Source organism: Streptomyces sp. CA-249302, assembly GCF_050936785.1.
Lineage (GTDB): Bacteria > Actinomycetota > Actinomycetes > Streptomycetales > Streptomycetaceae > Streptomyces.
Genome location: NZ_JBNJMG010000001.1, coordinates 9,857,135 through 9,913,343, shown reverse-complemented (window position 1 = coordinate 9,913,343; position 56,209 = coordinate 9,857,135). Strand labels below are relative to the sequence as shown.

Here is a 56,209-nt window from a genome sequence, read left to right as displayed (position 1 = left end):
GGAGGCTCGTCGCCGCGCTGAGCGCCATGTTCGGTGTGGGCGGCGCGGTCGGTATGGTCGCCGCCGGACCGGTCGTCGGCGTCGCCTCGCCGGCCTGGCTCTTCTGGGGCTGTCTGGCCGTCGCGCTGCTCGCACTGGCCGGTACGACGCGGCTGCCCGCGCCCGGCACGCCGGGCGACCGCGCCCGTGTCGACGTGCCCGGCGCACTGCTCCTGACCGTCACCGTGGTCTGCCTGCTCCTGACGATCAGTCAGGGTCGGCTCTGGGGCTGGTCGTCGCCGGCGATCCTCCTGCTCGCCGCCCTGCCCCTGGTGTCCGCGGCCGCGTTCGCGATGACGGAGTCGCGGGTGCGCGAGCCGCTGGTGGACCTACGTCTCCTCGCGGGGCGTCGGCTGGCCTCGGCCAACATCGCCACGCTGGTCGTCAGCGTCGGCATGTTCGCCGCCGTGACGCTGCTGCCGGCCCTGGCCCAGACACCCCGCACCGCCGGCTACGGCTTCGGCTACTCCCCCGCCCGGACCGCCCTGTTGATCGCGCCGATCGCCGCCTTCATGGTCCTCGCGGCACCGCTCGCCGCCAGACTCACGGCCGGAGCCGGAGCAAGGCTGGTGTTCCAGTCGGGCGCCGCCCTGGGCACGTTCGCCCTGCTGTCCCTGGCACTCGCCCACCGCCACCCGTGGCAGGTCGCGCTCGACGGGGCCGTACTCGGCATCGCGTACGGACTCGCCTTCGCCTCCGTCGGGAACCTGGTCGTGGGCGCCGTAAACGCCCGGAACACCGGAGTCGCCACCGGAATGAACACGATCCTGCGCACGATCGGCGGCGCACTGGGCGCCCAGATCGCCGCCGCGATCGTCGCCGGAGCCACCCCCGCGCACTCCGCCATACCGTCCGAATCCGGCTACCGCACCGCGTTCCTCGTCACCGCGGCCATCGTCTTCCTCGCCCTGCCGGCCATCGTGGAACTGCCCGTCGGAGAGGCCCGCCGTGCCGAGTCCACGCGGGTCTGACGGACTCGGCGATCGTCGGGCCGAGGAAGTCCGCCGGCTGGCAGCGGGACGACAAGGCCGGCGGCACCTCGCCGGCGGAAGTGGTCCGCCGGGTCCGGCCCACCGTGCTGGTCGGGACCTCCGGCCAGGGCGGCGCCTCCACCGAGACCGTCGTGCGGGAGATGGCCGCGCACACCGAGCGCCCGATCATCCTGCCGATGTCCGATCCGACCCGGCTGGCCGAGGCGGTGCCGTCCGAGCTGCTGGACTGGACCGAGGGGCGTGCGCTGGTCGCGACCGGCAGCCCGTTCGAGGCGGTCGCCGGCGGCGGGATCACGTACGAGATCGGTCGGGCCAACAACGCGCTGGTCTTCCCGGGCCTGGGCCTCGGTGCCGTCGTCGCCCGCGCCACCCGCGTCACGGACGCCATGCTCTCCGCCGCGGCCCACGCCGTCGCCGCCCAGGTCGCCCCCACCGCCCCGGGAGCGCCCCTGCTCCCGCTCACCACGGAACTGCGCCGCACCTCCATCGCGGTGGCCGTCGCCGTGGCCCGGGCCGAGGACGGGGTCGCCCGGGAGACCGTCGGCGACGACATCGAGAAGCGGGTGCGGCGGGCGATGTGGAAGCCGGCGTACCGGCCCGTCGCCGGCCTTGTCGCGGGCCGCGCAGCGGTCGTCGTACGGCCGGCGGGTCCGCGGTGGGCGTTGACTGCGGTGGCCGCGCCGGCCGTCGTCGCGGGCGGGGGGCTGCGCGGGCGGACTCGTGAAGGACGGAACTGACGCTGGTGAGAAGGGATTTCGCGCCTGGCGTGGTGGGCGTCCCGGCGGCCGGGAACGCCGGATCCGGGCCGGGCATGGTGGACGGGCGGCAAAACAGGGCACTCGCAAGGTGCGCGCGGGAAGGGCTGCGCGCGACGGGTACGGGCGGCAGCCCGGTCGGCGAGGAGGCGAGGCGAGGACATGGTCGGGCCGGAGAATCCGGAGGCCGCACGGAAGCGGCCCGCCTCGGCGGTCTCCGCCGACCTCGGCCGCGCACTGGAAGCCATCGGCACCGGGGCGTACGTCGTCGACGAGGAGGGCCGCATCGTCGCCGTCAACACCCGCGCCGAGCGGCTGCTGGCCCGCTCCACCGCACAGCTCCTCGGCCACGACGCGCACGACCTGCTGCACCGCGGACCGCACGGCCGACCCATCCCGAGAACCCGGTGCGGCATGCGGCAGGCCTTCCGCGCCGGGCACCCGGCACAGGGCGACGGGGAGCACTTCGCGCGCCCGGACGGCTCGCTGCTGCGCGTCTCCTGGCTGATCACGCCGTACGACCTCGGCGACGACGACAGCGGGACCCTGGTCGTCTTCCACCCCGCCCGGCACCCACAGGCCACCGTGCCCCCGCCCGAGCCGGCCGCCGCGGCCCTCACGGAGCTCGAACGGCTGACCCTGCTGGCCGAGACCACGGGCCGGCTGACCTCCACCCTCGACGCCGACGAGACCCTGCACCGGCTGGTCGACCTGGTGGTGCCCCGGCTGGCGGACTGGGCGATCGTCGACCTGATCACTGAGCGGGACGAGGTGTGGCGCACGGTCGTGGTGCACGCCGACGGCGACAAGCTGGTGCGCCACGAGGATCTCCAGGGGCCGATGCCGCCGGTCCCCGAGGCGTCCCAGATGCCGCTGTCCCGGGCGCTGCGCGGGGTCGCCTCCACGCTGGCCGACCCGCAGACCTACCGACGCGCCCCGGACACCGGCATCGCCCTCGAACAACGCCACCTGTTCGACGCCACCGGCATGCACTCCGCGGCCATCGCCCCCATCCGCAGCACCCGTGCCGTCCTGGGCGCGCTCACCCTCGGCCGCGCCGAGGATCCCGTCCCCTTCACCCCCGCCGAACTCCCGCTGATCGAGGACATCGCGCGCCGGGCCGGCCTCGCCCTGGACAACGCGCGCCTCTACCAGCGCCAGCGCAAGGTCGCCGAGACCATGCAGAACCATCTGCTGCCGCAGATGCCCGGCGTACCGGATCTGCAGATGACCGTCCGCTACCTGCCCGCGCCGGACGCCTCGCAGGTCGGCGGGGACTGGTACGACGCCTTCCGGCTGTCCGACGGCTCCACCGCCCTGGCCGTCGGCGACGTCGTCGGCCACGATCTGGAGGCCGCGGCCGGCATGGCCCAGGTGCGCAACATGCTGCGGGCCTACGCCTGGTCCCGGCAGGAGCCGCCCAGCCGGATCGTCGAGCGGCTCGACCAGGCGGTCCAGCACATCACCGACGTCACCATGGCCACCATGATCTTCGCGCGGATCGAAGCAGCCGCCGCCGGGGACTGGCGGCTGTCCTGGACCAACGCGGGCCATCCCCCGCCGCTGCTGATCACCCACGAGGGCCTGGCCGAGTACCTCACCGACGGCCACGGCATCCTGCTGGGCACCGGAGCCGTCGCCCCGCGCCCCGACGCCACGGCCGTCCTCCCGCCCGGCTCCACGCTGGTGCTCTACACCGACGGCCTCATCGAAGCTCCCGGTCACACGCTCGACACGGGGCTGAACCGGCTGCGCCGCCATGCCGCCGCCCTCGCCCACCGCCCGCTGACGGCCTTCACCGACCAACTCCTGCACCGCGTCCGCCCCACCACGAACGACGACGACGTCGCCCTGCTGGCCCTGCGCACCCCCGTCCGGGGGCGATGAGTTCGGCCACGGCCGCCGGTCTGTATCTCCGACAGCGATCAACCGCCCGCGAGGAGACCACCATGACCGCCACCTACACGTTCGACGTGTTCTCCAGCCTCGACGGCTTCGGCGCCGCCGGCGGCGACTGGACCGGCTACTGGGGCAAGCAGGGCCCCGAACTCCTCGACCACCGCCTCGCCGAGTACGGCGAGGAGCAGCGGATGGTCTTCGGGGCCAACACCTTCCGGGCGTTCACGGCGATGCTGGCCTCGGCCGACGAGGGTGCCGAAGTGCGTGACCCGTGGGTCACACGGATGCGGAGCCTGCCGGCGACGGTGGTGTCGACCACGTTGAAGGAACCCCTCGACTGGCCGGACGCCCACGTCCTGAGCGGCGACGCCGTCGACGTGGTCGCCCGGCTCAAGGAGGAGTCCGAGGTGCCGCTGCGCTCGCACGGCAGCCTCGCCATGAACCGGGCGCTGATGGCCGCCGGACTGGTCGACCGCGTCCAGGTGACGCTCTTCCCCGTGATCACCGGCCGGACCGGACTGGACCCGATCTTCCGGGGTGCGGCCGACTACGACCTCGAACTCATCGGGTCCCGGACGCTGGACGGCCGCATCCAAGAGCTCGTCTACCGGCCCACTCTGCACATCTGAGAGAACACTGGGCTCCACTCCAGAACCGCGAGCCGACGCGAGGGCCGGTGGCGCCACCAGGCGACGGCGAGGAAGACGATCAGGCCGCCGACCGGGAGGGCGCAGATGCTCCAGCTGACGGCGTACGGCGGGCCGGGCTGATCGAGGACGGTGATGTTGCTCAGGGTGCCCGTGCCCTGCCCCTGGCTGCCGTTGATGGTGAAGGTGAAGCTCCACTTCCCGGCCGTGGAGAGGGACTGGACGTCCAGGCCCCAGACCGACAACTTGCGGGGGTGGCGTGCCGGTTGGCCGCCGATGCCGCCGTCGGGGGCGAAGGTGAAGTCGAGGGACTGGTTGGCCCCAGCGGCCCCTTGGAGAAGCCGACCGTCAGGTTGTAGGGGCCGGCCTTGACCTTCTCGGTGTGGACGATGTCGACCGGCGCGGTGGCGTGACGACCGGCGCGGGTTGCGTGCTTGCGGGCACATCGGTCAGCTGCCTTCCTGGCCAAGGGAGTTGGCGGGGTTGTTGAGGTGGAGCAGCACCGCGAAGCGGGAGCCGAGGCAGCCGGCCAGGGTGCCGAACACCAGCCCGAGAAGGGGGTCGGTGACGAGCGTGCTCGCGGACATGCCGGACCGGGGCCAGCGGTTTCCTGCTCAAGAGCCTGCCGCCGGAGGAGCTCATCGCCGCGGTCCGGGTGGCCGCCCTGGACCAGCTCACCGCACGGCGACGCGAGGTGCTGCTCCTCATCGCCGAGGCGCACACCAACGCCGAGATCGCCGCCCGCCTCGGCATCGGCGACGAGACGGTCAAGACCCACGTCTCCCGCATCCTGACCAGGCTCGACCTGCGCGACCGCGTCCACGCGGTCGCCTACGCCCATGTGCGTGGAATCGTCAAACGAAAGCCCCGATAAAACCGAATTTCAGGCGCGAATCGGGCCAATCGAACTCAGGTAAAGAACCTGAAAATCATGGACGCCCGCCACAGGATCGCACAGCTGAATCCGAGTGCCGCTCGATTCCATCCACAGGGGCGACTGGTGGAATTTATCTCACCCAAACAACGGTGCAGGGTTCGCGAAAGCCCCATGGGATTTATCAGCCGCGAGATTCTGCACAGCCTACCCAGAAGGGACCGTCAAAGGTGACGGAAAACAACACGCATCGCCGGTTAAAGAATCGGTGGAAGCGGGCCGGCGTGGCCTTCGCGGCAGGTACTGCCCTTCTTTTCGGGGCGGTCTATGTCAACGCGAATGCGGCGACCGGTTCGAGCGACTCGACAAGCGGTGACGCCTCGACGACCGCGACCTCGGCGTCCTCCTCGGTGTCGGACGTCGTCGACGCGGCCAACACCTTCCTGGACACGCTGGACGACGACCAGCAGTCCGAGGTGCTCCTCGACTTCACCGAGGCCAACGCCACCGCCTGGTCGAACCTTCCGTGCGGTTCGACCTGCCGGGTCGGCATCGAGTTCAGCACGCTCAGCGACACGCAGCTGACCGCCGCCAAAGCGGTGGTCGAGGCGGCGACCGGTACCGGCAGCGGCACCGGGTACGACCAGGTCTCGCAGATCCTGGCGGCCGACGACTACCTCGGCGAGACCGCCAGCGGCTACGGCAGCGGCAACTACTACCTGGCGTTCCTCGGCACCCCGAGCACCAGCGGTACGTGGCAGCTGCACTTCGGCGGTCACCACCTCGCGGTCAACCTCACCTACAAGGACGGCGAGGTCGAGGGCACCACGCCGTACTTCGTCGGGGTGGAGCCGACCAGCTGGACCGAGGACGGCACCTCGTACGAGCCGTTGGCCGCGCAGAGCGACGCCATGCAGTCCATGCTGAGCAGCCTGAGCACCAGCGAGCTGTCGGAGGCGAAGCTCTCGGAGTCGTTCAGCGACGTGCTGCTCGGCCCGGGTGACGACGGCGACTTCCCGACCACCAAGGAGGGCCTGGCGGTCAGCGAACTCACCTCCGCGCAGCAGAAGTTGGTGCTGGCCGCCATCGCCCCGTGGGTCGAGGTGGCGGACGACACGACCGCGGAGTCCGTGCTGAGCACCTACGAGTCGGAGCTCGACGAGACCTACATCGCGTACTCCGGGGGCACCGACTTCGACACCCAGGGCGACTACGTCCGTATCGACGGACCGGGCGTCTGGATCGAGTTCGTCTGCCAGGACGGCGTGGTCTACACCAGCAAGATCCACTACCACACCGTCTACCGCGACCACAACACCGACTACGGGGGAGAGTTCTCGTTCTGATGAACCGTCTGCCGATCTCACCGTCGCATGCACTGCGCATGCTGGCCGGGATCGCGCTGGCGGTGACGGCGGCGCTGCTTCTGGCAGCGCCGCCCGCTGCCGCGCATCCCATGCCCCACTCGGTGCTGCTGCTCGACGTGCACGAGACGTCGGTGACCGCCGAACTGGACCTGCCGGTCAGTGACTTCTCCCGGGCCAGCGGTATCGCCCTGGACGACTCCACCACGGCCGGGCAGCTGTCGGCGCGGACCCCCGCGATCCGCCGCTACCTGACCGCCCATGTGCATCCCACCACCAAGCAGGGCAAGGCGTGGTCCGTCAGCTTCGGGTCCATGGCACTGGGCCGGACGGAGCAGACCTCCACCGGCCCCTATCGCGAACTGACTGTCAAGGCCACACTCACTCCGCCGGCCGGTGGGGACCCGCGCCGCTTCGTCCTCGACTACGACGCGATCGTCCACCAGGTCGTCACCCACACCATCCTCGTCTCCGTCCGCCAGGACTGGGCCGCCGGCCGGGTCGGCGGCGACGGGCAGGACGGTGCGACCCAGGTCGGTGTCATCCGCATCGACGCCCGGAACATGACCGTGGCCCCCCTGACCGTCAATCTGGAGAGCGGGAGTGTCTGGAACGGGACGTACGCCATGTTCCGGCTGGGTGCCAGTCACATTCTCGAAGGCACCGATCACCTGCTTTTCCTGCTCATTCTCCTGCTGCCCGCACCGCTTGAGGCGGCGGGAAAGCGCTGGCGCGGGCTGACGAGCGCCCGCACCGCCGTCCGCCGAATCGGCCGGACCACGCTCGCATTCACCGTCGGGCATTCCATCGCACTCGCACTGAGTGCTTTCGGTCGTCTCGACATTCCGGCCCAGCCGGTCGAGGCATTTATCGCCTTCAGTATCCTCGTCGGTGCCGTGCATGCAATTCGCCCGATCTTCCCCGGGCGGGAAGCAGTCGTCGCCGGAGTCTTCGGTCTCGGGCACGGCCTGGCCTTTTCGCTCACCCTTGCCGAGATGAATCTCTCCACCAAACAATTGGCCCTCAGCCTTGCGGGATTCAATTTCGGCATCGAATGCATGCAGCTCCTTCTCGTCCTCCTCGCGCTGCCGAGCCTGATCTGTCTCACCCGGCTGCGCAGGCACGCCGCGGTGCGTGCCACGTGCGCGGCGCTGACCGCCGCCGCGGCCCTCGGCTGGCTGGTGGACCGGCTCGGCCTGGCCAACCCCGTCGCCCGCGCGGCGGACAGCGCCGGTACCCACACGTCCCAGCTGCTCGTCGTCCTCGCCACCGGCGCTCTGCTCGCCACGCTCTGGATGATCGCCGTCCACCGACGCGGCCGGGTGGAGCCGAACCTGAAGAGAGGGGTCTCGTCGAGCGCGTCGAGTCGTGCGTAGCCGGCCTCAGCCGCCCGTCCGCACCTCCCGCCGGATGCGGTGCGGTCGCCAGCCCGGCCGCGGGATCGAGGCCAACAGGGTCCGGGTGTACGGGTGTTGGGGGTCCGTGAAGATGCGGGCGACCGGGCCCTGCTCGACGATGCGGCCCCGGTGCATGACCACGGCCTCCTCGCACAACTGCCGTACGACCGCCAGGTCGTGGGTGACGAAGAGCAGGGTCGTGCCGGTGCGTTCGCGCAGGTCGGCCAGGAGGTTGAGGATCTGGGCCTGGACGGAGACGTCCAGGGCGGCGACGGCCTCGTCGAGGAGGAGGACGTCGGGTTCCAGGGCCAGGGCGCGGGCGATGGCGGCGCGTTGGCGCTGGCCGCCGGAGAGACGGGCGGGCCGGGCGTGGGCGAGGCCGGGCAGGCCGACGGTTTCCAGGAGCTCGGCGGCCCTGGCCCGGCGGGCGGAGCGGTCGGTGAGGTCGCCGGGCAGACGGTGGGCGTGCAGGCGCAGCAGCTCGGCCAGCCCGTCGCCGATCGGCTGGCGCGGGTCGAGGCTGGAGTAAGGGTCCTGGTGCACGATCTGTACGGTCGCCGCGCGGGCCAGACGGGCGGCGCGACCACGGAGCCGACGACCGTCGCTGTCGCCGTCACCGTTGCCGCCCAGGACCACGCGCCCGGCAGACGGCTCCTCCAGACCGGCGACGAGCCGGATGACCGTCGATTTCCCGGCCCCGGACTCACCGACCAGGGCGAGGGCCCCACCCCGCGCCACCCGGAAGCTGACGTCCTCGCAGGCGGTGATCTCGCCCTGGCGGGTGGGATAGCGCTTGGTCAGACCGAAGACGTCGAGAAGGGGTACGGGCGTTACGGCAGCGGACGCGCTCATGTCGCGGCCTCCTTTCGGCGGTCGAGGTCGCCCGCGAGTTCGGCGGCGCGGTGGCAGGCGACCGAGCCGGTCGGGTCCGGGTGCAGTGCGGGGCGTTCGGTGCGGCAGCGGTCCTCGGTGAAGGCGCAGCGGGCGGCGAAGGGGCAGCCCTCTCCGGTTTCGTGGGCGGCGGCCGGGTGGCCGGGGATGACGGGCAGCCGTGCGCCCGGCTCGCCCAGGCCCGGGCGGGCGGCGAGCAGGCCCGCGATGTAGGGGTGGCGGCGGCCGGTGTGCAGGTCGGCGGCGGGGCGGAGTTCGACGATCGTGCCGGCGTACATGACGGCGATGCGGTCGCAGACGGCCGCGGCCAGTTCCAGGTCGTGGGTGACGAACAGCAACGCGAGGTTCCGCTCGCGCCGTTGTTCGTCGAGTACGGCCATGACGTCCTGCTGGGTGGTGACGTCGAGGGCGGTGGTGGGTTCGTCCGCGAGCAGCAGCCGGGGTTCGGTGACCAGGGCGGAGGCGATCATCATGCGTTGCAGCAGCCCGCCGGAGAGCTGGTGCGGGTACTGGCGCAGGCGGCGCGGGCCGTCGGCGATGCCGATGTCGGCGAGCAGTGGGAGGAGGCGTTCCTCGGCCTGAGGGCGCGTCAGGCCCAGGTGGCAGGTGAGGGGTTCGGTGAGGAAGTCGCCGAGGGTGCGCACCGGGTTGATGTGGGCCCGGGGGTTCTGGAAGATCATCGCGGCTTCGCGGGAGAGGTAGCGGGTGAGCCGCTCACGGCTCATGGCCTGGACGTCCTGGCCCTCGAAGGCGAGGGTGCCGCGGGTCCGTGCGTCCCGTGGCAGCAGCCGTACGGCGGCGCGTGAGGTCAGCGACTTCCCGGAGCCGGACTCCCCGACCAGGCCCAGGGCCTCGCCGGGGGCGAGGTCGAAGGTGACGTCGCGGACGAGGGTGCGGGGCTGCTGCCGCCGGCGGTGCAGGTCGATGCCGAGGTGCTCCGCGCGGAGCAGGGCGGGGGCGGTGCTCATCGCGGGTCCTCCCGGTCGATGCGGGCGGTCAGCGTGTCGCCGAGGAGGTTGAAGACGACGACGGTGACGACGATCAGGCCGCCGGACATCAGGCTCTGCCCGGGCGCCCCGGCGAGCAGGGAGGACTGCCCCTCGGAGACCGTCAACCCCCAGTCGGCGGTGGGTGGTTGGACGCCCAGGCCCAGGAAGGAGACCCCGGCGAGGTCGATGAGGGCGGAGCCGAAGGCGGCGGTTGCCTGGGCGACGACGAACGGCGTCAGGTTGGGCAGGAGGTGCCGCAGGTTGATCCGCCAGGCGGACATGCCGGCGGCCTCCAGGGCGGCCACGTAGGGCAGCCGCCGCTCGCGGACGGCGACCGAGCGCACGATGCGTGCCATGTACGGGAGATAGGCGACGGCCAGTGCGACCACGGGGGCGGTGAGGCCGGGGCCGAAGACGGCGACGGCCAGGACCGCGAGCAGCAGTCCGGGGAAGGCGAAGAGGACGTCGTTGATCCGGCTGACGACCCGGTCGAGCCAGCCGCCCCGCCAGGCGCAGAGCAGCGCGACGGCGACTCCGCCCACGGTGGCGCCGACGATGACCAGGGCGGGCCCGAGCAGGCTGACCCGGGCGCCGTACAGCAGCCGGGAGTACAGGTCGCGGCCGAGGGCGTCGGTCCCGAGCCAGTGCGCGGCGGACGGGTCCTGACTGGCCGCGGCCATGTCCACGGTGTTGGGCTGGTGCGTGGCCAGGACGGGCGCCAGCACGGCGAGCGCGACGAGGAGTACGGCGAGCGCGGCCGGTACGGCGGTGCCGGGTGTGAGACGTCCGGCGCGGATGCGCAGGGACAGTCCGCGGGTGCCGAGCCGCAGGGCGGGCGCGGCTTCGGTGGCGTCGCTCATCGGGAACTCACCGCCCGGATTCTGGGGTCAAGGGCCGAATTGAGTACGTCCGTCGCGCTGTTGACGGCGATGAAGACGACGACCATCAGCAGGCCGACGGCCTGGACGACCGGCGTGTCCTTCTGGGCGACGGCGGCCACCAGCGCCGAGCCGAGCCCGTTGAGACCGAAGGCCTGCTCCACGACGACGTCCGCGGCGATCAGCCCGCCGACGGTCAGTCCGACGGCCGTACTGATCGGGATCATGGCGTTGCGCAGGATGTGTCGGCGCAGGATGCGCCCGCCGGGCAGGGCACGGCTGCGCGCGGTCTCCACGTGTTCCCGGCCCGCCTCCTCGCGGACGGCGGCCCGGGCGATCTGGGCGAGATAGGCGGCCCAGGCGATCGCGAGCGTCACCGCGGGCAGGGTGAGGTGGTGGAGGCGGTCGCCGAGCGCGGGTCCGCCGCCGCCCAGGGCGGGGAACCAGTGGACCTTCACCGAGAGCAGGGCGACCAGTGCGGAGGCGGCGACGAAGGCCGGCACGGCCAGGCCGACGCCGGTGAACGCGGCGACGACGGTGCCGCCGCGCCGGGCCACCGCGGACCAGATGCCGAGCCCGAGGCCGAGGACGACGATCAGGACGGCGGCGTAACCGACGAGCAGCAGGGTGTCGGTGACCCGGGGGCCGAGGAGCGAGGAGACGGACTGCCGGTAGGTGAGGGAGGTGCCGAGGTCGCCGTGGAAGAGGCCGGTCAGCCAGTCCCAGAACCGCACGGACAGCGGCCGGTCCAGGCCGAGTTGGCGGCGGATGGCGTCGACGGTGCGTGCGGAGGCGCGCGGTCCGGCGAGCCGGCTTGCGGGGTCTCCCGGGGCGAGGTTCAGCGCGGCGAACATCGCGAACGCGGCGACCAGCATGGTGAGGGCCGTGCCGAGCAGGCGCAGCAGCCAGGTGAGCGCGGAGCGGGCGAGGGGCTGCACGGCGGTCACCTGCTTCCGATCCGGGCGAGGGAGGGCGAGAAGAGGGCGGCGAAGGAGGTGGGGGCGCCGGTGATGCCGTTGTTCATGTAGGTCACCTCGTGCAGGGAGAGCAGCGGGACGGCCAAGGTGCGGGCCTCCCAGCGGCGTTGCGCCGCGATGATCAGGGCGGCGCGGGCCCGGGGGTCGCTGGTCTGCTGGGCCTCGGCCAGCGCGGAGTCGACGACCGGGTCGGAGAAGCCGGTCCAGTTGAAGATGGCGTCGGAGAGCGCCAGGTTGGGGACCCAGTCCAGCGGGTCGGGGATGTCAAGGAACGTCTCGGCCAGCGCGAAGTCGAGGCCCTTCCGGTAGGAGGGGTCGTAGAACATGCTGGAGAACTGGAGCGCGGGCAGCTGGCGCACGGTGAGCGTGATGCCGATGGACCTGGCGGCCTGCTGGATGACGGCCGCGGTGCTGAGCAGGTCCTGGGAGCCCGCCTGCACCGCCAGGACCGCGGAGCGCAGCTCGCCCCGGTGCTTGGCGACCAGTGCCCTGGCCTCCTTCAGATCCGCGGCGGTCGGGGTCGCGTGCACGAGCGGCATCGAGGCGGCGGCCGCCTGGTAGTCGGCCTTGGCGGCGGGGTCCCAGCCGGTCTCCGGCAGCACGGTGGTGCTGGGGACGGCGGCTCCGCGGTAGACGGTACGGGCGAGTTGGCGCCGGTCGATGGCCAGGCTCAGCGCTCGCCGGATGTCCGGGTCCGCGGACATCCCGGTGGACTGGACGGGGATCATCTGCAGCGACTTGAGGCTGGGGCCGTAGTAGAGCCGGCCGCCGGGGCTGCCGGTGAGCGTGGGCAGCGCGGAGTTGGGCACTTCGTAGGCGCCCGCGATCGCGCCGCTGGCCAGGGCCTGGGTGAGCGCGGTGGTGTCGGTGACGAACAGCAGCGTGACCTTGTCCGCGTGCGCCCGGTGGGCCGTGTCCCAGTAGTGCGGATTGGCCTTCAGCTCGATGCTCGCGCCGGAGGTCCACTTCGCCAGCCGGAACGGCCCCGAGCACATCAGACCACCGGCGGCGGTGCCGAACTTCCTGCCCGCGCGCCGGGCGTAGCGGGCCTGGACGACCGTGCCGGCGGTCGTGGCCAGTTCCTTGAGGAACAGCTCGTCCGGCTTACTGAAACGCACGGTGACGGTGTGGGCGTCGGTCGCCTCGATCGAACTGACGTTGACGAAGAAGGAGTTGGCCACCGCGCTCGGGTCCAGCTGCCGCTTCAGGCTGTAGACGACGTCCGCCGAGGTGAGCGCCGTACCGTCCCAGAACCGGACGTCGTCGCGGAGCCGCAGCACCAGCGTCCGGGGATCCGGCCGCTTCCAGGACCTGGCGAGCGCCGGGGACGTGCTGTAGTCGGGGTTGAGGCGCAGCAGGCTGTCGCAGAGATTGCTGACCACGAGATACGGCGACGAGTCGCCCGCCTGCTGGTAGTCCAGGGTGGTCGGCTCGCCGGTCGGCAGGTCCCAGACCAGCGAGGACAACCGGCCGCGTGCCGGGTCCGAGGTCGTCCGGAGCAGCCCGCTCCCGAGTGTGGCCGCCGGCAGGCCGGTGCAGCCGGAGAGGCCGAGGGCCAGCGCCGTGACGGAAGCCGCCGCGGCGAGCAGTTGCCGCCAGGTCATGAGACGCGCTCCGGGTCCAGGACGGTCAGGGAGAGCGAGGAGGGCCGTTCGCCGCCGGTGGTGAGGGTCTGGGTGGTGGGTTTGCCGGTCGCCGCGAGCCAGGGGTTCTCCTCCGTGCCCGGATGCGGGAGGTAGGTGGGGAAGTCGCTGGAGGCGATGTGCAGGCGCAGGGCGTGGCCGGGGCGGACCCGGTAGCCCGCGTGGGTGAGGTCGAAGGCTGCCGGTGCGGGTGGTCCGCCGGGTATCAGCCGCTGCCCGCTGACCAGCACATGCGCGCGGCCGTCGGGTGAGACGTCCAGCAGCTTGAGGTGGACATGGGCGCCCGGGCCGTCCGTCCCTACGTTCAGGGTGGCCCGCACCGGGCCCGCCAGGTCGAGCGGCTGGGTGACCGCCTCGGTGGTGAAGGTGAGGACGTCCGAACGGCGGTGCAGGGACGCCTCGTCGACGTGGTGGCGCACGGCGGAGAACGAGTCCTCCAGCAGGCTCGGCACCAAATCCGCAGGATCGTGCACCCAGGTGACGGCCTGTTCCGCGGCCGCCGGATCCGCGCTCAGCCCGCCACCGCGCTCGTCGACGGCCGCCCGCGGCGCGTCCGACAGGCGGAGCCGGAGGTCGCGGGCTCCGGGCGGGGGCCAGGCCGCGGCCGTACGATCGCCGACGTGCCCGTGGTGCCACCGCACCCGCGGCAGGCTCTCCGCCGCGCCCTCCTCCTTCACGAACACGTCGAAGAACGCCACCAGCGGATCGAGGTGGCGGGGCAGCAGCCGGTCCACGGCCGAGTCGACCGTCGCGTGGTCCAGTTCCGGCGGCACCGGGACGTCGTCCAGGTGATAGCCCTCGTGGTCGATCGAGTCGACGTGCAGGTACTGCAACGGCGCCCACCGCGGCCGTGCGGCCAGCTCGGCCCAGTCGTTGATGCTGGGCTTCAGGCAGTTGTCGTACCAGCCGGCCTGGTGCAGCACCGGGATCGGGCGGCCGTCGAAGGGGTGCCCGTGCGGGAACGCCGGCAGGGTCCTGACCTCGGGGAAGTAGGCGTCCCACATGGCGGGCCGGGAGCCGATTCCCTCGGCGATCGTGTCCATCACGGCGGACAGCGGGCGCCGGGTCAGGTCCGGGGCGAACTCGTACGACCAGTTGTCGGTCCAGTAGGCGGCGAAGTAGAGCGCGCCGAAGAGCTGGGTGATCCCGTCGCGGTGCCAGTAGTCGGGGCGGATGCCGTCGGCGCCGGTGACCCGGGGAGCGATCGCCCGCAGGGCCGGGTGTCCGGCGGAGGCGGCGGCCCACTGGGTCGCGCCGTAGTACGAGTCCCCGAACATGCCGACCCGGCCGTCGGACCAGTCCTGCCGGACGATCCAGTCGAGGGTGTCGTAGCCGTCGTCGGCCTCGTGCACGAAGGGCATGGTCTCGCCCTCGGAGCGGAACTTGCCGCGCACGTCCTGCACCACCACGGCGTAACCGCGGGCGGTGAGATACGCGGCGATCCGGTCCATGAAGACGTAACGGCTGTTCTTGTCGTACGGCAGCCGGACCAGCGCCGTCGGCAGTCGGCCGGTGCGGTCGGGCGGCAGGTAGACGTCGGTGGCCAGCCGGGTTCCGTCCCGCATCGCGACCATGACCTGGGTCGCGGTGTCGGGCACGGGGGCGGGCTCGGCGCGCTGCACGGGAAGCGGCATCACTGCTCCAGCGGGGAGACGGGGTGTGGCTTGCCGAGGATTGAACAGTGATGTGAACACTGTTGTCTAGACTGTTCCCGCAGTTTCTCCTTAGGATCATCGGCAGGCGGCGAGCGTCGGGACAGGCCGACGGCCGGACAGGGCCGAGCACAGGGAGGGACAGCGCGTGGGGGATGCAGGGACCGTCCGAGAGCGGCGTCGAGGCGGGGCGCTCACCCGCGAGGAGATCGTCGAGGCCGCGGTGGAGATCAGTACCGCCGAGGGCCCGAGCGGCGTGACCTTCCGGGCGCTGGGCAGTCGGCTCGGCGTGGCGGCGACCGCCCTGTACCGGCACTTCCGGGACAAGGACGAGCTGATGCTCGCCCTGGCCGACCGGATCTTCGTGGAGATCGCCGGCCGCTTCACGCCGGGCGGCGACTGGGCCGAGGACCTGCGCCAACTGGCGGGTCTGGGCCGGGAGGTGGGCCGCCGGCACGCCGTCACCCTCGCCTGGCTCGGCTACCGCAACACCGGGGGCCCCGGGGACCAGGCGGTCTCGCTCGCCACGCTGCGGCTGTTCCTGGATGCGGGGCTGACGCAGGAACAGGCGCTCTTCCACTACCAGTTGTTCACGGACACGCTGATGGGCCTGCTCACCGTGGACGCGATGCGGGAGTCCCTCGACGCCGACACCCGCCGCAAGGACGACACGGCCCTCGCCGCGCTCTACGCGAACGTCGCCCGCGAGGAACCCCGCCTGTCCCACGTGCCGGCGCTCGCCGTCGCCACCGACGACGACGCCCTGTTCGCCGCCGCGGTGGACCTCCACATCCACGCGATCCGCGCGACGGCGTCGGGCAGGCCGGTCCTGCCTCCACCGGCCTGATCGACCATCGAGGTCACTCTTGCCGGGTTCAGCTCCAGGCGGTGACCGGCACGAACGATCCGTCGGTCCGGAACAGATCCGTCCCGTCGGTCGCGTTGACGACCAACTGGTAGTTGTAGTGGCGCAGGTAGTAGCCGGGATAGTTGTACGACTCCCAGCGGATCGAGCCCGAGGACGAGCCGGTGCGCGCGATGAACGTGGCGTCCTTGGCGAAGGTCGACGTGCCGTCGTTCGCGTCGAAGCGGGCGCGGAAGTTGTAGTGGCGCAGGTAGTTGCCGGACGCGTCGCGGAAGGAGAAGCCGTTCGAGTCGGCCAGGCCCGCCACCACCGTGAAGGTGGACGCCGACTTCTCGGCGCTGGTGCTGGAGCTCGTCACCACGGGGAGGTTGAGGAGCGAGGACTGCTCCTGCCAGTAGCGGGTGGTGTAGTTGGCCGACTGGAAGGAACGCGTGACGTTCTTCGAGAGGCTCGGGCCGCCCGTCACCGTCTCCTTGATGACCGTGAAGTGGCGGGCCGTGCCCGAGATCGAGGGCAGGGCCTTCGCGGTGGACCAGGTGGCGAAGGTGTCGTAGCTGTCGCTGTAGTAGTAGTTCCCGTCGCCGTAGCCGTCGAAGAAGATCCGCCAGCCGCCGTTGTCGAGCTGGATGACGGACGGGCCCTCGCGGTAGCTGCCCCAGCCGGCCCAGTCGCCGGTCTTCGAGATCGTGTACGGTCCGGCGAGGCTCGACGCGGTGCCGTACTCGATGTACTTGGCCGTCTCGTTCTTCGTGAACGCGTGGTACGTCGAGCCGACCTTCACGATGTACGTGTCGATGTGGTTGGAGCCGATACCGGACAGGGCGACCGGTGAAGTCCACGCCGTGAGCGCGGAGTTGGTCGCCGTCAGCAGATACGGGGTGAAGATCCACTCGTCGCTGGTGACCGAGCAGGACACGATGACGTTGACGCTGCCGTCGCTGTCGACGAACCACTCCGGCGCCCACGCACGGGACAGGTCGGTGATCGGCACCGTGTAGTCGTACAGGAAGCTCCAGTTGACCCGGTCCGAGCTGCGCGCGAAGCCGATGGTGGTGCTGACGTCCTGCCAGGTGTGCGTGGTGTAGGTGAGGTAGTAGTAGCCGTCGGTGTGCTTGAAGACGCTCGCGTCGCGGATGCGATTGCTCGGCGGGGTGTACGCGGAGGACTGCACGAGGCGGAAGTCGGTGGCGTCGTCCGACTGGTAGACGTTCACCGTGCCGTCGTCGCTGTTGAGGAACGGCACGATCGTGTACCGGGTGGCGGAGCCGCTCGCCGGTGCGGCGGCGAAGGCGCTGCCGGGCAGTTCGCCCAGCAGCACGGCCGAGGCGGGCAGCACGGCCATCGCTCGCAGCAGGGCACGACGGGACAGGCTGGGGGGACGTGTGGTCACGGCGGCTCTCCCTGGTACGAAAACATCGCTCCAATGTCCGACATGCCGAACAAGGTTCGGAAAGTCGATCAGAAGGTAAGGGTGAGGTTTCCAGCACGTCAATGGTTCGCGCATGACTCGGTGAGCTCTGTGTGAGCACTGTGGCGCACACGCCCAACTGCCGGTCCGGGCAAGGCGTTCCGGCGAAGCGCTTTCGGACGTTACCGTTCGGTAGACAGTGTCGTCCCGGAGGTGTGCCGCATGACGCCCGACCGTTCCGCAGGCTTGCTGGAGACCGCGCGTGCGCTGGCCGACGGCGCCGTCACCTCCCGGGCGCTCGTCGAGCGGACCCTCGCACGGATCGAGGCGACGCAGCCCACCCTCAACGCCTTCCGGCTCGTCCGGACCGAGGCCGCGCTCGCCGAAGCCGAGGCCGCTGACAAGGAGTTGGCCGCGGGGGTGCGCAAACCGCTGCTGGGTGTGCCGGTCGCCGTCAAGGACGACATGGACGTCGCCGGCGAGCCGACCGCCTTCGGCTGCGAAGGGGAGTTCCCGTCCGTCGCCGAGGACGGGGAGGCGGTACGGCGGCTGCGCGCGGTCGGGGCCGTGATCGTCGGGAAGACCAACACCTGCGAGTTCGGACAGTGGCCGTTCACCGAGGGGCCGGCGTTCGGCGCGACCCGTAACCCCTGGAATCCCGAGCACACTCCCGGCGGTTCGTCGGGAGGTTCGGCGGCTGCCGTCGCCGCCGGACTCGTGCCCGCCGCACTGGGCTCGGACGGCGCCGGATCCGTGCGCATCCCCGCTTCCTGGACCCACCTCGTCGGCATCAAGCCGCAGCGCGGCCGCATCTCGACCTGGCCGCGCGGCGAGTCCTTCCAGGGCATCACCGTCAACGGCACCCTCGCCCGCACGGTCGCGGACGCCGCCCTCCTGCTCGACGCGGCGAGCGGCAACCACGAGCGGGACCCGCACCGCCCGCCCGCGATCAACGCCTCCGAGGCCGCCGGCCGCGACCCCGGGCGACTGCGCATCGCGCTCTCCCTCAAGCCCCCGTTCACCGCCCTGCCCGCCCGCCTCCGACCGGAGGTGCGCCGCCAGGTCCTCCAACTCGCCGAAAAGATAAGCGGGTTGGGACACACCGTCGTGGAGGCCGACCCGCCCTACGGCCAGATCGGCCTCACCTTCATCCCCCGCGCCACCGTCGGCCTCGCCGAACGTGTCGGCGAGGCCCCCTTCCCCCTGCTCCTCGACCGGCGCACCCGCGACGCCGCCCGCCTTGGCCGGCTGCTCGGCGGGGCACCGCTGCGGGCGGCACGGCGGGCGGAGGCGGTGCTGCACCGTCGTATCGGCGGATTCTTCGAGTCGTACGACGTGATCCTCGCGCCCACAACGGCCGCTCCCCCACCCCGTGTCGGGGCGATGCTGCCGCTGAGCGGCTTCGCCACCGACCGCGCGATGATCGCCGCCTGCCCTTACGCCTGGCCGTGGAACGTGCTGGGCTGGCCCGGTGTCAATGTGCCCGCGGGGTTCGTCGAGGGCGGGCTGCCCGTGGGCGCGCAGCTCCTCGGACCCGCCGGGAGCGAGGAGCTGCTGATCTCGCTCGCCGCCCAGTTGGAGGCGGAGCTGCGCTGGGACGAGGCGTGGCCGCCGGGACGGGCCGTCACGGATGCCCAGGCGGCATAGGCGAGTTGGGCCCTTACCCTGTGACCATGGACGATGCGTCGATGGTCGGGCTCATGGGACGGGTCACCGGGACGGTCGGGCCCGGACTCGTCGGCGAGGTGATCGTCCGGGTGCGCGGCGGCGCCGAGCACTTCCTCGCGTACCGGGCCGGCGGGACGGACCGGATCGAGCGGGGCACGGTGGTGATGGTCGTGGAGTACCAGGCGCCGAGGACGGTCTACGTGACGGAGGCGTACGACAGTTGAGCGGACCGGGTGCCACCGAATTCAACAAGGATCAGAAGGATTAAAGGGGGCGTATGCCGATGATCGTCGGCGTCGTTGCGGGGGTGGCCGTCCTGGCCGTCGCCGTTCTGATCGGTCTGTTCAAGCTGATGTGGCGGGTCGCGGAACCCAACGAGGCACTGGTCATCTCCGGCTCCAAGCACAAGACGGAGGGCCTCGGGGAGGGAATGGGATTCCGCATCGTCACCGGGCGCGGCACGCTGGTGCTGCCCGGCGTGCAGGCGGTGCGCAAGCTGTCGCTCGACCTGAACGAGACCGAACTGCATGTGGACTGCGCGACGCACCAGGGCATTCCGCTCAAGGTGCGGGGCGTGGTCATCTTCAAGGTGGGCGACGACTACGTGTCGATCGCGAACGCGGCCCGCCGCTTCCTGGACCAGCAGAAGCTCATGTCCGAGCGGGTGCACAACGTGTTCGCCGGTCATCTGCGGTCCATCGTGGGCGGGTTGACGGTCGAGGACATGATCCGCGACCGGGAGAAACTCACCGGGCAGACCCGGGCCGCCTGCGGCACGGAGATGGAGAAGCTGGGTCTGATCGTCGACTCGCTGCAGATCCACGAGATCGAGGACCCGACCGGGTACATCCAGAACCTGGCCGCCCCGCACGCGGCGGCCGTCCAGCGGGACGCGCGCATCGCGCAGGCGGAGGCGAACCGGCTGGCCACCGAGGCCGAGCAGCAGTCGTTCGCGCGGATGGCCGAGGCCACCCGGGACAGCGAGATCCTCCAGGCCGGCTACCAGGCCGAGCGGGACAAGGCGGCGGCCAAGGCCCAGCAGGCCGGTCCGCTCGCGGCGGCCGCGTCCCGCCAGGAGGTCGTCGTCCAGGAGACCCGGGTCGCCGAACTCGAGGCGCACCGGCGGGAACAGCAGCTCCAGGCGGACGTCCGCAAGCCGGCCGACGCCCAGGCCTACGAGAAGCGGACGCTCGCCGAGGCCGAGCGGGACGCGCGTATCTCGGCGGCCGAGGCCAAGGCGAAGGAGACGGAGCTCGCGGCGGCGGCCGAGGCGACCCGGGTCAAGACGGCCGCGAGTGCCGAGGCCGAGGCGACCAAGGCCCGAGGTGCGGCGACGGCGGCCTCGACGCGGGCCACCGGTGAGGCCGAGGCGGCGGCAGCGCAGGCCAGGGGGCTCGCGGACGCGGAGGCGACCAAGGCCAAGGGTCTGGCCGAGGCGGAGGCCATCAAGGCGCGGGCGGCGGCCCTGGCCGAGAACCAGGAGGCCGTGGTCGCCCAGCAACTCGCCGAGAACTGGCCGGAGATCGTGAAGGCGGGCGCGTCCGCCTTCGGCAGCGTCGACAACATGGTGGTCCTCAACGGCGCCGACGGCATGGCGGACCTGCTCGCCAAGGCGCTCACCATGGGCGGCACGGGCCTCGGCCTCGCCCGCCAGCTGCTCTCCTCGATGAACCAGAACGGGCAGACGCCGAGCGGGATTTCACCGGCCCTGAACGGGGTCGCTCCACCGCCGCCCTCGCAGAAGGTGCCGGTGGAGAAGGAGGGATAGCCGTACGGCGTGCCGGGGGTCCTCGATGTGCGAGGGCCCCCGGCCTCTTCGTAACCCCGCGTTCGTGCCCCCGCGTTCGTGCCCCCGTGCTTCGAGCGCCCTCTTGTCCCGCCGCTTCCCGCGCGGGGAGCATCGCCGTGTGCACGGTCACGGTCGCAACCGGAGGAGGACACCCCGATGTTCGAGTCCCTGAAGAACCTCAAGGACAAGGCGGAGGACGTCGCCGAGGCCCATGGCGAGGCCATCGGCCAAGGACTGGAGAAGGCGGGCGACCTGATCGACGACAGGACCGAGGGCAAGTACGGCGACCAGATCGACACCGGCGTGGAGAAGGCCAAGGACCTGGTCGAGCGCCTGGGCGAACAGGGCAAGGACCCCGCCAACTGACCCGTCCTCTAAGGTGCGTGCGTGACTGCGTTTACCGATGAGAACGTCCCGGGCCGCTTCGGGCCCACCGCCACCACCGAGGCCGACCCGCGCGAGGTCGGCAAGGTGCACACCGAGTACGCGCCCGCCCACGACGGCGACCCGGACCCCGGCGAGATCGTGTGGACCTGGGTCCCCTTCGAGGAGAACGACGGCCGCGGCAAGGACCGCCCGGTGCTGGTCGTCGCCCGTGAGGCGGCCGGCACGCTGCTCGCCGTACAACTGTCCAGCAAGCGGCACGACGGCGACCGCGAGTGGGTGGCGATCGGCAGCGGGCCGTGGGACAAGTCGGGGCGCGACTCGTGGGTCGACGTGGACCGGGTACTGCGGCTGCACGAGTCCGGGATGCGCCGGGAGGCGTGCGCGCTGGACCGGGGCCGCTTCAATCTGGTCCGGAACCGCCTGCACGAACGCTACGGCTGGAGCTGAATCACGTGCGGGACGGGAACCCGGCCCGCCCCTCCGCCCTCTTCCTGGGTGAGTCCCCCGCAGCCATCCCCCGTCTGCGGGGGACTCGCCTTGCGGCCTAGGGGAACGCCCGTACGAACGCCGCGCGGGTCGTGTTGCCCGTCGTGCGGTCCAGGATGCCGAAGGTCACGTGCTCGAAACTGCGGGCGAAGCGGCCGCCCGGGGCGAGTAGCGCACGGAAGGCGTCCGCCACCTGCGCCGGGTCGTTCTGGAAGACTCCGCAGCCCCAGGCGCCCAGCACCAGGCGCCGGTAGCCGCCGGCCGCGGCGGTCTCCAGGACCCGCTCGGCGCGGGTGGCCAGGGCTCCCGGGATGTCCGCGACGCGGTCGGGTGTCGTACGGCGTATGACACCCGCGTTCGGTGCGGCGGCCGTGAGGAAGCCCGCCGTGTACGGCTCGTCCAGGAGTCGGCCGCGATCGTCGCGGAAGACCGGTACCGCCGGGCAGTGGACGACGCGGTCCGTGTAGAACGCGTCGCGGTGCGAGCGGTGGTGGTCGTAGAACTCCGGGGCCCTGAGCAGGCAGGTGTACAGCGCGGAGGCGCGGCAGAGGGCTTCTTCCTGGGCCTGGGCGCCGTTCAGGAAGCCGCCGCCCGGGTTGCGGGCCGACGCGAAGTTCAGGACGGCGACAGTGCCGCCGAGCCGGCGGGCGGCCTCCAGGCTGCTCTCGCCCGTGACCTCGAAGAACGTGTCGGCGGGCGGTGTCTCCGGGACGGGCACGGGCTCCGGGCCGTACATGTGCGTACCGGCCCGGGCCGCCTCCACCGCCGTGTCGACGGACACCTCGCGGCCGTCGGACGTGCGGTACGAACCTGCCGCGACGATCTGTTCCGTCTCGCGTGCGATGCCGCGCAGGCGCGCGCTCATGGCGCAACCCCCGTATGCGCCACGTGCGCACGCCGTGCGCGCTCCCCCGTCGTGCTCATGCACGCATCGTGGGCGATGCTGGACATGCGGTGCAACAGAGTTTTCCGCGCCCACGAACACCCGGGAAAGCCGCAGGAAACCTCGGGTGCGAGGAGATTACCGGGTCGGAACGTGCCGGTACGCACCCTTGTGCGAAGCGGCACGAGGGTTTTGGGTGGGACGAGTGCCGCCGTCCGGGCGCCTGACGGGCCGGGTCGGCGGCCTGGTGGAACCTCAGAAGGGATCCCGACGTGTCCGATTCAGCCACCGACTGCAGCGACTGTACGGAGCCTCGCACCGCCCTGACCGAAGCCGAGGTGGAGGCCCTGGTCAGGGGTATCTGCTTCAAGACCGGACCGCCTCGCGGCATCGGGGTCGAGGTGGAATGGCTCGTCCACGAGCTGCGCATACCGCAGCTCCCCGTGACACCCGAACGACTCGAAGCGGCCTACGCCGCACTGCGGACCGTGCCCCTGAGGTCGGCGCTCACCATTGAGCCCGGCGGCCAGCTGGAGCTGAGCTCGCCGCCCGCCACCTCCCTGATGGAGTGCATCGGTACCGTCTCCGCCGACCTCGACGCCGTCCGTACGGCGCTCGCCGGGCACGACCTCGGCCTCGTCGGCATCGGCCACGACCCCTGGCACGCACCCCGCCGGTTCCTGCACGAACCGCGCTACGACGCCATGGAGACCTGCCTCGACCGGACCGGCCCGGCCGGTCGCCGCATGATGTGCACCTCGGCCTCCGTCCAGGTGTGCCTGGACGCCGGTTACGAGGAGCCGGGGCCGCTCGGGCACGGGCGGCGATGGTGGCTGGCGCACCAGCTGGGCGCGGTCCTGGTGGCCGCGTTCGCCAACTCCCCGCTGGCCGCCCGGCAGCCCACGGGCTGGCGCTCCACCCGGCAGCTGACCTGGATGGAGATCGGGACCGGCCGGGCGGGCGGCCCCGCGCTCGACGGCGACCCGCGCACGGCCTGGGCCCGGCACGTCCTGGACGCCCCGGTGATGTGCGTACGGCAGGACGGCGGGCCCTGGGACGTACCCGAGGGGCTGACCTTCCGGGAGTGGACCAGGTCGGGGGCGCCGAGACCGCCGACCCGTGAGGACCTCGACTACCACATCTCGACACTGTTCCCGCCGGTCAGACCGCGCGGGTTCCTCGAACTGCGCATGATCGACGCCCAGCCCGGCGACGACGGGTGGATCGTGCCGCTCGCCGTGACGGCGGCGCTGTTCGAGGACGCGGAGGCCGCGGAGACCGCCTACCGGACCGTGAAGCCGCTGGCCGAGCGGGCTGTCGGGCTGCCGGCCCCGCACAATCCGCTGTGGACCGACGCGGCCCGGTACGGGCTCGCCGACCCCGAGCTGCGGGAGGCGGCCGTCGCCTGTTTCGTGGCGGCGCTGGAGGCCCTGCCGCGGCTGGGCGCCACCGCCGCGGTCACGGACGCCGTGACCGCGTACCTGGACCGCTATGTCATTCAGGGCCGTACCCCCGCCGACGACCTGCTGGACCGCCTGCGCGGCACGGACGACCGCGCTCATGGGAAGGACCTCCGCACATGACCGACCCCGCCATCGACGCCGAAGCGCTCCGGGAGCGGGCCCTGACCACCCTCGCCACCGCCCGCGCCCGCACCACGCTGCTGACCAGCTGCGTCGAGGACCCCGACCTCACCGCCCAGCACTCGCCGCTGATGTCCCCGCTGGTCTGGGACCTGGCGCACATCGGCAACCAGGAAGAGTTGTGGCTGCTGCGGGCGGTCGCCGGCCGGGACGCGATGCGCCCCGAGATCGACGGCCTGTACGACGCCTTCGAGCACCCGCGCTCCGAACGGCCCTCGCTGCCGCTGCTGCCGCCCGCCGAGGCCCGCGCCTATGCGGCCGAGGTGCGCGGGCGGGTGACGGACCTGCTGGAGAGCGCCGACTTCCACGGGACGCGGCTGACGGAGGCGGGCTTCGCCTTCGGGATGATCGCGCAGCACGAACAGCAGCACGACGAGACGATGCTGATCACCCATCAGCTCCGCAAGGGCCCGCAGGCCCTGACCGCCCCGGACCCGGAGCCGGTACCGCTGTTCACCGGTCCGGCCGAAGTCCTCGTCCCCGGCGGCCCGTTCACCATGGGCACCTCCACCGAGCCGTGGGCGCTGGACAACGAACGCCCGGCGCACCGGCGCGAGGTGGCGCCCTTCCACATCGACACCACACCGGTCACGAACGGTGCGTACCAGGCGTTCATCGACGACGGCGGCTACGACAACGAGCGCTGGTGGACGGCCGAAGGATGGGCACACATCCGCCAACACTCCATCCACGCACCGCTGTTCTGGCACCGGGACGGCAGGCAGTGGCTGCGGCGCCGCTTCGGCGTCACCGAGGTGGTACCGGCCGACGAGCCCGTGCTGCACGTGTGCTGGTACGAGGCCGACGCCTACGCCCGCTGGGCCGGGCGGCGGCTGCCCACCGAGGTCGAGTGGGAGAAGGCCGCCCGGCACGACCCGACGACCGGCCGCTCGACGCGCTACCCGTGGGGCGACGCCGACCCGGCGCCCGAGCACGCCAACCTCGGCCAGCGGCACCTGCGCCCGGCCCCGGCCGGCAGCTACCCGGCCGGTGAATCACCCCTCGGCGTAAGGCAGTTGATCGGCGACGTGTGGGAGTGGACGTCGAGCGACCTCACGCCCTACCCCGGCTTCCAGGCCTTCCCCTACAAGGAGTACTCGGAGGTGTTCTTCGGGCCGGAGTACAAGGTGCTGCGCGGCGGTTCGTTCGCCGTGGACCCGGTGGCCTGCCGGGGGACGTTCCGCAACTGGGACTACCCGATCCGACGGCAGATCTTCTCCGGGTTCCGCACCGCCCGGTCCTCGGGAGACGTCTGATGTGCCGTCACCTGGCGTACCTGGGCCCCGAGGAGCCGCTCGGCAGCCTCCTCGTGGAGCCCGTGCACAGTCTGTACCGCCAGTCGTGGGAGCCCCGGCGGCAGCGGTACGGGACGGTCAACGCCGATGGTTTCGGGGTGGGTTGGTACGCCGAGGAGGATCCGGTACCGGCCCGGTACCGCAGGGCCGGGCCGATCTGGGCCGACCTCTCCTTCGCCGATCTGGCGCGGGTGGTGCGCACCGGCGCGCTGCTGGCCGCCGTACGCGATGCGACCCTGTCGGGTGCCGACGCGGAGGCCGCGGCGGCGCCGTTCGCGAGCGGGCCCTGGCTGTTCAGCCACAACGGGGCGGTCAAGGGGTGGCCGCGTTCGCTGGCGCCGCTCGTGCCGAGCCTGCCCGCGGTGGACGTGCTGTCGCTGGAGGCCCGGAACGACTCCGCGTTCGTGTGGGCGCTGGTCCTGGCGCGGCTGCGGGCCGGTGACGACGAGGGGCAGGCGCTGGCCGACACGGTGCTGGAGGTCGCCGAGGCGACCCCCGGCTCCCGGCTGAACCTGCTCCTCACCAACGGCGAGAGCATCACGGCGACCACCTGGGGCGACACCCTCTGGTACCTCAACCAACCCGGCCGCAGCACCGTCGTGGCCTCCGAGCCCTACGACGACGACCCGCACTGGCAGGAGGTCCCCGACCGCACTCTCCTCGCGGCGAGCCGCACCGACGTACTGCTCACGCCCCTCAAGGAGCCGGGCGACGACTTGACCACCGCACTGCCGAAGGAGCCCCGTACGTGAGCCCGTTCCTTCTCACCCGCACCCTGCCCGAGGACGCCACGGAGGCGGCGCTGCGCGCCGACGTCCAGAACGGCCTCACGGGCACCCCCAAGACGCTGCCGCCGAAGTGGTTCTACGACGCCCACGGCAGCGAACTGTTCGAGCAGATCACCGAGTTGCCCGAGTACTACCCCACCCGCGCGGAGCGGGAGATCCTCGTCGCCCGCTCCGGCGAGATCGCCGCGGCGACGCACGCCCGCACCCTGGTCGAGCTCGGCTCCGGTTCCTCGGAGAAGACGCGACATCTGCTCGACGCGCTGACCGGGCTGCACACGTACGTCCCGGTCGACGTCAGCGAGAGCGCGCTCACGCAGGCCGGCCAGGCGCTGGTCGCGGAGCGTCCCGGTCTCCAAGTGCACGCCCTGATCGCCGACTTCACGGCGAGCCTGACACTGCCGGACACGCCGGGCCCCCGGCTGCTCGCCTTCCTCGGCGGCACGATCGGCAACCTGCTGCCGGCCGAACGGGCCGCCTTCTTCGCCGCCATCCGCTCGCTTCTCTCCCCCGGCGACGCGCTGCTGCTCGGCACCGACCTGGTGAAGGACGAGAAGGTGCTGGTCGAGGCGTACGACGACGCGGCCGGGGTGACGGCGGCGTTCAACAAGAACGTCCTCACCGTCGTCAACCGCGAGCTGCACGCCGACTTCGATCCCGAGGCCTTCGACCACGTCGCCCTGTGGGACACCGGGAACGAGTGGATCGAGATGCGGCTGCGCTCCCGTGCCACGCAGACGGTGAAGATCCCGGCGCTCGACCTCGCCGTCGACTTCGCCGAGGGCGAGGAGCTGCGCACCGAGATCTCCGCGAAGTTCCGCAAGGAGGGCGTGCGGGCCGAGCTGGCCGCGGCCGGACTGGAGCTCGCGCACTGGTGGACGGACCAGGACGGTCGCTTCGCGCTGTCCCTCAGCGTGGTGCGCTGACCGGTGCGCTGACCTTTCCACACGGCGGGGCGGGTGTCCGTACGGGCACCCGCCCCGCCGCCGTGTCCGCGGGCGCCCGCCTCACCCCACCCGCACTTTGTCGATACGTCCTGACAAGGTTATTGACATCACCCTGGAGCGGCTCCATAGTACGAGCCACTAGAGCGCGCTAATAAAGCGCGCTAGTCGCCAGCCGGATGGATTCCCGACCGGGATCGCCCCGCAGCCGTTTTCCCACATCACCCGGCATCAGCCGCCCTGACCAGCACAGTGAGGTGCAAGGGACATGCACAGAAATCACCGAGCCGCCGCATTGGCCGCCGTCGTCGTCGCCGGAACCCTGCTCGCCGCGGGATGTTCCAGCAGCTCCGGCGGGAAGAAGTCCGAGGAGGGCGGAGCCGCCGCCTCCGCGGGCAAGGCCACGACCCCCCGGATGACGGTTGCCATGGTCACCCACGCCTCCCCCGGCGACACCTTCTGGGACCTGATCCGCAAGGGCGCCCAGGCCGCGGCCGCCAAGGACAACATCAAGCTCGTCTACTCCAGCGACCCGAGCGCCGGCAACCAGGCCAGCCTGGTCCAGAACGCGATCGACCAGAAGGTCGACGGGATCGCCCTGACCGCCGCCAAGCCGGACGCCATGAAGGACGTGGTCGCGAAGGCCAAGGCCGCCGGCATACCGGTCGTCGGCTTCAACTCCGGCCTGGACAACTGGAAGGAGCTCGGCATGCTCGAGTACTTCGGGCAGGACGAGAACATCGCGGGGCAGGCCTTCGGCAAGCGTCTCAACCAGCTCGGCGCCAAGCACGCCCTCTGCGTCATCCAGGAGCAGGGCCAGGTGGCACTGGAGTCCCGGTGCGCCGGTCTCAAAAAGGGCTTCAGCGGCAAGACGGACAACCTCTACGTCAACGGCACCGACATGCCCTCGGTGAAGTCGACGATCACCGCCAAGCTCAAGCAGGACTCATCCATCGACCAGGTCGTCACCCTCGGCGCCCCGATCGCGCTGACCGCCATCCAGTCGGTCTCGGACGCGGGCAGCAAGGCGAAGGTCGCGACGTTCGACCTCAACAAGGACCTGGTCAAGGCCGTGCAGAGCGGCACGATCGAGTTCGCCGTCGACCAGCAGCCGTACCTCCAGGGCTACTTGGCTGTCGACTCCCTGTGGCTCTACAAGAACAACGGCAACTTCAGCGGCGGCGGCACCGCGCCCGTCCTCACGGGACCGGCCTTCATCACCAAGGAGAACGCCGACACGGTGGCCGCGTTCGCCGCGAAGGGCACCCGGTGATGAGTGCGACCCAGCATGCCGAGCCGGCGGTGACCTCACCGCCGGCCCCCGGCCCGAAGGAGACCGACGGGCGGACTGCTGAACGGCCCCTGGCCCTTCGGCTGTTGGCTCGCCCCGAGGTGGGTGTCTTCCTCGGTGCCGCCGCGGTGTACGTGTTCTTCCTGATCGCCGCCCCGCCGGTGCGGGACGGCAGCTCGATGGCCACCGTGCTCTACCAGTCCTCGACCATCGGCATCATGGCCCTCCCGGTCGCGCTGTTGATGATCGGCGGCGAGTTCGACCTCTCCTCCGGCGTCGCGGTGATCACCTCGGCGCTGACCGCGAGCATGCTCGCCTACCAGTTGACCGTGAACGTGTGGGTCGGCGTGTTCGCCGCCCTCCTGGTCTCGCTGGCCGTCGGTTTCTTCAACGGCTGGATGGTCGTCAAGACCGGCCTGCCCAGCTTCCTGGTCACCCTGGGCACCTTCCTGATCCTCCAGGGCGCCAACCTCGCGGTGACCAAGCTGGTCACCACCAACGTCGCCACCGACGACATCAGCAACATGGACGGCTTCGACCAGGCCCGGAAGGTCTTCGCGTCCTCGTTCGACATCGGTGGCGTCCAGGTGAAGATCACGGTCTTCTACTGGCTGGCCTTCGCGGCCATCGCCACCTGGGTGCTGCTGCGCACGAAGTACGGCAACTGGATCTTCGCGGTCGGCGGCAACAAGGAGTCCGCGCGGGCCGTCGGCGTACCCGTCACCTTCACGAAGATCTCGCTGTTCATGCTGGTCGGGGTCGGTGCCTGGTTCGTGGGCATGCATCAGCTGTTCACGTTCAACACCGTTCAGTCCGGCGAGGGCGTCGGCCAGGAGCTGATCTACATCGCGGCGGCGGTGATCGGCGGCTGTCTGCTGACCGGCGGAGCCGGCAGCGCCATCGGCCCGGTCTTCGGTGCGTTCATGTTCGGCATGGTCAATCAGGGCATCGTGTTCGCCGGCTGGAACCCGGACTGGTTCAAGGCCTTCCTGGGCGTCATGCTGCTCGGCGCCGTCCTGATCAATCTGTGGGTCCGCCAGTCGGCGACCAGGAGGTGATACATATGACGACCACTCAAGAAACCGCGGCTGTCGTCGAGTTGAAGACTGCTGGCAAGGCGTACGGGAACATCCGCGCCCTGCACGGCGTGAACCTCCAGGTCCACCCCAGCCAGGTCACCTGCGTGCTGGGCGACAACGGCGCCGGCAAGTCCACGCTCATCAAAATCATCTCCGGGCTGCACCAGCACACCGAAGGCGAGTTCCTCGTCGACGGCCAGCCGGTACGCTTCTCCACCCCGCGCGAGGCCCTCGACAAGGGCATCGCCACCGTCTACCAGGACCTCGCGGTCGTCCCCCTGATGCCGGTGTGGCGCAACTTCTTCCTCGGCTCCGAGATGACCAAGGGCCCCTGGCCCCTGCGCCGCCTCGACATCGAGAAGATGAAGAAGACCGCCGACCACGAACTGCGCGAGATGGGCATCGTCCTCGACGACCTGGAACAGCCCATCGGCACACTGTCCGGCGGCCAGCGCCAGTGCGTGGCCATCGCCCGCGCCGTCTACTTCGGCGCCCGGGTCCTCATCCTGGACGAGCCCACCGCCGCCCTCGGCGTCAAGCAGTCCGGGGTCGTGCTCAAGTACATCGCCGCCGCCCGCGACCGCGGCCTCGGCGTCATCTTCATCACCCACAACCCGCACCACGCCTACATGGTCGGCGACCACTTCAGCGTCCTGCGCCTGGGCACCCTGGAACTGTCCGCCTCCCGCAGCGAGGTCAGCCTCGACGAGCTGACCAACCACATGGCCGGCGGCGCCGAACTCGCCGCCCTCAAACACGAGTTGGCCCAAGTCCGCGGCGTCGACACCGAGGAACTCCCCGAAGAGGAGGAACTCGTGGCGCACGAGTAGCGGTCAGTTTTCGAGAAGCCTTCTCACCATGAAGCGCACGCAGACGCCCGCCAGGAGCACCTCCGCGACCGAGAAGTCGTACGACGGATTCACGGACGAGGAACGCGGCGCGATGAAGGAACGCGCGCAGGAGCTGAAGGCGGCCGCGCGGCGCGGGTCGCGGGCGGGCAAGGCGGATCCCGAGGTCGAGGTGCTCGCGAAGATCGTCGAGATGACGGACGCGGACCGGGTGCTCGCCGAGCGGATCCACGCGATCGTCAAGGAGAGCGCGCCGGAACTGTCGCCGAAGCTCTGGTACGGGATGCCCGCCTACGCCAGGAACGGCAAGGTCGTCTGCTTCTTCCAGGCCGCGCAGAAGTTCAAGGCGCGGTACGCCACGCTGGGGTTCAACGACGAGGCGCGGCTCGACGAGGGTTCCATGTGGCCGACCGCCTTCGCGGTACGGGAGTTGACCGCCGAAGACGAGGCGCTGATCGCGGCGCTCGTGAAGAAGGCGGTGGGCTGAAGCGTCAGCCGGGTGGCCGTGCCGTGCTGCCCCGTACCTCGAGGGACGGGGTTGCCAGGTCGACGCGGGCCGGGCGGCCCGGTTCCGCGATGCGGTCGAGCAGGTACTGGGCGGCGCGGCGGCCCACGTCGTGGCCGGCGTTGTCGACGGTCGTGAGCCAGAGGTGCCGTAGCTGGGCGAGGTACGTGTTGTCGTAGCCGACCAGGGAGAGGTCCCTGGGCACGACGAGGCCGGTCTCCTCGGCGGCCGACAGGGCGCCGACGCAGGTCACGTCGTTCACCGCGAAGACGGCGGACGGGCGCTGCGGGCGGCTCAGGAGCCGGACGGTGGCCCGGTAGCCGCCCTCCTCCGTGAAGTCGCCCTGTTCCACGACGGCCGTGTCGGCCAGCCCGTGTTCGCGCATCGTCGTCTCGAAGCTGCGGCGGCGCAGTTCGCCGATGGCGCCCTGGCCCGCGATGTGGGCGATGTGCCGGTGGCCGAGGCCGATGAGGTGCTCGGTGGCCAGTCGGGCGCCGAGCTCGTCGTCGTTGGCGACGATGTCCACGGCGGGCAGGTCGGGTTCCCGGGTGCCGGCGACGACGGTGGGGACCCGGTCGGCCGCGGTGCGCAGCACGCCAGGGTCCTGGAGGGTGCCGACCGCGACCAGGCCGTCGACGCGCAGCTCGGTGAAGGTGTGGGTGAGGTCCTCGCCGAGGCGTCGGTTGAGGTGACCGTCGGCCAGCAGTACGTGCAGACCGCTGTCGTAGAGCCGGGCGTGGAGTCCGTCGAGGAGGTCCACGAACCAGGGGTTGCGCATGTCGTTGAGGAGCACGCCCACGGTGCGCGTGCGGCGCTCGCTGAGGCTGCGGGCGGCGGCGTTGGGCCGGTAGCCGAGCTCCTCGACCGCGGTGAGCACGGCCTGCCGCTTCTCGGGCCGGACCTGCTCCGAGCCGCGCAGCACCAGCGAGACCAGCGACTTCGAGACGCCGGCGCGTTCGGCGACGTCGCGGATCGTGGGCGGTTTCATCCTTGGACCGTTCCATATGCCTGACGCCTTTGTAAAGACCTTGACACGTCGCGTAACACGCCCTCATCGTGTGCTTGCAGGTTGTGGACCGGTCCAAAGAAGGGCAGTCATCGTGAGTACGCTCGGCGTCGCCGTCGTGGGATTCGGCTGGATGGGACGGGTGCACACCCAGGCGTACGCCCGTGTCCTGCACCATTTCCCGCAGCTGTCCGTCCGCCCGGAGCTGGTCTCCGTGGCCGACGAGGTGCCCGGCCGTCCCGAGGAGGCCGTCGCGCAGTACGGCTTCGCCTCCGGGGTCCGGGACTGGCGGGAGGTGGCCGCCGACCCACGGGTGCGGGCGGTCAGCATCACCGCGCCGAACTTCCTGCACCGGGAGATCGGCGTCGCGATGGCCGAGGCGGGCAAGCACATCTGGATCGAGAAGCCGGTCGGCCTGAGCGCGGAGGACGCGCGCGCGGTCGCCGACGCGGTCGCCAAGTCCGGCGTCCAGGGCACGGTCGGCTTCAACTACCGCAACGCGCCCGCGGTTTCGTACGCCCGCGAACTGATCTCCTCCGGCGAGATCGGCGCCGTCACGCACGTCCGCGTCCGCCTCTTCAGCGACTACGCGGCGCACCCAGAGGGTGCACTGACCTGGCGTTACGAGCGTGAGCGCGGCGGCAGCGGAGTGCTGGGCGACCTGGCCTCGCACGGCGTGGACCTGGCCCGTTTCCTGCTCGGGGACATCACCTCCCTCGCCGCCGACACGGCCGTGTTCATCCCGGAGCGCGCCCGGCCCACCGGCGCCACCGCGGGCCACACCCGGGCCACGGGCGGCGAGTTGGGCCCGGTCGAGAACGAGGACTACGTCAACTGCCTGCTGCGCTTCGCCTCCGGCGCCCGCGGTGTCCTGGAGGCCTGCCGGGTCTCGGTCGGCGAGCAGAACAACTACGGCTTCGAGGTGCACGGCACCAAGGGCGCGGTCTTCTGGGACTACCGCCGGATGGGCGAGATCGCCGTCAGCCGCGGCACCGCCTACCAGGACCAGCCCGTCAGCACGGTCTTCGTCGGCCCCGGCCAGGGCGAGTACGCGGCCTTCCAACCCGGTGCCGCCAACCCCATGGGCTACGACGACCTCAAGGTGGTCGAGGCCCACAACTTCCTGCGCTCCATCGCGGAGAACACCCCGCACGGCGCGACCCTCGCCGACGCCGTGCACAGCGCCGCCGCCCTGGACGCCATGACCCGGTCCGCCGAGCAGGGCAGCTGGGTGAGCCTCGCGTGAGCGCGGTACGCGTCGGAGTCGTCGGCGCCGGCAACATGGGCGCCGACCATGTGAACACGCTGCACCGCTGGGTGTCCGGCGCCGAGGTCACCTACGTCGCCGACATCGACAAGGCGCGGGCCGCCGAGGTGGCCGCCGCCGTGCCGGGCGCCCTGGCCACCGACGACGCCCTCGCGCTGATCGCGGCCCCGGAGGTCGACGCCGTCGTCATCGCCTCCCACGACAGCACGCACGCCGACCTCGCCGTCGCCGCCGTGTCGGCCGGAAAACCGGTCATGTGCGAGAAGCCGCTGGCGCCGACCACGGCCGAGTGCGTGCAGGTGCTGGAGGAGGAGCGGAGGTCGGGTGCCCGGATCATCTCGCTCGGCTTCATGCGTCGATTCGATCCGGGATACGGCGAGTTGAGGGCGGCGCTCGCCTCCGGGGCGGTCGGTGCGCCGCTGTTGACGCACTGCGTCAACCGGGGTGTGTCGTCGGCGCCGGGCTGCACGGACGAGTTCAGCGTCACCGGGTCGTCCATCCATGACTTCGACACCGTGCCGTGGCTGCTCGACTCCCGCATCACCGAGGTGAGTTGGCATGCGGCCCGCCCCACCTCGGCGGTGACCGGGCTGCGGGATCCGCAGGTTCTGCTGCTGCGCACGGCGGACGGGGCACTGACGACGGTGGAGTCGTTCCTCAACGCCGGTTACGGCTACGAGGTGCGCTGCGAGGTCGTCGGCGAGCGCGGCACGCTGGCGCTGGCCGATCCGGCCAGGCTGGTAACCGACGCGGCCCGCGCCCGCTCCACCGGCTACCCGGCCGACTGGCGCCCGCGCTTCGCCGACGCCTACCGGCTGGAACTCCAGGCGTGGGTCGACGCCGTGGCCCAGGGCCGGCCTTCGACGCTGGCCACGGCGTACGACGGGCTGGTGGCGAGTGCGGTGGCGGAGGCCGTCATCGTGTCCATGCGGGACGGTGGCCGCACGGTCGCCGTCCAGGTTCCGGAGGTGTGAGTGATGACGTTCCGGAAGTGTGAGTGACGACGTTCCGGAGGTGTGAGTGACGACGCCTGCTCTCCCTAACCCGTCCCGGAGGCCGCACTGACAACGCCCCGCTTCCCCACCGGCCTGCCCGCTCCGCGCACCCCGGACCCGATGGACGCGCCCGCCCTGCGCTGGGGTGTCCTCGGGACCGGCTGGATCGCCGAGCGCTTCGTGCGCTCCGTCCGGCGCCACACCGGCCAGCGCTTCACGGCCGTCGCGTCGCGCAACGCCAGGCGGGCCAAGGAGTTCGCCGAACGGCACGGCATCCCGGGTGCGTACGGCTCGTACGAGGAACTGGTCAGGACGCCGGAGGTGGACGTCGTCTATGTGGCCACGGAGCACACGGCCCATCTCCCCTGCGCGCGCCTGGCATTGGAGTCGGGCAAGCACACACTCGTCGAGAAGCCACTGGCCCTCGACGCGACCCAGGCCGCCGAGCTCGCCCAACTGGCCACCGAGCGCGGCCTGTTCTGCGCCGAGGCCCTGTGGACCTTCTTCCTCCCCAAGTTCGACGTGGTCCGCCAGATCCTCGACTCCGGAGTGCTCGGCGACATCCACACGGTCCTGGCCGATCACGGCGAGCACTTCGCCGCCGGCCACCGCATCCTGCGCCCCGAACTCGCCGGCGGTCCGCTCCTCGACCTCGGCACCTACCCCATCTCCCTCGCCACCTGGGTCCTGGGCGAGCCGGTCGAGATCCTGGCGGGCGGCCAGCCGCACCCGGCGGGCGTCAACGGCCAGCTGTCGGCCGTCCTCCGCGACGCCGACGCCAACCAGGCGGTCGTCCACACGACCCTCTTCAGCGACACACCCACGGCCGCGACGATCGCCGGCACCCACGCCACCCTGACCCTGCCCGGGCCTTTCTACCAACCCGGGGATCTCTGCCTCACCCCGTCCGGGGGCGGCACACCACTGACGTACACCGAACCTCAAACCGCTCACGACGCCCTGCACTTCGAGGCGGCGGAGGCGGCCCGGTGCATCGCCGAGGACCGCCTCCAGTCCTCGCTGCGAACGCTGGACGAGTCAATCGCCACGCTGCGGGTGATGGACGGTATCCGTGGGCTGTGCGGGATCTCGTTCCCCTCGTAGCGGGTGGCGTGTGATGCTCGCGTCATGACTGATCAAGGAGAGGTCCACGTAGTCCGCTGGCCGGATCGGGACGCCTCCACCGAGGGCGGACCGGCCGGGTTGCTGACGGCCTACCATCTGCGCACGCAGGCCGAGAAAGGTGAGGCCGTCGGCGATGCGGCAGAGCTGCCGGACCGTTATCGGGCCGAGGTCCTGGACCCGCGGACCTCGTTCGTCGACGACGTCGTGCTGATGGCCCTCAGCGGTGACACCGCCGTGGGCTGTTTGGTGGTGACCGCCCCGGTCGGCGGGCGGTGCGAGGTCAAGAGGCTCTGGACGGATCCGGCGTTCAGGGGCCGGGGCGTCGCGTCCACGCTGGTCGACGCCGCGCTGGCGCAGGCGGCGGAGAGCGGTGCGCACACCGTACGACTGTCGGTGTGGAAGTGGCGGGCACCTGCCATCGCCCTTTACGAGCGGCTCGGGTTCGCCGTCGTCGAATCGTGGGACGAGCGGGATCAACTGGTGTGTATGGAGCGGGCCGTGTGAGTGCTCAGGCCTCCGGGACCGGGCCGCTGGTGCCGCGTACCACGAGCTTCGGTTCCAGCACCGCCTCCCGGGGTTCCACGCCCTCGCCCTCGAGGCGTTCCACCGCGAACCTCACCGCGTGCTCGGCCATGAGGGCCGCGTCCTGGCGGACGGTGGTCAGGCCGATCGGCATCAGGTGGGAGAGGTGGCTGTCGTCGTAGCCGACGACCGACATGTGCCGCGGGACGTCGACCCCGGCACGCGTAAGGGACATCAACAGCCCCCAGGCGCAACGGTCGTTGCCGGCCAGCACGGCGGTCGGCAGCGGCAGCCCCCGCTCGCGCTCCGACAGCAGCAACTCCCCCGTCTCGATGCCCGACTGCTCGGTGTGGTCGCCCGGCAGCACCCGCGCCTCGGACTCCAGCCCGTGCCGCCGCATCGCCGCCCGGTACGCCCGCCGCCGCTCCGCCGAACCGGGCCCACGCCCGCCGTCGATGTGCAGGATCCGCCGGTGCCCCAGCTCGACGAGGTGCTCCATGGCCTGCCGTACGCCCTTGCCCTCGGCCGAGTGCACGAAGTCGACGTGCGCCTGGGGCACTCGGCGGCTGACCGACACGGCGACCGTGCGGTGGGCGAGCTCGTCGAGGTAGTCGGCCTCCGCGTCGGAGCCGAGCAGGATCACCGCCTCGCAACGGTGGCTGAGCAGCGCCTCGACCGCCTTGCCCTCCCCGCGGCTCTCCGTGGCGGCGGAGAGCAGCACGTCGTAGCCGAGCCGCTCGGCCTCCGGGTAGATGCCCGCGATCAGGTCGGAGTGGAAGGTCTGGTGCACGGTGAACATGACGCCGAGCGTGCGGCTGCGGCCACGGGCCAGCAGCCGCGCCGCGTTGTCGGGGCGGTAGCCGATCTCGTCGGCGACGCGCAGCACACGCTCGCGGGTCTCCTGGCTCGCCCCCGGCTGATCCCGGAAGACGATCGAGACGAGCGCCCTGGACACACCCGCCTTCGCGGCGACGTCCGCCATCGTGGGCCGCTGCCTGGCCGACGCATCCACCTGTGAACCCACCCTTCGACGCACCCACCTTACGGCCCGTCGTGAAATCTCCCGGCAACAGGCTATTGACATGACATTTAGACAGAGCCCATCGTACTCATCTAGAGCGCGCTAGTAGAGCGCGGCAGATCAGATCTGTCCCCTGCTGACTCCCCGGTGTCTCCGGAGCGAAGGGAAACCACCGTCATGCCGTTCGATGTGTTGGCCATGGGCCGGGTCGGGGTGGCCGTCCAGGTTCCGCCCCTTCCGGTCGACGTCGTCAACGGGCTCGGCGCCGGTGACGCCTTCGGCGGGGCCCTGTGTCACGGGCTGCTGTCCGGCTGGGACACCCGCCGCACGGTGGCCTTCGCCAACGCCGCCGGGGCCATCGTGGCCGGCCGGCCTGCCTGCTCCGAGGCGATGCCCACCCGGGCCGAGGTCGAGGAGCAGCTGCGCTCGGCCGCCCCGGACGACGTCCCGCGAGAGGTGTGAGCCCGTGCCGTCCCAGAACGTGACCCGGATCGTGAACGCCCGCGTGAACGACCCCGGCGCCATCACGGCCGCCGCCGCCCGACGCGTCAGAGCCGCCTCGCTGCTCGGCGAACACGGCAAAGCCATGATCATCGCCGCCGACCATCCCGCCCGCGGCGCGAACCGGGTGGGCGGGGACCCGAACGCCATGGCCGACCGCTTCGAACTCCTCGACCGGCTGTGTGTGGCACTCGAGCGACCGGGTGTGACCGGAGTGCTGGGCACCGCCGACATCCTCGAAGACCTGCTGCTGCTCGGGGTCCTGGACGGCAAGAGTGTGTTCGGGTCGATGAACCGGGCGGGGCTTGCCGGGTCGGTGTTCGAGATCGACGACCGGTTCACCGGCTACGACGCCGACACCATCGCGGCGATGGGCTTCGACGGCGGGAAGATGCTCACCCGCATCGCGCTGTCCGACCCTGCCACACCGTCCGTCCTGGAGAACACCGCCCGGGCCGTGGACGAGCTCAACGACCGCCGACTGATCGCCATGGTCGAGCCGTTCATCTCCCTCTGGCAGGACGGGAGGATCCGCAACAACCTGTCCACGGACGCCGTCGTCAAGTCGGTGTCCATCGCCTCCGGGCTGGGCCGGCGCACCGCCTACACCTGGCTGAAGCTACCGGTCGTCGACGGCATGGAACGCGTCCTGGCCTCCTCCACCCTCCCCGCACTCCTGCTCGGCGGCGAGGTCACCGACCCCCAGGCCGCGTTCACCTCCTGGGGCCGCGCCCTCAAACAGCCCACCGCACAAGGCCTCGTCGTCGGCCGCTCCTTGCTCTACCCCGCCGGCGGCGACGTCGCAGGCGCCGTCGACAAGGCGGTGAGCCTGCTGTGACCTCGCCGAACGAGTACCGGCTGCCTTTCGGAGAGACGCGATGAACACCGTACGACTGACCACCGCCCAGGCTCTGGTGCGGTTCCTGGCCGCGCAGTACAGCGAGCGGGACGGCCAGGAACAGCGCCTGATCCCCGGCGTGTGGGGCATCTTCGGGCACGGCAACGTGGCCGGCATCGGCCAGGCCCTGCTGCAGGCCGCGATCACTCAAGAGGCCGACCTGCCCTACTACTTGGCCCGCAACGAGCAGGGCATGGTGCACGCCTCGGTCGCCTACGCCAAGATGCGCGACCGGCTCGCCACCTTCGCCTGCACCGCCTCCACCGGCCCCGGCTCCACCAACATGATCACGGGTGCGGCACTCGCCACCACCAACCGGATCCCGGTCCTGCTGCTGCCCTCCGACATGTTCGCCACCCGCGCCGCGGATCCTGTGTTGCAGCAGCTGGAGGACACCCGCGGCGGGGACGTCACCGTCAACGACACCTTCCGCGCGGTGTCGAAGTACTTCGACCGCATCCAGCGCCCCGAGCAGCTCATCCCGGCCGCGCTGGCCGCGATGCGGGTGCTGACCGATCCGGTGGAGACGGGCGCGGTGACGCTCGCGCTGCCGCAGGACGTGCAGGCCGAGGCGTACGACTGGCCGCTCGCGTTCTTCCGCCGCCGGGTGTGGCACGTCGGCCGCCCGGTGCCCGAGTCGGCTGCGGTGGACCGGGCGGCTCGGCTGCTGCGCGGTGCGCACAAGCCGCTGATCGTGGCGGGCGGCGGGGCGGTGTATTCCGGTGCCGAGACTCAGCTGCGGGCGTTCGCGGAGGCCACCGGCATCCCGGTCGCCGACACGCACGCCGGCAAGGGCGCCGTCCCCTGGGACCACCCCTACGCCGTCGGCGGCATCGGCTCGACAGGCTCCTATGCGGCCAATGAGCTGGCCAGGGACGCGGACGTGGTGCTCGGCATCGGCACCCGCTACTCGGACTTCACCACCGCCAGCCACACCGTCTTCGCCAACCCCGACGTCACCTTCGTCAACCTCAACGTCGCCCGCCTCGACGCCGTCAAACACTCGGCGGAACCGCTGGTGGCCGACGCCCGCCTGGGCATCCAGGCCCTCGCCGCAGCCCTGGCGGACTGGGAGGTCACCCCGACTACCGCCACCGCACCCGCCAACTCATCGCCCACACAAGGCAGATCGAGGAAGCCTGCTTCACCGTCGGCCACGGCCCGCTCCCGGCCCAGACCGAGATCCTCGGCGACCTCAACAACCTCCTCGACGACCGGGACGTGGTCATCAACGCCGCCGGCTCCATGCCCGGCGACCTCCAACAACTCTGGCGGGCCCGGGACCCCAAGGCCTACCACGTCGAATACGCCTACTCCTGCATGGGCTACGAAGTCGCCGCCGGCATGGGCGCGAAGATGGCCGACCCCTCGCGCGAGGTCGTCGTCCTGGTCGGCGACGGCTCGTATCTGATGATGGCCCAGGAGATCGTCACCATGATCTCCGAGGGCCTGAAGGTCATCATCGTCCTGGTCCAGAACCACGGCTTCGCCTCCATCGGCGCCCTGTCCGAGTCGCTCGGTTCGCAGCGCTTCGGCACCAAGTACCGCTACCGGGACAGCGGTTCGGGCCTCATCGACGGCGAGGTGCTGCCCGTCGACCTCGCCGCCAACGCCTCCTCCCTGGGCGCAGATGTCCTGCACGCCACCTCCGTGGAGGAGTTCCGCAGCGCGATGGACAAGGCGAAAGCGGCCGTTCGGACGACGGTCGTGCACGTCGAGACCGACCTCTACGGCCCCAACCCACCCGGCCACGGCTGGTGGGACGTCCCCGTCAGCCAGGTCTCCGCCCTCGACACCACCCAGGCCGCCTACGACACCTACGCCACCCACAAGCAGACCCAGCGCCACTACCTGTAAGGAACCCGCTCCGGTGAACACCATTCCCCACTGGATCAACGGCACCCCCGTTCCCGGCACCGACACCCAGCCCGTGTTCAACCCCGCCACCGGCCAGGCCCAGGCCCGCGTCGTCCTCGGCGGCACCACCGACGTCGACGCCGCGGTCGCGGCGGCCGGGAATGCCTTCGAGACCTGGTCGGAGTCGTCGCTGACTCAGCGCACGCAGGTGATGTTCGCCTTCCGTCAGCTGCTCGTCGAACACGAGGAAGACCTCGGCCGGATCATCTCCGCCGAACACGGCAAGACCGTCGACGACGCCCGCGGCGAGATCACCCGCGGCCGCGAGGTCGTCGAATACGCTTGCGGCCTCGGCGACGTGCTCAAGGGCTCCTTCTCCGACCAGGTCTCCCGCGGCATCGATGTCCACAACTTCCGCCAGCCCCTCGGCGTCGTCGCCGGCATCACCCCGTTCAACTTCCCCGCCATGGTCCCGCTGTGGATGCACCCGATCGCCATCGCCACCGGCAACACCTTCATCCTCAAGCCCTCCGAACGCGACCCCTCCGCCGCGAACTTCGTCGCCGAGCTGTACAAGAAGGCAGGCCTGCCCGACGGCGTGTTCAACGTCGTGCACGGTGGCAAGGACGCCGTCGACGCGATCCTGACCCACCCCGGCATCGAGGCCGTCTCCTTCGTCGGCTCCACCCCGATCGCCAAGTACGTCCACACCCAGGCCACCGCCCACGGCAAGCGGGTCCAGGCCCTCGGCGGAGCCAAGAACCACGCCGTCGTCCTCCCCGACGCAGACCTCGAATTCGCCGCCAACCACATCACCGCCGGCGCCTACGGCTCCGCAGGCGAACGCTGCATGGCCGTCTCCGTCGCCGTCGCCGTCGCCGTCGGATCAGCGGCAGACGCCCTCGTCGAAATCCTTCAGCGCAAGGCGACCGAGGTGAAGGTCGGTCCTGGTGACGCGCCGGGCGTGGAGATGGGCCCGCTAGTCACCAAGGCCGCCCAGGAACGCGTCGAGAACGCCGTCGGAGTCGCCCAGACGCAGGGCGCGACCGTCGTCGTCGACGGCCGCGGACTGAAGATCGACGGGCATGAGGAGGGCTTCTTCACCGGACCGTCCCTGCTCGACCGCGTGACCACCGAGATGGACGCCTACAAGGAGGAACTGTTCGGCCCGGTCCTCGCCATCGTCCGCGTCGACACCCTCGACGAAGCCATCGCCCTCATCAACGCCAACCCTTACGGCAACGGCACCGCCCTCTTCACCGCCTCCGGCGAAGCCGCCCGCCGATTCCAGCGCAACATCCACGTCGGAATGATCGGCATCAACGTCCCCGTCCCCGTCCCGATGTCCTACTACTCCTTCGGCGGCTGGAAGGACTCCCTCATCGGCGACCACCCCATCCACGGCCCCGAAGGCATCCGCTTCTACACCCGCCCCAAGGTCGTCACCACCCGCTGGCCCGAACCCACCCAACAGCTCACCGCCGGCTTCAACTTCCCCACCTCCAACTGACCTCTCCCCCGAAGGACACACCATGGCAACGGCGCCATCCCCGCTCCGCGCCACCGCGGGCAACCTGTGCCTGGGCTCAGCCCCCGACTCCTGGGGCGTCTGGTTCCCCGAGGACGCGCACCAGGTGTCGTACACCCGCTTCCTCGACGAGCTCGCGCAGGCCGGTTACGAGTGGCTGGAGCTCGGGCCGTACGGCTACCTCCCCACCGATCCGCAGCGGCTGAAGGCGGAGCTCGACGCCCGCGGGCTGAAGGTCTCCGGCGGCACCGCCTTCGGCGCGCTGCACCGCCCCGAAGTCTGGGACGAGATGCTCGCCCACGTCCATCAGGTCGCGACGCTGACGCAGGCCGCGGGTGCGCACCACCTCGTCCTCATCCCGCCGATGTACCGGGACGAGAAGACCGGCGCGTTCACCGAGTCCCCCGAGCTGACCGCCGCACAGTGGGCGGGATTCGGGCGGGCCGCGGACCGACTCGGCAAGCTGCTGCTCGACCAGTACGGCATCCGGCTCGTCATCCACCCGCACGCCGACAGCCACATCCAGACCCAGCCCGAGATCGAGCGGCTGCTCAACGAATCCGACAGCCGCTACACCAACCTCTGCCTGGACACCGGCCATGTCGCCTACGGCGGTGGCGACAACCTCGACCTCATCCGCCGCTTCGGCGAGCGCGTCGGGTACGTGCACATCAAGCAGATGGACCCGGAGATCCTCGCCCGGGTCGCCGCCGAGGATCTCTCCTTCGGCGAGGCCGTCAAGCGTGGTGTGTGCGTGTCGCCGCCCGCGGGCGTGCCCGACCCGGGTGCGGTCGTCGCCGAACTGGCCCGACTGGACGCCGAGTTGTTCGTGATCGTCGAGCAGGACCTGTACCCGTGTGCGCCCGAGGTGCCGTTGCCGATCGCGATCAGTACGCGTGAGCACCTGGCCGGCTGCGGTCTGTCGGGTACTCGGCGGCCGGCGAACGACCACCGGTAGGACGTGGCGCCTGATCACGGTCATCGCCCCGTTGATGCCCCCTATTAAGGAATGACCATGACTGTACGTGTAGGTGTGATCGGTGCCGGCTGGATCGGCAAGGAGCACATTCGGCGGCTCACCGAGACCGTCACGGGCGCTCGCGTCAGCGCGGTGACCGACATCGATCCCGCCCGTGCCGCGGAGGCGGCGGCGCCGGTCGGCGCCCGGGTGCTGCCGGACGGTGCCGCCGTGGTCGCGGCGGACGATGTGGACGCGGTCCTGGTGACGTCGTGGGGTCCGACCCACGCCGAGCACGTGCTGAACGCGATCGCCGCCGGGAAGCCGGTGTTCTGCGAAAAGCCCCTCGCCACCACCGCCGAGGACTGCCTGAAAATCATCGAGGCGGAGACGGCCCACGGCCGCCGCCTGGTCCAGGTCGGTTTCATGCGTCGCTACGACACCGGCTACCGCCAGATGAAGCAGGTCATCGACTCCGGCCGGATCGGCGCCCCGCTGATCGTGCACTGCGCGCACCGCAACCCGACCGTCCCGGAGTCGTACACCTCCTCGATGGCCGCCCTGGACACGGCGGTTCACGAGGTGGACGTGCTGCGCTGGCTGCTCGACGACGAGATCGTCTCCACGCAGGTGGTCACTCCGCGGGCCACCAGCAAGCGGTTCGAGCACCTCAGGGACCCGCAGATCATGCTCTTCGAGACGGCGAAGGGCGTCCGCATCGACCTCGAGGTCTTCGTCAACTGCCGCTACGGCTACGACATCCAGTGCGAGACCGTCGGCGAGGAGGGCCTGGTGCGGCTGCCCGACCCGGCCGCGGTCGGCGTCCGTACGGCCGGCCGGCACAGCAGCGAGGTGCTGACCGACTGGGTCGGCCGGTTCGCGGAGGCCTTCGACACGGAGTTCCGCGAGTGGATCGCGGGCGTCGCCGCCGGCCGGGAGCCCAACGGCCCCTCGGCCTGGGACGGTTACGCCGCCACCGTCATCACCGGCGCGACGGTCGAGGCCCTGGAGTCGGGCCGCGTCGTCGCCACGGACCTCAAGCCCCGCCCCGACTTCTACGGAGGTGCCGCATGAAGATCGCCCTCGACCCGTACATGTTCCGCGCCCTGCCGATCGACGACATGGTGCGCACGGTGGCCGAACTCGGCTACGAGTACATCGAGTTGTCGCCGCGGGACGACTTCATGCCGTTCTTCCTTCACCCGCGCGCGGACGACCGGCGCATCGCGGAGCTGAAGAACTCCCTGCGCACACATGGTGTGAAGCTGTCCTCGGTGCTGCCGCTGTACAAGTGGTCCTCGCCGGACGAGACCGAGCGGCAGGCGGCCGTGCGCTACTGGAAGCGGATGATCGAGATCACCGCTGAGCTCGAATGCCCGCTGATGAACAGCGAGTTCAACGGGCGCCCGGAGCGCGCCGCCGAGAGCGAGGCCGCGTTCTGGCGCTCGCTGGAGGAGCTGCTCCCGCTGTTCGAGCGCGAGGGCATCGGGCTGAACCTGGAGGCCCACCCGGACGACTTCTGCGAGGAGAACACTCCCGCGGTGGACCTGGTCCGCGCGATCGACAAGCCCTGGGTGAACTACCTCTACTGTGCCCCGCACTCCTTCCACCTGTCCGGGGCCGACCCGAAGGCCGACATCGCGGCGATGATGCGCTACGCGGGCGACAAGCTCCGGCATGTGCACATCGCGGACTCCTTCAACCACAAGGGCTCCAGCGGCCTGCGCTACATCCTCAACCCGCCCGGCACCACGGCCCGTGTCCACCAGCACCTGGACATCGGGCAGGGCGAGGTCGACTGGGACGCCTTCTTCGGCACCCTGCGCGAGCTGGACTTCGACGGCGTCGCGACGGCCTGCGTCTTCGCCTGGGAGGAACGGGCCCACGATTCCTCGGCGTTCATGCTGGACCGCATCACCAAGGAACTCGCCCGCTGAACCCCCGTCCCGTGCCCGGCACTTGGGAGTGCCGGGTACTCGGCATCAGCCCAGACGGCCGAGGATCTCCGTGATGCGCCTGGAGGCGCGACGGGCCTCGGTCGTCGGGTCGGCGCCTGTCAGGACCTTGGTCATGTACGTCTTGATCGGGTTGTCCGCCTCGACCGCGCCCCACTGGGGCGTGCTCGGGGTGGCCCTGCCCCGCGCGGCGCCGGCCGCCATGGCCGCGACCCCCTCCTCGCCGGCGACGGACCCGGCGAGGGTCTTCTTGTTCGGGACGTAGTTCATGGTCCGGGCGAGTTCGGTGTCCCACTTGGCGCCGGTGAGGGCGGCCACCACAGCGACGGCGCCGTCCTGTTGGTCCGTGTTGTTCGGTACGACGAGGTCGGAGCCGCCGGTGAAGACGGCACCGGGCCTGGCCGCGCTCTTGCCGGGTACCGGGAAGAAGCCCAACTTCCCTTCCAGGTCCGGGTTCTGCTGCACGATCGTATGCGCGAGTCCGGGCACCGCCACGATCTGCGCGACCCGGCCCTTGGCGAACACGCCCGCCTGGGGCGGGTGTTCCTCGTCGGCGCCGGCCGGGCCCTCGCCGAGGGAGTGCAGGCGCCGGTAGTAGTCCATGCCGCGCAGGGCGGCCGGGGTGTCCAGCGTGCCCCGCCAGCCACCGCCGTTGCCGCCGTCGTCCGCGAGGTCGCCGCCCTCGTCCCAGATGAAGCCGGCGAGGGTGTACCAGTCCTGTCCGGCGAGGTAAATGCCCTGATTGCCGCCGGAGTTGAGCTCCTTGGTCACGGCGAGCCACTCGTCGCGGGTGCGGGGCGGGGTCTTCACGCCGGCCTTGGCGAAGAGGTCCTTGCGGTAGACGACGACGCGGTTGGCCGCGTACCAGGGGATGCCGTACTGGTGCGACAGGGACTGTCCGGGTTCGGCGAGGCCGGGCAGCCAGTCGTCGATCCCCCAGTGCAGCGCCGACTCCAGGGTCAGGTCGAGCAGCCGGTCCCCCTCCACGTACTGCGGGACCTGGGTGTTGCCGACCTCGATGACATCGGGCCCCTTGCCCGGGTCGGCGTCGAGCGCGGCCTGCACCTTCTGGCCGATGCCGGTCCACTGCTGGATGCGGATGTCCAGGCGCAGGTTCCGGTGCTCGTTCTCGAAGGCTTCGGTGAACCGGCGTAGGAAGGCCGGCGAGGCGCTGTCCTTCATCAGCCACACGGTGACGGTGCGGCGGCCGGAGCCGTGCGGCACGAGTCCGCACGCGCCGACGAGACCGAGCGGGGCCAGGGCGAGGAGGCGGCGACGTCTCACGTTGGGTCCTGTTCTGTCTGGCGGACAGGGGGAAGGGGCCCGACATGGGGGCGAGCGTGGGGCTCGAACGGGTGTGCCGGATTTTGGTATGGACCAATGCGGGGGGTCAAGGGGCGGCGGCCCCACGGGGCCGATGTCTCGCGCTCCGTCGCAGCTTGGGGCACGGTGGAGTGACGCGTGACACACGTGACGCTCCGGTCATCACGGACGTACGGAGAGGAGCACCCGCATGTCGAACCACACGTATCGGGTCACCGAGATCGTCGGCACTTCGCCGAACGGTGTCGACGAGGCGATCCGCAACGGGATCACCCGCGCCTCGCAGACCCTGCGCAATCTGGACTGGTTCGAGGTGACCCAGGTCAGGGGCCAGATCGAGGAGGGGCAGATCGCGCACTGGCAGGTCGGTCTGAAGGTGGGCTTCCGCCTGGACGAGTCGGACTGACGGCGCTCATCGACCGGTTCAGGCCCACACAGTCCGGTTCAGGCCCACACAGTCCGCTTCAAGTCCACACCGCCCGGTCAAGTCCACACCGGGCGGCTCAGGTCCGTCCCTCCCCTTCCTGTGCCGACTCCAGCGCGGCGGACGGGGCGGCCCACCGTGCCCGTACGACCCTGAACCCGGCCAGTTCGGCGTCCTCGCAGACCAACTCGTCGTCGTCCACCAGCATCCGGACCTCCCGGGTGCGGGCGAGGCGGCGCAGGATCTCCAGTTTGGTGCGGCGGGCGGGTCTGCGGTCGTCATTGCGCCGCATGTGGACCCGCCCGTCGGGCAGTCCCTGCGCGGTGAGCCAGTCGAGGGTGTCGCGCCGGCAGCGCTCGGGCCGCCCGGTCAGATAGACGATCTCGCACTCCTCGGCGCTCTCCAGCGCCAGCGCGACGCCCTCCGGGATCGGCGGGTCGTCGGGCGCGGCGGCGAAGAACCCGTCCCAGTCGCGCGGCTTGCGCTCCAGGAACCGCTGCCGATGGCCGGTGTCGGCGAGGGTGTTGTCCAGGTCGAAGACTGCGATGGGGCGTGCTCTGCGATCGGTCACCCGCCCACCCTAGACAGCCGCGGCCGACCGCGCGTGCACGTACTCCCCCGCCGGACCGGGCAACCTTCCGCTCCCAGGCTGCCACTGCACTGTCGAGAACTCGGTCGCGTACGGCAACGGCTTCAACCGCTGGAACTTCCCCGACTTCGCAGGTGACGGCACCGGCTTCGACGCCGACGTCGCGGGCGGTACCGCCCCCCTCGCCTCGAACCTCTCGATCGCCGACAACCGCGCCCCCTCCCTCGGCCCGGCCACCGTCTCCCAGGACAACTCCTGGGACCTGGGCGGCACTTGGAACGCCTCCTCGGTGCTGAGCACCGACCCCGCACCGCTCACCGGCCCGCGCGGGGCGGGCGGATCGCTGCCGTCCGCGCCCTCGTTCCTGGTGCCGCGCAACGGAGCGGCCGTCGGGGCGAGGTTCTGATCCACCCGACCCGGTGGCACGGGCCGCGGGGCGCATCGATCATGCTTCTCCCATGTCACCCGCCGTCCCCTCCCCCCGTCGGACCCTGATCGGCGCGGCCGGGCAGCGCCCCTGCACGCTCGTCGTGTGCCGGGGCTGCTGCTGCGGCGACCCGCGCAAGCACCCCGGCACCGACCACGCCTGGCAGCTGGACCGGCTGCGCGCCGCCGCGGCCGAGCACGGCTTCCAGGTCCGTACGACCGACTGCCTCGGTCCCTGCGACCAGGCGAACGTCATCGTCGTACAGCCCTCGGCCGCGGGCCGCCGGGCCGGCGGCCGGGCCACCTGGGTCGGCTTCGCCATGGACGACGACTGCACGGACGAGCTGATCGGCTGGGCGGCGGCGGGCGGACCGGGGCTGGTGGAGCCGCCGGTGACGCTGGAACTCCAGTTCATCCAGCCACCACGGGACGCACGGGTGCGCAGCCGACGCTGAGCGCGGGCGCGACGCGCCCCGAGGGCCGAGGAATCCTGGGAGTTCCACGGCGTTGAACCCTGTATGAGCTCCGTGATCGCCCAGACCCGCTTCTCCGTCCTCGACCGTTCCCGCACCCGCGAGGGCCACACGAACGCCGAGGCGCTGCGGGACACCGTCGGGCTGGCGCGGGAGGTGGAGCGGCTCGGGTACGGGCGGTTCTGGGTCTCCGAGCATCACGGTGTGCCCGGGGTCGCCGGGTCCGCGCCGACCGTACTGGCCGCGGCGGTGGCGGGCGCGACGCGGACGATCCGGGTCGGTACCGGGGGCGTGATGCTGCCCAACCACCGGCCGCTCGTCGTCGCCGAGCAGTTCGGGGTGCTGGAGTCCCTCTTCCCCGGGCGGATCGACATGGGCCTCGGGCGGTCCGTGGGCTTCACCGACGGGGTGCGGCGGGCGCTCGGGCGGGACAAGGGGGACGCCGAGGACTTCGCCGGGCAGCTCGACGAACTGCTCGGCTGGTTCCGGGGCACCTCGCCGACCGGCGTGCACGCCCGGCCCGCCGAGGGCCTGACGGTGCCGCCCTTCGTGCTCGCCATGGGCGAGGGTGCCGCCGTCGCGGCCCGGGCGGGCCTGCCCATGGTCATCGGCGACCTGCGCAACCGGGAGAAGATGCAGCGCGGCATCGACCACTACCGCGAGCATTTCCGGCCCTCCGAGTGGGCCCGGGAGCCGTACGTCGTCATCTCGGGGACCGTCGCCGTCGCCGCCACGCCCGAGCAGGCGCGGCGGCTGCTGATCCCGGAGGCCTGGTCGATGGCGTACTCCCGGACACACGGCACCTTCCCGCCGCTGCCGCCCGCCGAGCGGGTCGAGGGCCTCGCCCTGAGCGGCAAGGAGCGCGGCTTCTACGAGTCCGGACTGGCCGGGCACATCGCCGGCACCGAGGAGCAGGTCGCCGACGAGTTGGAGACGGTGCTGAAGGAGACGGGGGCGCAGGAGGTGCTCGTCACGACCAGCACGTACGACCGGGCGGCGCTGGTGGAGTCGTACCGCAGGCTGGCGGGGATCTTCGCCGGGGGCTAGAGCCTCCGGTCGGTACGGGAGCCACAGCCTCGGTCAGTATTCGAGAAGCGCCGGACCCGGGGGCCCGGCTAGCGTGGCGGTCATGTGCATCACCCTTCACGCGAGCCTTTTCCCGCAGCCGATGGAGACACGATGAGCACGTCCCCGCACGTCGCCGACAGCCACGGCCTGATCCGCGTGCACGGCGCGCGCGAGAACAACCTCAAGGACGTCAGCATCGAGATCCCGAAGCGCCGGCTGACGGTGTTCACCGGTGTCTCCGGCTCGGGCAAGAGCTCGCTGGTGTTCGACACGATCGCGGCGGAGTCGCAGCGGCTGATCAACGAGACGTACCCCGCCTTCGTCCAGGGGTTCATGGCGAACCTGGGGCGGCCCGAGGTCGACGTGCTCGACGGGCTGACCACGGCGATCAGCGTCGACCAGCAGCGGATGGGCGCCGACCCGCGCTCCACGGTCGGCACCGCCACCGACGCCAACGCGATGCTGCGGATCCTGTTCAGCCGACTCGGCAAGCCGCACGTCGGCCCGCCCGGGGCCTTCGCCTTCAACGTGCCCTCGGTCTCGGCGGCCGGTGCGATCTCGGTGGGCGGCGGGGCCAAGCAGAAGGTCACCTTCAACAAGGTCGGCGGCATGTGCCCGCGCTGCGAGGGCCGCGGCTCGGTCTCCGATCTCGACCTGACCCAGCTCTACGACGACACCAAGTCGATCAACGAGGGCGCCTTCACCATCCCCGGCTACACCGGCGGCGGCTGGAACTCCCGGCTGTACGCGGAGTCCGGTTTCTACGACCCGGACAAGCCGATCCGCAAGTTCACCAAGAAGGAGCTGCACGACCTCCTGCACCGCGAGCCGACGCGGATGAAGATCGCGGGCATCAACATGACCTACGAGGGTCTGATCCCGCGCATCCAGAAGTCGATGCTCTCCAAGGACAAGGAGGCGATGCAGCCGCACATCCGGGCCTTCGTGGAGCGCGCGGTCACCTTCACCGTCTGCCCGGAGTGCGAGGGCACCCGGCTCGCCGAGCACGCGCGCTCCTCGAAGATCGGGAAGCTCTCCATCGCGGACGCCTGCACGATGGAGATCAGGGACCTGGCCGACTGGGTGCGCGGGCTCGAGGAGCCGTCGGTGGCGCCGCTGCTCGACGCGCTGCGGGACACCCTCGACTCGTTCGTGGAGATCGGACTCGGCTATCTCTCGCTCGACCGGCCGGCCGGCACGCTCTCGGGCGGCGAGGCCCAGCGCGTCAAGATGATCCGCCACCTCGGCTCCTCGCTCACCGACGTCACGTACGTCTTCGACGAGCCGACCATCGGCCTGCACCCGCATGACATCGAGCGGATGAACGACCTGCTGCGGCGGCTGCGGGACAAGGGCAACACGGTGCTCGTGGTGGAGCACAAGCCGGAGGTCATCGCGATCGCCGACCATGTCGTCGACCTCGGTCCCGGCGCGGGCACGGCGGGCGGCACGGTCTGCTTCGAGGGCACCGTCGACGGGCTGCGGGGCAGCGACACGGTCACCGGGCGCCATCTCGACGACCGGGCCGGTCTCAAGGACACCGTGCGCACGCCCAAGGGCGCGCTGGAGATCCGCGGCGCGAGCGCGCACAACCTGCGGGACGTCGACGTCGACATCCCGCTCGGCGTGCTGTGCGTGGTCACCGGTGTGGCGGGCTCCGGCAAGAGCTCCCTCGTGCACGGGTCGATCCCGGCCGCGGAGGGTGTCGTGTCGGTGGACCAAGGCGGGATCCGCGGCTCGCGCCGGAGCAACCCGGCGACGTACACCGGACTGCTCGATCCGATCCGCAGCGCCTTCGCCAAGGCCAACGGGGTCAAGCCGGCGCTGTTCAGCGCGAATTCCGAGGGTGCCTGTCCCACCTGCAACGGCGCCGGGGTCATCTACACCGACCTGGCGATGATGGCGGGCATCTCCACGACCTGTGAGGACTGCGAGGGGAAGCGGTTCGACGCCTCGGTGCTCGAGTACCGCTTCGGCGGGCGCGACATCAGCGAGGTGCTGGCGATGCCGGTGAGCGAGGCCGAGGAGTTCTTCGGCGCCGGCGAGGCGCGCACGCCGGCCGCGCACCGGATCCTCCAGCGGCTCGCGGACGTCGGCCTCGGCTACCTCACCCTCGGCCAGCCGCTGACCACGCTGTCCGGCGGCGAGCGACAGCGGCTGAAGCTGGCCACGCACATGGCCGACAAGGGCGGGGTCTACGTCCTCGACGAGCCGACCGCCGGTCTCCATCTCGCCGACGTGGAACAGCTGTTGGGCCTGCTCGACCGGCTGGTGGACGCGGGCAAGTCGGTGATCGTCGTCGAGCACCACCAGGCGGTCATGGCGCACGCCGACTGGATCATCGACCTCGGCCCGGGCGCCGGCCACGACGGCGGCAAGGTCGTCTTCGAGGGCACCCCGGCCGAACTGGTCGCCGCCCGCCCGACCCTGACGGGCGAGCACCTCGCGGCATACGTCGGCGCCTGACAACTCCCTGCTCCGATACGGCGGCTCGCTCACGGCGGGCCGCCGTACCGCTGTCCGGGCCCGCCTCGTCACTCCGCCGGCGGGGTTCGCAGTCCGTCCACGATCAGGGCGAGGATCCGTGCCGCCCGCTCCTCGCCGCCGCGGGCCGGGTCGATCCGCCACAGCACGCTGAGCTGCAGGAGTACGTCCTCGGGGTCCAAGCCCGCCTTGAGTGAGCCGTCGGCGGCTCCGGCGTCGAGCAGCAGGCCGATGGCGCCGACGAAGGGCCCGTAGTGCTCGTCGTCGAGGCCGCCGTTCGTCGCGGCGTGGATGACCTCGGCGACGCCGAACTTGAGCCGCCCGTAGTGGGCGACCTCGTCGAACCAGAGCCGGAGCGCTTCGAGGGGCGAGTGCTCGCGCAGCAGTACGGGCGCGCGGTCGATGAGGTGCTGGATGTCGTGCCGGTAGAGCTCCAGGACGAGCGCCTCGCGGGTCGGGAAGTGGCGGTACAGCGTGCCGATGCCGACGCCGGCCCGTTTCGCGATCGCGGTGAGGGACGCGGAGCCGGATTCGGCGAGCGCCTCGCGGGCGACGGTGAGGATCCGCTCCCGGTTGCCGAGCGCGTCTTTCCGGGTGGGCTTCACGGAGGGGGGCGGGTTCACGACGTCGATCGTCCCATCGGTGTGGCAGGCGGCACGGATTGCGAAACGGAGGGGCCTCCGGTACGTTGGAAGTCGTAGCGGAGGGGCCTCCGCTTAATTCTGGCACAGGTCGTGGAGGACAGTCATGCCCGAGCTCGTTCTGGTCACCGGGGGCAGCGGTTACATCGCCGGCTGGTGCGTCGCCGAACTGCTGCGACGCGGTTACGACGTCCGGACGACCGTGCGCTTTGCGGCGCGCGAGAAGTCCGTCACCGAGGCCGTGTCGGGTGTCGTCGACCCCGCCGGACGGCTGGGCTTCGCCGTCGCGGACCTCACCTCGGACGAGGGCTGGGAGGCCGCGCTCAAGGGCGTCGACCACGTCCTGCACGTCGCCTCCCCGCTGGGCGCCGCCTCCGGCGACCTGATCGGGCCGGCCCGGGACGGCACCCTGCGCGTGCTGCGCGCGGCGACCGCGGCCGGTGTACGGCGGGTGGTGATGACCTCGGCGGCGAACGCGGCGAGCCCGTCGTCGTACGCCACCGAGGGCATGACCGACGAGACGCTGTGGACCGATCCCGAGGACCCCACCCTGATCCCCTACCGCCGCTCCAAGACCGTCGCCGAGCGGGCGGCCTGGGACTTCATGGCGGCCCACGACGGTCCGACCGAGCTGGTCACGGTACTGCCCGGCGCGGTCTTCGGGCCGGTGCTCACGACGGAGAACATCGGGTCCGTCGGCATCGTCGGACGCATGGTCTCCGGCGCGATGCCGGGCGTCCCCCGGATCGGCCTGGAGATCGTCGACGTGCGTGACCTGGTCGACGTGCACATCCGGGCGATGACGTCACCGGCGGCCGCGGGTCAACGCTTCCTGGCCACCGGTGAGTTCATGTGGATGGCGGACATGGCACGGGTCCTGCGCGAGGGTCTCGGCGAGCACGGGCGCCGGGTCTCGACCCGGCAGGTCCCGGACTTCGCCGTCCGGCTGGCGGCCCGTTTCCGGGATCCGTCGCTGCGGGAGATCACCCCCGCCCTCGGCCGCCGCAACCGGCACAGCACCGAGAAGGCCCGCACGCTCCTCGGCTGGCAGCCGCGCCCCGCCCGGCAGACGGTGCTGGACTGCGCCGAGAGCCTGATCGCGCACGGCGCCGTCTGACCGCCGACGGGCACCGGGCACCCCGCTCACATAGACTCGCGTGGTTTGTCCCGCCGTAGTCGAAGACGTGTACGGAGTTCCACCATGCCGAGCCCCCACGACCCGTACGTCCGGGTCCGCGGTGCCCGTGAGCACAACCTCAAGGGCGTGGACGTCGACATCCCGCGGGACGTGCTGACCGTGTTCACCGGCGTGTCGGGGTCGGGGAAGTCGTCGCTCGCGTTCGGCACGATCTACGCCGAGGCCCAGCGCCGGTACTTCGAGTCGGTCGCCCCGTACGCCCGCCGTCTCATCCACCAGGTCGGCGCCCCGAAGGTCGGCGAGATCACCGGCCTGCCGCCCGCGGTCTCCCTCCAGCAGCGCCGGTCGGCGCCGACCTCCCGCTCGTCGGTCGGCACGGTCACGAACCTCTCCAACTCCCTGCGCATGCTGTTCTCCCGGGCCGGCGACCACCCGCCCGGCGCCGAACGCCTCGACTCGGACGCCTTCTCCCCCAACACGGCCGCCGGCGCCTGCCCCGAGTGCCACGGTCTGGGCCAAGTGCACGGTACGACCGAGGAGTTGCTGGTCCCCGATCCCTCCCTGTCGATCCGCGAGGGCGCGATCGCCGCGTGGCCGGGCGCCTGGCAGGGCAAGAACCTGCGGGACATCCTCGACACGCTCGGCCACGACGTGGACCGGCCCTGGCGCGAACTCCCCGCCGCCGACCGCGAGTGGATCCTGTTCACGGACGAGCAGCCGGTCGTCACCGTCCACCCGGTGCGGGACGCGGACCGCATCCAACGCCCGTACCAAGGCACCTACATGAGCGCCCGCCACTATGTGCTGAAGACGTTCTCGGACACCAAGAGCCAGACGCTGCGCACCAAGGCGGAACGCTTCCTGACCAGCACCCCCTGTCCGGCCTGCGGCGGCAGCCGACTGCGCCCCGAATCGCTGGCGGTGACCTTCGCGGGCCGCACGATCGCCGAGCTGGCGGCCCTGCCGCTGGTGGAGCTGGCCGCACTCCTGACGGGCACCTCGGAGGCGGCCCGCGTCCTGACCGACGACCTCAAGTCCCGTATCGAACCGGTGCTGGAACTGGGCCTGGGCTACCTCAGCCTGGACCGCGCGGCCCCCACCCTCTCACCGGGCGAACTCCAACGCCTGCGCCTGGCAACGCAGTTGCGCTCCGGCCTGTTCGGTGTGGTGTACGTCCTGGACGAGCCGTCGGCAGGCCTGCACCCGGCGGACACGGAGGCCCTGCTCACCGTCCTGGAGCGTCTCAAGTCCGCCGGGAACTCGGTCTTCGTGGTCGAGCACCACCTCGACGTCGTCCGCGGCGCCGACTGGCTGGTGGACGTGGGCCCGCGGGCCGGCGAACACGGCGGCGAGGTGCTGCACAGCGGCCCGGTGGCAGACCTGGCGAAGGTGAAGGACTCGGCGACGGCCCGCTACCTCTTCGACGACTCCCCCGCCACCGCACGCCAAGTACGCACGCCTCGCAGCCACTTGAAGGTCGGGCCGGTCGCCCGGCACAACCTGCGCGAGGTGACGGCGGAGTTCCCGCTGGGCGTACTGACGGCGGTCACCGGCGTCTCCGGGTCCGGCAAGTCGACGCTGATCGGGGAGATCACGGAAGACCTCCCGGGCGTCGACCGGCTCGTCTCCGTCGACCAGAAGCCGATCGGCCGCACCCCGCGCTCCAACCTGGCCACCTACACCGGCCTCTTCGACGTGGTACGCAAGGTCTTCGCGGCCACCGGCCAGGCACGCGAGCGGAGTTACGGCGTGGGCCGCTTCTCCTTCAACGTCCCCGGCGGCCGCTGTGAGACCTGCCAGGGCGAGGGCTTCGTCAGCGTGGAGCTCCTCTTCCTGCCCAGCACCTACGCGCCCTGCCCGGACTGCGCCGGGGCCCGCTACAACCCCGCGACGCTCGAAGTGACGTACCGGGGACGGAACATCGCGCAGATCCTCGACCTCACCGTGGAGGCGGCGGCGGAGTTCTTCGCGGACGCCGACACCCCGGCCGTCACTCGTAGCCTGACCGCCCTTCTGGACGTCGGGCTCGGCTACCTCCGCCTGGGCCAGCCCGCGACCGAGCTTTCCGGCGGCGAGGCCCAGCGCATCAAACTGGCGACCGAGTTGCAGCGCGGCCGCCGCGGCCACACCCTCTACCTCCTCGACGAACCGACGACCGGCCTCCACCCCGCCGACGTCGACGTCCTGATGCACCAGCTCCACGGTCTCGCCGACGCCGGCCACACCGTGATCGTCGTCGAGCACGACATGTCGGTGGTCGCGGGAGCCGACTGGGTCATCGACCTGGGCCCCGGCGGCGGCGACGCGGGCGGCCGGATCGTGGCGACGGGGACGCCGGCGGAAGTGGCGCGGAGCGAAGAGAGCGCGACGGCACGGTATTTGGCAAGGGTTTTCGTCAACAGTTAACCCCGGTTCCACTCGTGCAGAACAAGCTCCTGCCGAGGCCACGACAAGCTTGGGTAACCAGCGGTAACTTCTGTCTAGCTCCTCCACCACAACCGCTTACTATCCCAGGAGTTAACACCCTCATGCGCAGACTCCTCGCCTGCCTGGCGGCGGCAGCCGCCGCCCTCGGCGGGCTCACCGCGGCGGCCCCGGCCGCGGTGGCCGCCGACTCGGGCACCTTCAGCGTGCTCAGCTACAACGTGGCCGGTCTCCCCGAAAGCCTCTCCAGCGCGTCGACGCCCCGCGACACCAGCACCACGGCGATCGGGCAGCGGATCGCGCCCTACGACATCGTCCATGTGCAGGAGGACTTCAACTACCACGCGTACCTGTACGCGGCGGACACCGCGCACGCCTACCGCACGCCGACCAGCGGCGGCGCCGGCATCGGCAGCGGGCTCAACACGCTCTCGAAGATCCCGTACGACACGGACGACTTCGAGCGCGTCGGCTGGAACTCGTGCCAGATCGACTCGGGCGACTGCCTGACCCCCAAGGGCTTCACCTTCATGCGGGAGCGCCTCGCCGAGGGTGTGTACGTCGACTTCTACAACCTGCACACCAACGCGGGCACGAACGACGGTGACGAGGCCTCCCGCGCGGACAACCTCAACCAGCTGACCTCCTTCATCCAGACCCACTCGGCCGGCAACGCCGTCGTGGTCATGGGTGACACCAACACCCGCTACACC

At 71.2% G+C, this 56,209-nt stretch carries 53 protein-coding genes and 2 pseudogenes (2 of these 55 cut by a window edge); 39 read left to right on the top strand and 16 right to left on the bottom strand.

Annotated elements, in window-relative coordinates; all coding sequences use genetic code 11:
• The 4 genes from ACQEWB_RS44755 to ACQEWB_RS44740 form a co-directional block, all read left to right on the top strand.
• A protein-coding gene (locus ACQEWB_RS44755; protein ID WP_432841780.1) for an MFS transporter crosses the window boundary here: on the top strand, window positions 1-1,010 show its 3' portion. Its footprint begins 478 nt before the window's first position; only the last 1,010 of its 1,488 coding nucleotides appear in the window; the start codon falls outside the window, past its left edge; it ends in the stop codon at window positions 1,008-1,010.
• Entirely contained in the window at window positions 896-1,768 is an 873-nt protein-coding gene (locus ACQEWB_RS44750) for a malic enzyme-like NAD(P)-binding protein (protein WP_432844343.1), read from the top strand. The genes ACQEWB_RS44755 and ACQEWB_RS44750 overlap by 115 nt, the downstream gene beginning before the upstream one ends.
• Window positions 1,769-1,948: 180 nt before the next feature.
• Window positions 1,949-3,673 (top strand): SpoIIE family protein phosphatase, encoded by a 1,725-nt coding sequence (locus ACQEWB_RS44745; protein WP_432841778.1) that lies wholly within the window; start codon window positions 1,949-1,951, stop codon window positions 3,671-3,673.
• A gap of 62 nt (window positions 3,674-3,735) precedes the next feature.
• Complete coding sequence (locus ACQEWB_RS44740) at window positions 3,736-4,314, top strand: dihydrofolate reductase family protein (RefSeq protein ID WP_432841776.1); 579 nt, start codon at window positions 3,736-3,738, stop codon at window positions 4,312-4,314.
• Here the strand turns inward: ACQEWB_RS44740 and ACQEWB_RS44735 are convergent.
• Both ACQEWB_RS44735 and ACQEWB_RS44730 read right to left on the bottom strand, forming a co-directional pair.
• Complete coding sequence (locus ACQEWB_RS44735) at window positions 4,290-4,577, bottom strand: hypothetical protein (RefSeq protein WP_432841774.1); 288 nt, start codon at window positions 4,575-4,577, stop codon at window positions 4,290-4,292. The genes ACQEWB_RS44740 and ACQEWB_RS44735 overlap by 25 nt on opposite strands.
• A 204-nt stretch (window positions 4,578-4,781) precedes the next feature.
• Complete coding sequence (locus ACQEWB_RS44730; protein WP_432841772.1) at window positions 4,782-4,919, bottom strand: hypothetical protein; 138 nt, start codon at window positions 4,917-4,919, stop codon at window positions 4,782-4,784.
• Window positions 4,920-4,987: 68 nt separating this feature from the next.
• Between ACQEWB_RS44730 and ACQEWB_RS44725 the strand changes: the two genes are divergently transcribed.
• From ACQEWB_RS44725 to ACQEWB_RS44715, 3 genes are all read left to right on the top strand, one after another.
• Window positions 4,988-5,206, top strand: coding sequence for a response regulator transcription factor (locus ACQEWB_RS44725; protein WP_432841770.1), 219 nt, complete (start codon window positions 4,988-4,990; stop codon window positions 5,204-5,206).
• 284 nt (window positions 5,207-5,490) lie between these two features.
• The gene (locus ACQEWB_RS44720; RefSeq protein ID WP_432841768.1) at window positions 5,491-6,552 is read left to right on the top strand and encodes a DUF3500 domain-containing protein; all 1,062 of its coding nucleotides are present in this window, start codon (window positions 5,491-5,493) and stop codon (window positions 6,550-6,552) included.
• Window positions 6,552-7,946 carry a HupE/UreJ family protein gene (locus ACQEWB_RS44715; RefSeq protein ID WP_432841766.1) on the top strand — a complete coding sequence of 465 codons (1,395 nt, stop codon included), beginning with the start codon at window positions 6,552-6,554 and terminating at the stop codon, window positions 7,944-7,946. Before ACQEWB_RS44720 ends, ACQEWB_RS44715 begins: the two co-directional genes overlap by 1 nt.
• A 6-nt stretch (window positions 7,947-7,952) precedes the next feature.
• Here the strand turns inward: ACQEWB_RS44715 and ACQEWB_RS44710 are convergent, their stop codons facing one another.
• Genes ACQEWB_RS44710 through ACQEWB_RS44685 form a run of 6 tightly spaced genes read right to left on the bottom strand, consistent with a single transcriptional unit; the run spans window position 7,953 to window position 14,979 of the window.
• Complete coding sequence (locus ACQEWB_RS44710) at window positions 7,953-8,819, bottom strand: ABC transporter ATP-binding protein (RefSeq protein ID WP_432841764.1); 867 nt, start codon at window positions 8,817-8,819, stop codon at window positions 7,953-7,955.
• Window positions 8,816-9,826 carry an ABC transporter ATP-binding protein gene (locus ACQEWB_RS44705; protein WP_432841762.1) on the bottom strand — a complete coding sequence of 337 codons (1,011 nt, stop codon included), beginning with the start codon at window positions 9,824-9,826 and terminating at the stop codon, window positions 8,816-8,818. The genes ACQEWB_RS44710 and ACQEWB_RS44705 overlap by 4 nt, the downstream gene beginning before the upstream one ends.
• Window positions 9,823-10,707, bottom strand: a complete 885-nt coding sequence (locus ACQEWB_RS44700; protein ID WP_432841760.1) for an ABC transporter permease — start codon at window positions 10,705-10,707, stop codon at window positions 9,823-9,825. Before ACQEWB_RS44700 ends, ACQEWB_RS44705 begins: the two co-directional genes overlap by 4 nt.
• Window positions 10,704-11,663, bottom strand: coding sequence for an ABC transporter permease (locus tag ACQEWB_RS44695; protein ID WP_432841758.1), 960 nt, complete (start codon window positions 11,661-11,663; stop codon window positions 10,704-10,706). Before ACQEWB_RS44695 ends, ACQEWB_RS44700 begins: the two co-directional genes overlap by 4 nt.
• A gap of 5 nt (window positions 11,664-11,668) precedes the next feature.
• A complete protein-coding gene (locus ACQEWB_RS44690; RefSeq protein WP_432841756.1) occupies window positions 11,669-13,306 on the bottom strand; it encodes an ABC transporter substrate-binding protein in 1,638 nt (545 codons plus the stop codon).
• The gene (locus tag ACQEWB_RS44685) at window positions 13,303-14,979 is read right to left on the bottom strand and encodes a CocE/NonD family hydrolase (RefSeq protein ID WP_432841754.1); all 1,677 of its coding nucleotides are present in this window, start codon (window positions 14,977-14,979) and stop codon (window positions 13,303-13,305) included. The genes ACQEWB_RS44690 and ACQEWB_RS44685 overlap by 4 nt, the downstream gene beginning before the upstream one ends.
• A gap of 166 nt (window positions 14,980-15,145) precedes the next feature.
• On the opposite strand from ACQEWB_RS44685, the gene ACQEWB_RS44680 reads away from it, so the two are divergent.
• Window positions 15,146-15,844, top strand: coding sequence for a TetR/AcrR family transcriptional regulator (locus ACQEWB_RS44680; protein WP_432841752.1), 699 nt, complete (start codon window positions 15,146-15,148; stop codon window positions 15,842-15,844).
• 28 nt (window positions 15,845-15,872) lie between these two features.
• Here ACQEWB_RS44680 and ACQEWB_RS44675 read toward each other — a convergent pair whose 3' ends face one another.
• A complete protein-coding gene (locus tag ACQEWB_RS44675; RefSeq protein ID WP_432841750.1) occupies window positions 15,873-17,252 on the bottom strand; it encodes a glycoside hydrolase family 43 protein in 1,380 nt (459 codons plus the stop codon).
• Window positions 17,253-17,492: 240 nt separating this feature from the next.
• Between ACQEWB_RS44675 and ACQEWB_RS44670 the strand changes: the two genes are divergently transcribed.
• The 5 genes from ACQEWB_RS44670 to ACQEWB_RS44650 all read left to right on the top strand — a co-directional run bounded on the left by ACQEWB_RS44670 (window position 17,493) and on the right by ACQEWB_RS44650 (window position 21,561).
• A complete protein-coding gene (locus ACQEWB_RS44670; protein WP_432841748.1) occupies window positions 17,493-18,917 on the top strand; it encodes an amidase in 1,425 nt (474 codons plus the stop codon).
• A 26-nt stretch (window positions 18,918-18,943) separates the two neighbouring features.
• Window positions 18,944-19,162 carry a hypothetical protein gene (locus ACQEWB_RS44665; RefSeq protein ID WP_432841746.1) on the top strand — a complete coding sequence of 73 codons (219 nt, stop codon included), beginning with the start codon at window positions 18,944-18,946 and terminating at the stop codon, window positions 19,160-19,162.
• A gap of 53 nt (window positions 19,163-19,215) precedes the next feature.
• Window positions 19,216-20,706: an SPFH domain-containing protein gene (locus ACQEWB_RS44660; RefSeq protein ID WP_432841744.1), complete on the top strand. Its 1,491-nt coding sequence runs from the start codon at window positions 19,216-19,218 to the stop codon at window positions 20,704-20,706.
• A 177-nt stretch (window positions 20,707-20,883) separates the two neighbouring features.
• The gene (locus ACQEWB_RS44655; RefSeq protein ID WP_432841742.1) at window positions 20,884-21,093 is read left to right on the top strand and encodes an antitoxin; all 210 of its coding nucleotides are present in this window, start codon (window positions 20,884-20,886) and stop codon (window positions 21,091-21,093) included.
• Window positions 21,094-21,114: 21 nt separating this feature from the next.
• The gene (locus tag ACQEWB_RS44650; RefSeq protein WP_432841740.1) at window positions 21,115-21,561 is read left to right on the top strand and encodes a type II toxin-antitoxin system PemK/MazF family toxin; all 447 of its coding nucleotides are present in this window, start codon (window positions 21,115-21,117) and stop codon (window positions 21,559-21,561) included.
• Window positions 21,562-21,658: 97 nt separating this feature from the next.
• Here ACQEWB_RS44650 and ACQEWB_RS44645 read toward each other — a convergent pair whose 3' ends face one another.
• Entirely contained in the window at window positions 21,659-22,465 is an 807-nt protein-coding gene (locus tag ACQEWB_RS44645; RefSeq protein WP_432841738.1) for a TIGR02452 family protein, read from the bottom strand.
• Window positions 22,466-22,755: 290 nt separating this feature from the next.
• Here ACQEWB_RS44645 and egtA point away from each other — a divergent pair, with 290 nt between their 5' ends.
• The 8 genes from egtA to ACQEWB_RS44605 all read left to right on the top strand — a co-directional run bounded on the left by egtA (window position 22,756) and on the right by ACQEWB_RS44605 (window position 30,855).
• Window positions 22,756-24,066: an ergothioneine biosynthesis glutamate--cysteine ligase EgtA gene (gene egtA, locus ACQEWB_RS44640; protein ID WP_432841736.1), complete on the top strand. Its 1,311-nt coding sequence runs from the start codon at window positions 22,756-22,758 to the stop codon at window positions 24,064-24,066.
• Window positions 24,063-25,382 (top strand): ergothioneine biosynthesis protein EgtB, encoded by a 1,320-nt coding sequence (egtB, locus tag ACQEWB_RS44635; protein ID WP_432841734.1) that lies wholly within the window; start codon window positions 24,063-24,065, stop codon window positions 25,380-25,382. Before egtA ends, egtB begins: the two co-directional genes overlap by 4 nt.
• Complete coding sequence (gene egtC, locus ACQEWB_RS44630; RefSeq protein WP_432841732.1) at window positions 25,382-26,173, top strand: ergothioneine biosynthesis protein EgtC; 792 nt, start codon at window positions 25,382-25,384, stop codon at window positions 26,171-26,173. Before egtB ends, egtC begins: the two co-directional genes overlap by 1 nt.
• Window positions 26,170-27,132: an L-histidine N(alpha)-methyltransferase gene (egtD, locus tag ACQEWB_RS44625; RefSeq protein WP_432841730.1), complete on the top strand. Its 963-nt coding sequence runs from the start codon at window positions 26,170-26,172 to the stop codon at window positions 27,130-27,132. The genes egtC and egtD overlap by 4 nt, the downstream gene beginning before the upstream one ends.
• A 286-nt stretch (window positions 27,133-27,418) precedes the next feature.
• The gene (locus ACQEWB_RS44620; protein ID WP_432841728.1) at window positions 27,419-28,423 is read left to right on the top strand and encodes a sugar ABC transporter substrate-binding protein; all 1,005 of its coding nucleotides are present in this window, start codon (window positions 27,419-27,421) and stop codon (window positions 28,421-28,423) included.
• Window positions 28,423-29,499: an ABC transporter permease gene (locus ACQEWB_RS44615; RefSeq protein ID WP_432841726.1), complete on the top strand. Its 1,077-nt coding sequence runs from the start codon at window positions 28,423-28,425 to the stop codon at window positions 29,497-29,499. Before ACQEWB_RS44620 ends, ACQEWB_RS44615 begins: the two co-directional genes overlap by 1 nt.
• A gap of 5 nt (window positions 29,500-29,504) precedes the next feature.
• A complete protein-coding gene (locus tag ACQEWB_RS44610) occupies window positions 29,505-30,350 on the top strand; it encodes an ATP-binding cassette domain-containing protein (protein WP_432841724.1) in 846 nt (281 codons plus the stop codon).
• Between the two features lie 28 nt (window positions 30,351-30,378).
• Window positions 30,379-30,855, top strand: a complete 477-nt coding sequence (locus tag ACQEWB_RS44605; protein ID WP_432841722.1) for an iron chaperone — start codon at window positions 30,379-30,381, stop codon at window positions 30,853-30,855.
• A gap of 4 nt (window positions 30,856-30,859) precedes the next feature.
• On the opposite strand, the gene ACQEWB_RS44600 is transcribed toward ACQEWB_RS44605, so the two are convergent.
• A complete protein-coding gene (locus ACQEWB_RS44600) occupies window positions 30,860-31,861 on the bottom strand; it encodes a LacI family DNA-binding transcriptional regulator (RefSeq protein WP_432841720.1) in 1,002 nt (333 codons plus the stop codon).
• 109 nt (window positions 31,862-31,970) lie between these two features.
• Between ACQEWB_RS44600 and ACQEWB_RS44595 the strand changes: the two genes are divergently transcribed.
• From ACQEWB_RS44595 to ACQEWB_RS44580, 4 genes are all read left to right on the top strand, one after another.
• Window positions 31,971-33,125 carry a Gfo/Idh/MocA family protein gene (locus ACQEWB_RS44595; protein ID WP_432844341.1) on the top strand — a complete coding sequence of 385 codons (1,155 nt, stop codon included), beginning with the start codon at window positions 31,971-31,973 and terminating at the stop codon, window positions 33,123-33,125.
• Window positions 33,122-34,120: a Gfo/Idh/MocA family oxidoreductase gene (locus ACQEWB_RS44590; RefSeq protein WP_432841718.1), complete on the top strand. Its 999-nt coding sequence runs from the start codon at window positions 33,122-33,124 to the stop codon at window positions 34,118-34,120. The genes ACQEWB_RS44595 and ACQEWB_RS44590 overlap by 4 nt, the downstream gene beginning before the upstream one ends.
• A 141-nt stretch (window positions 34,121-34,261) precedes the next feature.
• A complete protein-coding gene (locus ACQEWB_RS44585) occupies window positions 34,262-35,245 on the top strand; it encodes a Gfo/Idh/MocA family protein (protein WP_432841716.1) in 984 nt (327 codons plus the stop codon).
• A gap of 24 nt (window positions 35,246-35,269) precedes the next feature.
• Window positions 35,270-35,770 carry a GNAT family N-acetyltransferase gene (locus ACQEWB_RS44580; protein ID WP_432841714.1) on the top strand — a complete coding sequence of 167 codons (501 nt, stop codon included), beginning with the start codon at window positions 35,270-35,272 and terminating at the stop codon, window positions 35,768-35,770.
• Between the two features lie 4 nt (window positions 35,771-35,774).
• Here the strand turns inward: ACQEWB_RS44580 and ACQEWB_RS44575 are convergent, their stop codons facing one another.
• Complete coding sequence (locus ACQEWB_RS44575) at window positions 35,775-36,770, bottom strand: LacI family DNA-binding transcriptional regulator (protein ID WP_432841712.1); 996 nt, start codon at window positions 36,768-36,770, stop codon at window positions 35,775-35,777.
• A gap of 219 nt (window positions 36,771-36,989) precedes the next feature.
• On the opposite strand from ACQEWB_RS44575, the pseudogene ACQEWB_RS44570 reads away from it, so the two are divergent.
• The 7 genes and pseudogenes from ACQEWB_RS44570 to ACQEWB_RS44540 form a co-directional block, all read left to right on the top strand.
• Window positions 36,990-37,271 (top strand): annotated as a pseudogene (locus ACQEWB_RS44570) (PfkB family carbohydrate kinase); the annotation flags it as partial.
• 4 nt (window positions 37,272-37,275) lie between these two features.
• A complete protein-coding gene (locus ACQEWB_RS44565) occupies window positions 37,276-38,148 on the top strand; it encodes a Cgl0159 family (beta/alpha)8-fold protein (RefSeq protein ID WP_432841710.1) in 873 nt (290 codons plus the stop codon).
• A gap of 40 nt (window positions 38,149-38,188) precedes the next feature.
• Window positions 38,189-40,065 (top strand): annotated as a pseudogene (iolD, locus tag ACQEWB_RS44560) (3D-(3,5/4)-trihydroxycyclohexane-1,2-dione acylhydrolase (decyclizing)).
• A gap of 13 nt (window positions 40,066-40,078) precedes the next feature.
• Entirely contained in the window at window positions 40,079-41,575 is a 1,497-nt protein-coding gene (locus ACQEWB_RS44555) for a CoA-acylating methylmalonate-semialdehyde dehydrogenase (protein ID WP_432841708.1), read from the top strand.
• A 22-nt stretch (window positions 41,576-41,597) separates the two neighbouring features.
• A complete protein-coding gene (locus tag ACQEWB_RS44550) occupies window positions 41,598-42,551 on the top strand; it encodes a TIM barrel protein (protein ID WP_432841706.1) in 954 nt (317 codons plus the stop codon).
• A gap of 57 nt (window positions 42,552-42,608) precedes the next feature.
• Window positions 42,609-43,625: a Gfo/Idh/MocA family oxidoreductase gene (locus tag ACQEWB_RS44545; RefSeq protein WP_432841704.1), complete on the top strand. Its 1,017-nt coding sequence runs from the start codon at window positions 42,609-42,611 to the stop codon at window positions 43,623-43,625.
• Window positions 43,622-44,488 carry a sugar phosphate isomerase/epimerase family protein gene (locus tag ACQEWB_RS44540; RefSeq protein ID WP_432841702.1) on the top strand — a complete coding sequence of 289 codons (867 nt, stop codon included), beginning with the start codon at window positions 43,622-43,624 and terminating at the stop codon, window positions 44,486-44,488. Before ACQEWB_RS44545 ends, ACQEWB_RS44540 begins: the two co-directional genes overlap by 4 nt.
• A 45-nt stretch (window positions 44,489-44,533) precedes the next feature.
• Here the strand turns inward: ACQEWB_RS44540 and ACQEWB_RS44535 are convergent, their stop codons facing one another.
• Complete coding sequence (locus ACQEWB_RS44535; protein ID WP_432841700.1) at window positions 44,534-45,790, bottom strand: extracellular solute-binding protein; 1,257 nt, start codon at window positions 45,788-45,790, stop codon at window positions 44,534-44,536.
• Between the two features lie 229 nt (window positions 45,791-46,019).
• Here ACQEWB_RS44535 and ACQEWB_RS44530 point away from each other — a divergent pair, with 229 nt between their 5' ends.
• Entirely contained in the window at window positions 46,020-46,235 is a 216-nt protein-coding gene (locus ACQEWB_RS44530; RefSeq protein WP_432841698.1) for a dodecin, read from the top strand.
• Window positions 46,236-46,332: 97 nt separating this feature from the next.
• On the opposite strand, the gene ACQEWB_RS44525 is transcribed toward ACQEWB_RS44530, so the two are convergent.
• On the bottom strand, window positions 46,333-46,824 hold the full coding sequence (locus tag ACQEWB_RS44525; protein WP_432841696.1) for an LNS2 domain-containing protein: 492 nt from the start codon (window positions 46,822-46,824) through the stop codon (window positions 46,333-46,335).
• 9 nt (window positions 46,825-46,833) lie between these two features.
• Window positions 46,834-47,253 (bottom strand): hypothetical protein, encoded by a 420-nt coding sequence (locus tag ACQEWB_RS44520; protein WP_432841694.1) that lies wholly within the window; start codon window positions 47,251-47,253, stop codon window positions 46,834-46,836.
• A 47-nt stretch (window positions 47,254-47,300) separates the two neighbouring features.
• Between ACQEWB_RS44520 and ACQEWB_RS44515 the strand changes: the two genes are divergently transcribed.
• The 3 genes from ACQEWB_RS44515 to ACQEWB_RS44505 all read left to right on the top strand — a co-directional run bounded on the left by ACQEWB_RS44515 (window position 47,301) and on the right by ACQEWB_RS44505 (window position 51,275).
• Complete coding sequence (locus ACQEWB_RS44515) at window positions 47,301-47,723, top strand: (2Fe-2S) ferredoxin domain-containing protein (protein ID WP_432841692.1); 423 nt, start codon at window positions 47,301-47,303, stop codon at window positions 47,721-47,723.
• A 63-nt stretch (window positions 47,724-47,786) separates the two neighbouring features.
• A complete protein-coding gene (locus tag ACQEWB_RS44510; RefSeq protein WP_432841690.1) occupies window positions 47,787-48,788 on the top strand; it encodes an LLM class flavin-dependent oxidoreductase in 1,002 nt (333 codons plus the stop codon).
• Window positions 48,789-48,920: 132 nt separating this feature from the next.
• A complete protein-coding gene (locus tag ACQEWB_RS44505; protein WP_432841688.1) occupies window positions 48,921-51,275 on the top strand; it encodes an ATP-binding cassette domain-containing protein in 2,355 nt (784 codons plus the stop codon).
• Window positions 51,276-51,343: 68 nt separating this feature from the next.
• On the opposite strand, the gene ACQEWB_RS44500 is transcribed toward ACQEWB_RS44505, so the two are convergent.
• Window positions 51,344-51,916, bottom strand: a complete 573-nt coding sequence (locus ACQEWB_RS44500; RefSeq protein WP_432841686.1) for a TetR/AcrR family transcriptional regulator — start codon at window positions 51,914-51,916, stop codon at window positions 51,344-51,346.
• Between the two features lie 124 nt (window positions 51,917-52,040).
• Here ACQEWB_RS44500 and ACQEWB_RS44495 point away from each other — a divergent pair, with 124 nt between their 5' ends.
• From ACQEWB_RS44495 to ACQEWB_RS44485, 3 genes are all read left to right on the top strand, one after another.
• Window positions 52,041-53,051, top strand: coding sequence for an NAD-dependent epimerase/dehydratase family protein (locus ACQEWB_RS44495; protein ID WP_432841684.1), 1,011 nt, complete (start codon window positions 52,041-52,043; stop codon window positions 53,049-53,051).
• Window positions 53,052-53,135: 84 nt separating this feature from the next.
• Complete coding sequence (locus tag ACQEWB_RS44490; protein ID WP_432841682.1) at window positions 53,136-55,478, top strand: ATP-binding cassette domain-containing protein; 2,343 nt, start codon at window positions 53,136-53,138, stop codon at window positions 55,476-55,478.
• A gap of 122 nt (window positions 55,479-55,600) precedes the next feature.
• Window positions 55,601-56,209, top strand: the start of a protein-coding gene (locus ACQEWB_RS44485; RefSeq protein ID WP_432841680.1) for a jacalin-like lectin. It continues 732 nt past the right edge of the window; only the first 609 of its 1,341 coding nucleotides appear in the window; its start codon is at window positions 55,601-55,603; the stop codon falls past the right edge of the window.

Coding starts and splice junctions, on each gene's coding strand:
- ACQEWB_RS44700 (WP_432841760.1), bottom strand. CDS start 10,707: ATGAGCGACGCCACCGAAGCCGCGCCCGCCCTGCGGCTCGGCACCCGC.
- egtC (WP_432841732.1), top strand. CDS start 25,382: ATGTGCCGTCACCTGGCGTACCTGGGCCCCGAGGAGCCGCTCGGCAGC.
- ACQEWB_RS44605 (WP_432841722.1), top strand. CDS start 30,379: ATGAAGCGCACGCAGACGCCCGCCAGGAGCACCTCCGCGACCGAGAAG.
- ACQEWB_RS44530 (WP_432841698.1), top strand. CDS start 46,020: ATGTCGAACCACACGTATCGGGTCACCGAGATCGTCGGCACTTCGCCG.
- ACQEWB_RS44665 (WP_432841746.1), top strand. CDS start 18,944: ATGGACGATGCGTCGATGGTCGGGCTCATGGGACGGGTCACCGGGACG.
- ACQEWB_RS44715 (WP_432841766.1), top strand. CDS start 6,552: ATGAACCGTCTGCCGATCTCACCGTCGCATGCACTGCGCATGCTGGCC.
- ACQEWB_RS44690 (WP_432841756.1), bottom strand. CDS start 13,306: ATGACCTGGCGGCAACTGCTCGCCGCGGCGGCTTCCGTCACGGCGCTG.
- ACQEWB_RS44550 (WP_432841706.1), top strand. CDS start 41,598: ATGGCAACGGCGCCATCCCCGCTCCGCGCCACCGCGGGCAACCTGTGC.
- ACQEWB_RS44655 (WP_432841742.1), top strand. CDS start 20,884: ATGTTCGAGTCCCTGAAGAACCTCAAGGACAAGGCGGAGGACGTCGCC.
- ACQEWB_RS44705 (WP_432841762.1), bottom strand. CDS start 9,826: ATGAGCACCGCCCCCGCCCTGCTCCGCGCGGAGCACCTCGGCATCGAC.
- ACQEWB_RS44660 (WP_432841744.1), top strand. CDS start 19,216: ATGCCGATGATCGTCGGCGTCGTTGCGGGGGTGGCCGTCCTGGCCGTC.
- ACQEWB_RS44620 (WP_432841728.1), top strand. CDS start 27,419: ATGCACAGAAATCACCGAGCCGCCGCATTGGCCGCCGTCGTCGTCGCC.
- ACQEWB_RS44670 (WP_432841748.1), top strand. CDS start 17,493: ATGACGCCCGACCGTTCCGCAGGCTTGCTGGAGACCGCGCGTGCGCTG.
- ACQEWB_RS44740 (WP_432841776.1), top strand. CDS start 3,736: ATGACCGCCACCTACACGTTCGACGTGTTCTCCAGCCTCGACGGCTTC.
- ACQEWB_RS44505 (WP_432841688.1), top strand. CDS start 48,921: ATGAGCACGTCCCCGCACGTCGCCGACAGCCACGGCCTGATCCGCGTG.
- ACQEWB_RS44575 (WP_432841712.1), bottom strand. CDS start 36,770: ATGGCGGACGTCGCCGCGAAGGCGGGTGTGTCCAGGGCGCTCGTCTCG.
- ACQEWB_RS44580 (WP_432841714.1), top strand. CDS start 35,270: ATGACTGATCAAGGAGAGGTCCACGTAGTCCGCTGGCCGGATCGGGAC.
- ACQEWB_RS44540 (WP_432841702.1), top strand. CDS start 43,622: ATGAAGATCGCCCTCGACCCGTACATGTTCCGCGCCCTGCCGATCGAC.
- ACQEWB_RS44600 (WP_432841720.1), bottom strand. CDS start 31,861: ATGAAACCGCCCACGATCCGCGACGTCGCCGAACGCGCCGGCGTCTCG.
- ACQEWB_RS44730 (WP_432841772.1), bottom strand. CDS start 4,919: ATGTCCGCGAGCACGCTCGTCACCGACCCCCTTCTCGGGCTGGTGTTC.
- ACQEWB_RS44685 (WP_432841754.1), bottom strand. CDS start 14,979: ATGCCGCTTCCCGTGCAGCGCGCCGAGCCCGCCCCCGTGCCCGACACC.
- ACQEWB_RS44710 (WP_432841764.1), bottom strand. CDS start 8,819: ATGAGCGCGTCCGCTGCCGTAACGCCCGTACCCCTTCTCGACGTCTTC.
- ACQEWB_RS44645 (WP_432841738.1), bottom strand. CDS start 22,465: ATGAGCGCGCGCCTGCGCGGCATCGCACGCGAGACGGAACAGATCGTC.
- egtB (WP_432841734.1), top strand. CDS start 24,063: ATGACCGACCCCGCCATCGACGCCGAAGCGCTCCGGGAGCGGGCCCTG.
- ACQEWB_RS44545 (WP_432841704.1), top strand. CDS start 42,609: ATGACTGTACGTGTAGGTGTGATCGGTGCCGGCTGGATCGGCAAGGAG.
- ACQEWB_RS44745 (WP_432841778.1), top strand. CDS start 1,949: ATGGTCGGGCCGGAGAATCCGGAGGCCGCACGGAAGCGGCCCGCCTCG.
- ACQEWB_RS44585 (WP_432841716.1), top strand. CDS start 34,262: ATGGACGCGCCCGCCCTGCGCTGGGGTGTCCTCGGGACCGGCTGGATC.
- ACQEWB_RS44515 (WP_432841692.1), top strand. CDS start 47,301: ATGTCACCCGCCGTCCCCTCCCCCCGTCGGACCCTGATCGGCGCGGCC.
- ACQEWB_RS44490 (WP_432841682.1), top strand. CDS start 53,136: ATGCCGAGCCCCCACGACCCGTACGTCCGGGTCCGCGGTGCCCGTGAG.
- ACQEWB_RS44610 (WP_432841724.1), top strand. CDS start 29,505: ATGACGACCACTCAAGAAACCGCGGCTGTCGTCGAGTTGAAGACTGCT.
- ACQEWB_RS44615 (WP_432841726.1), top strand. CDS start 28,423: ATGAGTGCGACCCAGCATGCCGAGCCGGCGGTGACCTCACCGCCGGCC.
- ACQEWB_RS44510 (WP_432841690.1), top strand. CDS start 47,787: ATGAGCTCCGTGATCGCCCAGACCCGCTTCTCCGTCCTCGACCGTTCC.
- ACQEWB_RS44495 (WP_432841684.1), top strand. CDS start 52,041: ATGCCCGAGCTCGTTCTGGTCACCGGGGGCAGCGGTTACATCGCCGGC.